The sequence below is a fragment of the Sphaerisporangium sp. NPDC005288 genome (assembly GCF_040607475.1).
Lineage (GTDB): Bacteria > Actinomycetota > Actinomycetes > Streptosporangiales > Streptosporangiaceae > Sphaerisporangium > Sphaerisporangium rhizosphaerae.
The window spans coordinates 1-57671 of record NZ_JBEXGT010000003.1; the positions used below are offsets into that span (position 1 = coordinate 1).

Sequence of the window (57671 nt, forward strand, 5' to 3'; positions counted from 1 at the left end):
CCGGGGCCGCGGGCCGCTCGGCGGCGCGGCGCAGCCGCCCGGCGGCGGCCTCGCGGGCGGCGGGCGACATCGACGACGAAAGCTCCGCGGCGAGCGCGGCCAGGGTGGCCTTGGGGTCGGCGACCAGGCCGAGCGTCACCGGGTGGTTCTTGGCGATCTCGTAGGAGTTCAGGTCGACGTGCACGATGCGCGCGTCGGGCCGGAACGGCGAGGCCAGGTCGGGGAAGACCTCGGGGAACAGGTAGGTGCCCACGACGAGCACGGCGTCGGCGCCGGCGACCACGGCCCGGCTGACCTCGCCGAACATGTGCCCGGTCTGGCCGCGGTACAGCGGATGGCGGCCGTCGATGGAGACCTCCGACATCTCCACCCCCCACGCGTCCGCGCCGAGCAGCTCGGCCACGCGGGTCAGCTCCGCCTGCGCGCCGGAGGCGGCCACGCCGTCGCCGAACAGCACCAGCGGCGCCGTGGCGTCCGACAGCAGCGCCGCCGCCCTGCGGATCGTCGCGCCGTCGGGGGCCGTCGCGGTGTAGGGGACCACCGAGGGCACGACCGGCTCGTCGTTGGGCCGGTCGAGCACGTCCAGGGGCAGCGAGACGAACACCGGGCCCCGCGGCGGGGTCATGGCGATCTTGACGGCGCGCCGGAGCGTCCGCAGCACCGAGGAGGAGTCGGTCACCCGGGTCGCGTACTTGGTGACGGGCCTGGCCATGGCGACCAGGTCGGCGGCCATCTGCGCGTCCATCGCCTCGTACTCGACGCCGGACTCGCCGGCGACCACGACGAGCGGGGTGTGGCCGCGCTTGGCCTGGTACATCATGCCGATGCCGTTGCCGAGGCCGACGCCGCTGTGCAGCTGCACCAGGGCGGGGCCGCCGGTGGCGCGGGCGTAGCCGTCGGCGATGCCCACCGCCACGGTCTCCTGCAGCGTCAGGACGTAGTGGAAGTCGTCGTACTTCTCCAGCGCGTCCAGGAAGCCCTGCTCGACCGTGCCGGGGTTGCCGAACATGTACCGCATGCCGTCGGCGAGGAACTGCTCGATGATCGCCTCGTTGCCCGTTCTGGCGTCCGTGGGGCTCATGGGGCTCACCAGCCGAACCGGCGCAGACCGTCTTCCAGCGTCTCGACGATCTTCTGCCCGGTGAGGAAGGAGTCGGGCGTCGAGCGGCCGGTGATGAACGGGTAGTCGACGATGACCGAGGTCTCCTTGCCGAAGTTGCCGTGGTAGCGGCCCTCGGGGCCGGTGGCGTCGCGCAGGATGTACTCCAGCGGGTACGGCGGCGGACCCATGTTGAAGTCGGTGCCGAGGAAGCCGGTGCCGTCCTTGTAGTCGTACTCCTTGCAGTGGCCGGTGACGTGCTTGCCCCAGATGATGCTCTTGCGGTCCTCCCAGTCGCGGGCGAAGGCCAGGCACGCGACGCCGTAGCACTCGGCGGCCACCGGCTTGCCGGCCTTGAGGAAGCCGAGGATCAGCGCGTGGACGCGGCCGTTGTTGGCCAGGTCGACGATGGGGCCGCTGCCGCCGACGATCAGCATGGTGTCGAAGCCGTCGATGTGCTCCGCCAGCCTGTCCAGCGTCCTGTTGTAGGCCTCAAGGGCGTGCAGGTAGTCGTCGTCGCTGACGTAGGGGCGCTCGGGCACCACGGCGGAGATGTCGAGGGGGTGGTCCAGCCGGTCGGAGTCGTCCAGCTCGCGCACCAGCTTGGCCACCTCGGGCGTGGTGACCGAGCGGCCGAGCGGCGGGTCGAGGTAGTCGGGGTCCATGCTCGGCGGCAGCGCGTGCGGGCGGCCACCGGTGGGCGTGGCGAAGACGACCTCGTATCCGCGCTGGTCGAAGTGGGTGAGCGGACCGAGCAGCTCCTCCCCCCAGTAGCCGTGCTCGGACAGCAGCACCAGGACCTTCCTGCTCATCGCTCCTCCTGCGGGCCGATGATCCAGTTCTCCCGGGTGGTGAGGGAGAACACGTGCGCGGGGTCGGCGACGGCGTCGAGCGCCGGGGCGACCTTCTCGGTGAAGTACGGGGAGGCCAGCGCCGCCTCGGCCGCCGCGACGTCGTCGAACCAGATCTGCTCGACGCTGTCGAAGGACGCCTCTCCGAAGGTGTAGAAGCCGTCCCTGGTGTGGGCGTGCAGGTGGCGGCGCACCCCGGGCAGCCCGCTGACGACCGGGGCGTACTCCGAGAGCGTCCGCTCGCGGTGGTCGGCGAGGTCCTGGCCGGGCCTGCGCTTGATCAGCGTGGTGACCTTGACCCAGGACGGGGCGGCCTCGGTGAGCGGCGGGCCGGGGACGATCTCGTGGGCGTCGGTGTCCAGCACGATGGTGAGCCAGAACGCCGCCCAGTTCGGCTCGTCGAGCCGCGCCCCGTGCAGGAACTCCTCGGTCTGCAGCGAGGCGAGCTGCTCCTGCTCGTTGGCCAGCCAGATCTCCGCCATGCCCTGGTGGGGCAGCGCCGGGCGCCCGCGGTCCGCCGTGGACGGGACGCGCGAGTCGATCAGGTAGCGCCGGATCTGCGGGATCTTGGCGGCGAACTTCACCGCGTGGACGTTGACCCAGTAGTCCTGGAACTCCTGTGCGGTCATGCCTGGCTTCGGGGCGGCCAGGATGAACTGGTGGATCATGCGATCTCCTTTTCGCCAGGGATCTTCACTGGGACGATCGCAGCGCCGTTCGGCCACCGTCAAAGCAGAAACCATTACTTCTCGACATAGCGCATTGAATCCGCCGTTAAAGTCAAGTCACCTGGCAATCGGGAAATATCGGCTTATCCTCGGTCGGTCTTCGCCGCAGGACGGCCAACTGACAAAGTGCCCGGCGAAAGCGCGGCGATTATGGCCACCGCGGGCGGCCGGGCCTACTGTCCAGCTCAACGGATGCCTTACCGAAAGGTGGCACATGAAAGGCGAGCTGACCGCGGCGGTGCGCCGCGGCGCCGTCGGAGAGATCCGCGACCTGCTGAGCGCCGGCGCCGATCCCGACGAGCGCGACACCGACACCGGGCTCAACGTGCTCATGATCGCTTCCGGCCGCGCGGACGCCCCCGCCGTGCGGGCGCTGCTAGACGCGGGGGCCGACGTCTTCACCACCGACGCCAAGGCCGGGGCGACCGCCCTGCACAAGGCCTGCCAGGGCGGCAGCGCGCAGGTCGTGCGCGACCTGCTCGGCGCCGGCGCCTTCGTCGACGCCGTCGCCGCGACCACCGGCCACACCCCCCTCATGGACGCCCTGTGGTTCAAGTGGCCGGACATCGTCGAGGTGCTCCTGGACCACGGCGCCGGGCTCAACCTGTCCACCCACTACGGCTTCTCGATGAAAGAGCACTTCGCGTACGAGCTGAACGTCAACACCTTCGGCAAGGAACGCCTCATCGAGTCCGACAAGCTGCTGCGCGCCCGGCAGGAGGCCGACGACGCGGCGGCGGCCGGGCACGCCCTGATGAACGCCGTCACCGGCGGCGACCTGGCCAAGGTCCGCGAACTGCTCGCCGAGGGGTTCCCCGTCGACACCCGCTGGCCGATGGTCAACGGCTTCAACGACGACCACACCGCGCTGCTGGTGGCCTGCCGCGACGGGCACACCGAGATCGTCGCCGAGCTGCTGGCCGCCGGGGCCGACGTCAACGCCGTCGAGCCGACGTTCGGCGCCGTCCCGCTGCACAAGGCCGTCTACAACGGGCACGCCGACATCACCAGCCTGCTGGTCGCCCACCCAGAGGCCGACCTGGCCTTCCAGGGCGCGACCAACGGCTACAGCCCCCTGCACGACGCGCTGTGGCACGGCTACGCCGACTGCGCCCGCATCCTGGTCCAGGCCGGCGCGCCGCTCGGCCTGACCGGCCACGACGGCAAGACCCCGCTCGACCTCGCGCGCGAGGTCCTCGGGGACGATCACGAGGTCACCGTTCTCATAGCGGGAGGCGGCAATGCGCGACACTGAGGCCCTGGTCGTCGGCAGCGGGTTCGGCGGCGCCATCGCCGCGCTGCGCCTGGCGGAGGCGGGCGTCCAGACGCTCGTGCTCGAACGCGGGCGCCGCTGGCCCATCACCGACGCGCACGACACCTTCGCCACCTACGACAGCCCCGACGGCCGGGCCGCCTGGCTCAGCCCGGTGACCGTCGCCCCGGCCCAGGAGGGCCTGCCCATCGACGTCTACACCGGCGTGCTCGAACGGGTCAGGGGCGAGGGCATCGACGTCCTGGTGGGCGCGGGCGTCGGCGGCGGCTCGCTGGTCTACAACACCGTCCTCTACCAGCCCCGGCGCGACCTGTTCGGCCGGGTGTTCCCCTCCTGGCTGAGCTACGACGAGATGGACGAGGTGTGGTACCCCAAGGTCCGCGAGGCCGTCGGGGTGTCCACCATGCCCGCCGACGTGCTCGCCCACGAACGCTACCGCGGCCAGCGGGTGCTGCTGGAGGAGGCCGCCGCCGCAGGGATGACCGCGCGCCTGTTCGAGCTGGGCCTCGACTGGGACGTCATCCGCGCCGAGCTGGCCGGCGCCATTCCCCCTTCGCAGATCGCCGGCCAGGTCTGGTACGGCGCCAACAGCGGCGCCAAGCGCAGCCTGGACCGCACCCACCTGCCCAGGGCCGAGGCCACCGGCAAGGTCGAGGTGCTGCCGTTGCACCAGGTCACCGACGTGCGCGAGAACGGCTCCGGTTATCTGGTCACGGTGGACGAGCTCGACGACAACGGCCGCGTCGTCGCCCGCAGGGACATCCACACCAAGCACCTGTTCCTGGCCGCCGGGTCGGTCGCGACGACCAAGCTGCTCGTCCGCGCCCGCGACACCGGCGCGCTGCCCAAGCTGGCCGACTCCGTCGGGACGCGCTGGGGCGCCAACGGCGACCTGGTCATCATCAGGAGCGGCCTGCCGCCCACCGGGCCGAGCGAGGGCGGCCCGGCGGGCGCGGTGCTCGAAGACCTGGACAACCCGGTCGCGCCCATCGCCATGGCGGCCATGCCCATCCCCCAGGCCAAGATGCCCGAGGGCTTCATGGGCCTCATCGGCATGGGCCTCGGCCCGGCGAAGGGCACCTTCTCCTACGACGGGCACACCGACACCGTCGGCCTGACCTGGCCCAAGGACGACCCCGAGGCGACCGTCATCGCCGACGGCGCGCGCGCGGCGTTCGAGCGGCTCGGCACCGGCAAGATCGAGGCCATCGACGCCGGCCTCACCGGCCACCCCTGCGGCGGGGTCCCCCTGGGCCTGGCCACCGACGAGTACGGCCGGGTGAACGGCTACCCGGGCCTGTACGTCGTGGACGGGGCGCTCCTGCCGGGCGGCAGCGCCGCGTGCACCAACCCCGCCCTGACCATCGGAGCGCTCGCCGAACGGGCGCTCGCCGCCATCATCCCCGACATCGTGGAGGAATAGACACCGATGAGCAGCCCCAAGCACGCGGCGCTGGTGACCGGCGGTTCGAGCGGCATCGGCCTGGCCGTGGCCGGCGCGCTGGTCGCCCGCGGGCACGCGGTGACCATTCTCGGCAGGGACGAGGGCAGGCTGCGCCACGCCGCCGACCGGCTCGGCGACGAGGCCGGCCTCGGGGACGGGGCCGTGCACACCGTGGTCGCCGACGTCGCCCAACCGGCCGCCGCGCACGCCGCGGTCGCCGCGCACATCGGGCGCTGGGGGCGGCTCGACGTGCTGGTGAACAGCGCGGGCCTGCTCGCCGCCGGGCCCTTCGAGTCCTACAGCACGACCACCATCACCGAGGTGCTGGAGGTGGACCTGCGGGCCACCATCCTGTTCTGCCAGGCGGCGCTGCCCTACCTGCGCAAGGTCGCGCGCGAGGCCCGCCCGCTCATCGTGAACATCGCCTCCATCTCCGGCAAGCGCGCCGACCCCGGCTTCTCGCTGTACTGCGCGGCCAAGTTCGGCGTGGTCGGCTTCACCGCCGCCCTGCACCAGGAGCTGGCCGGCGAGGGCGTCGGCGCCTGCGCGATCTGCCCGGGGCTGGTCGACACGCCGATGGCCGACTGGGCGCGCTCGTGGGCGTCGCGCGCGTCGATGCTCCGCCCCGAGGACATCGCCGGCGCCGTCATCCGCCTGCTCGACATCCCCGCCGGCCAGGTCCCCGCCGAGCTCGTCCTGTCCTGAGCTCCCCTGTCCCCCTTTCCGCCCCCTCCCCGAGCACGGCACCCGGTCGTCCCCGCCGGGTGCCGTGCTCGCCCCGTCTGGCGTGGTGCCGGGTCCGGGCGGGAGGACCGTCGTAGGCTCGTGGCGCCCCGCCCGGCGGCGCTCCACCGAGGAGGTTCGTGAGCACCGGACGCTCTCCCACGTTGCGCTATCTGGCCGGCTCCACCGAGGCGACGCACGCCTCGTGGCTGGAGCTGTTCTTCGACCTGGTCTTCGTGGCCGCCGTGTCCGAGCTGGCACGCCTGCTGCACGGCGACCTGACCTTCCATGGGCTCCTGGTGTTCTGCGCGCTGTTCGTCCCGGTGTGGTGGGTGTGGATGAGCTTCGCCTACTACGCCGACCTGTTCGAGACGGACGCGACCCACTTCCGCATCGCCCTGCTCGCGGGGATGTTCGGCTCGCTGGTGCTGGCCAGCACGATCGGCGTCGCCATCTCCCCCGACGGCCGCACGCTGGACGGGGCGCACGGGTTCGCGCTGGCCAACGCCGCCCTCCAGGCCATCCTCGTGGGCCTGTACGGGTACGCGCGCCGCGCCGCCCGCGCGCCGGGGACCGCCCCGGACGCGCCCGGCGCCGGCCGGGACGCCCCGCAGAGCCCCCCGCAGAACGCCGCGCTGCGCCAGTTGTGCGGCATCTACGTCGCGGGGTTCGGGTGCGGCGGCGCCCTGTGGCTGGCCTCGGTGGCCGTGTCGGCGCCCTGGCACCTGGCGCTGTGGGCGCTCGCGCTGCTGGTGGAGATCGCCACGCCGTTCGTGGCGTACCTGACGGTGGCCTCGCCGCCGGCGCACGCCTCCCACCTGCCCGAGCGGCTCGGCCTGTTCACGCTGATCGTGCTCGGCGAGTCGGTGCTCGCCGTGGCCTGGGGCGCCCGGGGCGCCCCCTCGACTCCGAGCGCGCTGCCCGTCGCGTTCTTCACCTTCGTGATCGCCGCGTGCCTGTGGTGGGTGTACTTCGAACACGTCGACCACCGCGTCATCATCAACGCGCTGACCAGCGGGCGCTCCTCGCTGGTGCGCGGGTTCGCCTACGGGTACGGCCACCTGCTGATCTTCGCCGGGCTGGCGGCCACGGCCGTCGGGTCGGAGGCGCTCATCGAGCACGCCGCCGAGGCGCACATGCCGGCCGGCGCCGGCCTCGCGCTCACCGGCGGCGCCGCGGCGTTCCTGCTGGCCACGACCGCGGCGCACCTGGTGATCCGCCGGCCGCTGGCCCGCAGGCTGGTCGCCGTCCGCGTCGCCGCCGCGCTCGGCGCCCTGCTGCTGGGCCTCTCGTCCACCGCGTTCTCACCGCTGGCCGAGACGGCGGCGCTGGCCGGCCTGCTGGTGCTGCTCACCTGGGCCGAGGTCAGGCATCGGCGGGAAGCGCCCGGCACGACGTAGGCGCCGCGCCGTCCTCCTCCGCCGCCGCCCCCGGGGAGGCCGGCGGCCCGGGCAGCCGCACCTGGAACCGCGTGTCGCCGGGGCGCGAGCGCACGGTGATGGACCCCCGGTGCCGTTTGGTGACGATGCGGTGCGACAGGTGCAGGCCGAGCCCGGTGCCCGCGCCGATGTCCTTGGTGGTGAAGAACGGCTCGAAGACGCGCGGCAGCACGGCGGGGTCGATGCCGGGACCGGTGTCTGCCACCTCGACCAGGACGCACCCGCCCTCTCCGCGCACGCTGACGCGCAGTTCGCCCCGCCCTCCCATCGCGCCCGCCGCGTTGTCCACCAGGTTCGTCCACACCTGGTTCAGCTCCGTCGGGTAGCCGGGGACGCGGGGCAGCGGGGGGGCGTAGTCGCGCACGACCGTGATGCCCGCGAGCTTCGGGCGCAGCATCGCCAGCGTGGACTCAAGGCCCTCGCGCACGTCCACGTCGGACTCCGGCGCGCGGTCCAGGTTGGTGTACTCCTTGGTGTTCCTGACGATCGCCGAGACCCGCGTGCCGGCCTCGCGCACGTCCATGACGCACGAGCGGATGCGCAGGCTCTCCGACAGGTAGCGCAGCGCGGCGGGGAGACGCGCGTCGAACACCCGCGCCCCGAGGTCGTCGAGCCAGCCGGTGTCCAGGCCGCGCTCGGCCAGCAGGGGCGCGAGGGAGGACCCGTCGCCGAGCCCGTGGTCCTCCAGCCAGTCCTGCAGTTCCTCCTCCAGCAGGCTCACGCCGAGCGCGTCGCCGGGACCGCTGCCGCGCGGGCGGGCGAGCCAGTCGCGCCGAGCGGCCGCGAGGGCCGCGCGTTCCGCCTGCTCCGCCGTCTGGCCCCAGGTCTCCGCCGCCGCCTCCAGTTCCTCCACGGCGTCGTCCAGCTCGCCGATCGCGCGGATCACGGCGGAGGCGGGGTTGTTCAGCTCGTGGGCGATGCCCGCGGCCAGGGTGCCGAGCGAGGCGAGCGTCGAGCGGCGGCCACCGCTCACGATCATGTCCTGCGCGCGCAGCGCCAGGACGGGCACCACCATCTCCGACACGCGCGGCGCGCGCACCAGCATCTGCAGGAAGGTGTCCCGGTCGTAGAGGGCGACGCGGCTGTGGCCGACCGAGGTGGCGGTGGCCAGGTAGGCGTCGCCGGCCAGGACGCACAGCTCGCCGGTGAAGGTGTGGGCGAGCATGGCCCGCTCCTCCGCGCCGTCCCGGGTGGAGTGGCGGGCGAGCACCTCGTCCCGGTCGTCGATCACCTTGGAGATGAGCAGCTCGCCGTCGAGCAGGACCACGAAGAAGCGCGCCGGGGCGCCCTCGGCGAACAGCACCTCGCCGTCGCCGAGCTCGTGTGAGCGGCCGCTGTCGGCCAGCCATCGGTACTGCTCCCCGGTCAGCCCGTCGAACAGGGGATGCGCGCGGAGTTCGTCCGGAAGGAGATCTGCTGCGCCCATGGGCGGGCTCCTCTCGGGGCAGGTGCGGCCTTCGGCCCTGCGGCTCCCAGGCCAGGTGTGTCGGAGCCTCGCACCGGCGTCGGCGGGCGGTCAAAGGATCCGGGCGCACTTTGTCGGGTAGGCGCGCCCGCGCGAGGCGGCGGGGACCCGATTCGCGGGACTAAATCAGGTCCGCGATGGCCCGCCCGGGGGGCGTACCTACGCTGAAGGTCTCGATTGGAGCACGTCCCGATTCTGGAGGCCGCCATGGCCTGGTGTTCCCCCGTGGACGAGGAGGACGGACAGACGTGAGCGACGAGACGGGCAAGCCGGTCATCCTGGCCGTGGACGACGATCCGCAGGTGCTCAGGGCCGTACGACGGGACCTGCGCGCCACCTATTCCGGCAGCTACCGCATCCTCGGCGCCGCCTCCGGCAAGGAGGGCCTCGGCATCCTCGACGCGCTGGACGAGCGCGGCGACGATCCGGCGCTGTTCCTGGTGGACCAGCGGATGCCCGAGATGGCCGGGGTGGAGTTCCTGCTGGAGGCGGGGGCGCGCTACCCCGAGGCGCGGCGGGTGCTGCTCACCGCCTACGCCGACACCGACGCGGCCATCACCGCGATCAACCGGGTCCGGCTGCACCACTACCTGATGAAACCGTGGGACCCGCCGCAGGAGCGGCTGTTCCCCGTGCTGGACGACCTGCTGTCGGACTGGCTGGCCGCGCACCGGCCCGCCTACCGGGGCATCAAGGTGGTCGGCATCCCGGTCTCGCCGGCGACCCACGCCGTGCGGGACTTCCTGACGCGCAACGAGCAGCCGTTCCGCTTCCTGGACGTCGACGCCGACCCCGAGGCGCGGCTGCTGGCGGAGGGCCGGCGGGAGGCGCTGCCGCTGGTCTTCTTCGCCGAGGGCGACCACCTGGCCGCGCCGAGCGCCGCCCGGCTCGCCGAGCGGCTGGGGCTGCCCACGGCGGCGGCGCGCCCGCACTACGAGACGGTCATCATCGGGGCCGGCCCCGCCGGGCTGGCGGCCGGGGTGTACGCGGCCTCGGAGGGGCTGTCGACGCTCATGGTGGACTCCGACGTGCCGGGCGGGCAGGCGGGCACCTCCAGCCTGATCGAGAACTACCTGGGCTTCCCCACCGGGCTGGCCGGCAGCGACCTGGCCCGCAGAGCGGTCTCGCAGGCGCGCAGGTTCGGCGCCGAGCTGCTGTACCCGGTGGAGGTGACGGCGCTGCGCCGCGCCGACCCGGCGCGGGTGATCACGCTGGCCGACGGCACCGAGATCAGCGCCGAGACCGTGCTGCTGTCCATGGGCGTGTCCTACAACCGGCTGGACATCCCCGGCGCCGACCGCTTCGCCGGGGCGGGCCTGTACTACGGCGCGGCCACCACCGAGAGCCAGTCGTGCACGTCGGAGCACGTCCACGTCATCGGGGGCGCCAACTCGGCGGGGCAGGCGGCGCTGCACTTCGCGAAGTACGCGCGCCAGGTCACCATGCTGATCCGGGCCGCCTCCCTGGAAGCGGGCATGTCGCAATATTTGGTGGACGAGATCCGCAGGACGCCCGCGATCGAGGTCCGGCTGGGCACGCGGGTGGTGGAACTGGCCGGTGAGGAGCACCTGGAGCGCATCACGCTGGCCGACGTGGCCACCGGCGAGACGACCGAGCAGGAGGCGCGCTTCGTCTTCACCTTCATCGGCGCCCGGCCGCGCACCGGGTGGCTCGACGGCGTGGTGGAGCGCGACGACCACGGCTTCCTGCCGACCGGCTCGGAGCTGCCCGCGGGCGCGTGGAGCCTGGAACGCGAGCCGTACCCGCTGGAGACCAGCGTGCCGGGCGTCTTCGCGGCCGGCGACGTGCGCGCCCGTTCGGTCAAGCGGGTCGCCTCGGGCGTCGGCGAGGGCGCGATGGCGGTCGCCCTGATGCACCGCTATCGCTCCGGCACCTGATTCCCCAAAAGCCATATCACAATCAGCCGGTCGATCTTTAGAATTCACATACTTTAAACGCGGAACATATTGTCAGCCGACAGAGATCACAGCGACAATGTGTACATGTCGGATATTTTATCGGGCAAGGTGGCTCTGATAACCGGGGCCAGCAGTGGAATCGGCGCGGCGGCCGCGCGGGTATTCACCCGCGAAGGCGCCGCCGTCGTTCTCGTCGCACGGCGAGAACGCGAATTGGGCGACCTGGTGGACGAATTACGGGGAAAGGGTTTCGAGGCCGTCTACGCGGTGGCCGACGTGACCCGCCCCGAGGACGTCGACCGGGCCGTCTCCACGGCCGTCCGCGAGTACGGACGGCTCGACATCGGCTTCAACAACGCGGGGCTCGGCGTGGAGCGTTCCCCGATGCACCTGCTCGACGACGCGGTGTTCGACGCCGTCATCGACGTCAACCTCCGCGGGGTCTGGCACTGCATGCGCCGGCAGATCAGCCAGATGCTGGTCAACGGCGGCGGCTCCATCGTCAACACCAGCAGCGTCGGAGGTCTGGTCGCCACGCCGGTGGGGGCGCCGTACGTCACCGCCAAGCACGCGGTCATCGGGCTCACCAAGGCCGCCGCCGCGGAGTACGCGGGGCAGCGCATCAGGATCAACGCGATCGCGCCGGGGACGACCAGGTCGGAGATGATCGACGCCTGGTTCGCCCTGCGGCCGGAGATGGAGGAGCTGCTGCGGGCGGCGACCCCGCAGGGCAGGACCGCCGAACCCGAGGAGGTGGCCGAGGCGGCCGCCTGGCTCGCCAGCGACCGCGCGTCCTTCGTGACGGGCGCGACGCTGCCGGTGGACGGCGGCTACACCCTGGTGTAGTCCGGCACGGGGCCGGTGGAGGCGGCCCCTGCGGGATCGAACCGGGAGAGCCGGTCGGGCGGCACGATGCCCGGCAGCATCAGGCGCCAGAAGTCGGTGAGCCGTTCGTGCAGGTCGCGGCGGCGCGTCACGGCCTGCGAGACGATCTGGGCGCCGGTGAAGGCGGCGACCACGGTGGCGGCGGCGGCGTCCACGTCGACCTCCGGCCGCAGGTCGCCCTCTTCACGGGCCTTCAGCAGCAGGTCGCGCGCGCCGTCCTGCCACATGACGTGGGTGGTGAAGTCGCCTCCGGAGAACGTGCCGTGCTCGATGGCCAGGCGCACGCTCGCCCGTGAGATGACGTTGTCCAGCAGGTCGCGGGCGAAGCCGTGACAGGCGTCGATGAGCACCTGCAGGGCCGCCGACTCGCCGGACACCAGCGTGGAAAGGAGGGTCTCGTCGGCGGCCAGGATCGCCCTGGCCAGTTCCTCCTTGGAGGCGAAATGGAAGTAGAGCGCGCCTTTGGTGACTCCGCAGCGCTGGAGGATCTCGGCCATCGTCGTCGCCGCGTAGCCGCACTCCTCGAACACCTCGGCCGCGCCTTCGAGGATGCGCTGTCTGGTGGCCCGCGCCCGTGCCTGTTTCGCCATCGCGGAAGTGCTTCCTCCTAAAAAAAACCGGTCGGTCGGTATTCTACGCCCTCGACCCCCTCGAGGGCAGCAGCTCTAGAGAGGTGGTACCCCATGGCTACACCCGATGTGCTGGATTTATCCGCCGATCCAGCACTTTTTGAGCAGACCGTCCCTCGGCAGTTGGTCCATCGGAGCGCGGTGTCCGAGGTGATGATCACCGGTTGGCGGGCCCTCGACGAGAAGACCTCCGTGGTCGCGGCCCAGTGGCCCCGGGCCCACGGCTTCTACGGACCGGCCGGGGGATGCCACGACCCGCTGCTGGCCGCCGAGACCATCCGCCAGGCGGGGCTCGTGGTGAGCCACGCGCAACTGGACTGCCCGCTCGACCGCCGTTTCCTCATGTGGGACCTGTCCTACGAGGTCAACCTCGCCGGCCTGGCCGTCGGCACCGGCCCCACCGACCTGACGCTCCGCTTCACCCGCAGCCAGGTGCGCCACCGGGGACGCACCCTCGCCGGGCTGCGCGGGCATGTCGACTTCTATCGGGACGGGCGGCTGGTCGGCATGGGCGAGGGCAGCTTCGACTGCGTGTCCCGGGCGGCCCACGACCGGCTCCGCGCGCCCAGCCTGGCCGGGCGGCCCGCGGGCGACCGGCCGCTCGCCGACCCGGTCGACCCGCGCCTGGTCGGCCGCGACCGGCCCTTCGACGTCGTCCTCGGCATGCCCCTCGACCGCACGCCCGAGGAGGGAGCCTGGCCGCTGCGGGTGGACCCCGCGCATCCGGTGCTGTTCGACCACAGCCTCGACCACATCCCTGGCATGGCCCTCATGGAGGCCATGCGGCAGGCGACGCTCGCCCTCACCCACCCGCTGCCGCTCGCCCCCGTCAAGATGTACGCCACCTTCACCCGGTACGTGGAGCTGTGGGGCGCCGCCGTCGTCCGCGCCCGCGTGGAGGGGGAGGCGAGCGGCGGCGAGGTGCCCGTCCGGGTCTCCGTCGAGCAGGACGGCGAGGTCGCCGCCGCCGGCCTGGTCTACGCCGGCCCGATCCCCTCCAGTGCCGTGACCGTCTAGGCCCGCCGGGTCGGCCGGGGGGCTCGATGCCCGGCACGCCACGCGGCGACGTACCTCAAGGTGCTCCCTCCGGAACCGCCCGCCGGTAGCGGCCGGCCAGCGCGCGGATCTCCGCGACGAGTTCGGGCGGCCCGGTGACCTCGAAGTCGGCACCGAGCATGCCGAGATAGCAGGCCAGCATCTGCGGTGTGTCCGAGCCGACCTCGGCCACGCAGGCGTCATCGCCCAGGGGTTCCACCCGGACGCCGGACGGCAGCCGGTCGCGCACGTGCTCGGCCGGTGCGCGGACCGTCACCCGTGCCCGGCACTGCCAGGTCGCCGTGGCCAGGCCGGTGGCGACATGACCGGCGAGGTCACCGCCGGGATGCTCGCGCGGGGTGAACCGCGGGCCGTTCGGTGTCAGCAGCCGCAGCCGGTCCACCCGGAAGGTGCGCCAGTCGGACCTCGCGACGTCCCATCCGACCAGGTACCAGCGGCCCCGGCTGTGCGCGAGCCGGTGCGGCTCCACCTCGCGGCGGCCGGTCGACCCGTCATGGCCGGCGTAGTCGAACCGGAGCCGCTCGTGGTCGCGCGAGGCCGCCGCGATCGCGGTGAGCGTATCGGCGTCCGCGCGGGGGCCCACGTGCGGAAGCGGGACGAGGTAGGTGTGCAGGCCGCTGACACGACGGCGAAGCCGTGAGGGCAGCATCTGCTCCAGCTTGGTGAGGGCACGCAGCGCCGCCTCCTCGATGCCGGTGACCGCTCCCTGTGTGGCGCCCACCCGCAGCCCGACCGCGACGGCGACCGCCTCGTCGTCATCGAGCAGCAGCGGCGGCAGCTCCGCACCCGCCCCGAGCCGGTAACCGCCGGTGACGCCCCTGATCCCCTCCACCGGATAGCCGAGACCGCGCAGGCGGTCCACATCGTTGCGCACGGTGCGCGCGGTGACGCCCAGACGCTCGGCCAGCTCCGGTCCGCTCCAGTCCCGCGGCGTCTGCAACAAGGAGAGCAGCCGCAGCAGTCGTTGTGCCGTGTCGGACATATTCCAAGTCTGCCCGGATACAGGAACGGAACGTTCCTGTATCCCTCCTAGATTCTCCGGCATGGAGAACACCACCGACATCCGCCCGTTCCGCGTCGACATCCCGCAGGCCGAACTGGACGACCTGCGCGACCGCATCGCCCGCGCCCGCTGGCCCCGGCAGATCCCCGGAACCGGCTGGGAGCGCGGCGTTCCCGCGGAGTACCTCAAGGAGTTGGCGGTCTACTGGGCCGACGGCTTCGACTGGCGCGCGCAGGAGAAGACGCTGAACGAGCACCCGCAGTTCGTGACCACGATCGACGGCCAGGACATCCACTTCCTGCATGTCCGCTCACCCGAGCCGGACGCGCTGCCGCTGATCCTCTGCCACGGCTGGCCGGGCTCGTTCGTGGACTTCCTGGACGTGATCGAGCCGCTGACCGATCCTCGCGCGCACGGCGGTGACCCGGCGGACGCGTTCCACGTCGTGATCCCGTCACTGCCCGGCTTCGGGTTCTCCAACCCGGTGCGGGAACCGGGCTGGGGCGACCTGTTCCGGGTGGCCGCCGCGTTCGGGGAGCTGATGAGCCGGCTCGGCTACCAGCGGTTCGCCGCGCAGGGCGGCGACGTCGGGGGTGGTGTGACCACGCTGCTGCCCATGGCCGCCCCGGGCCGCGTGGTCGCCACCCACATCAACGGTCCGTCGCCGTACCCGTTCGGGCCGCCCATCGAGCTGGACGGGCTGTCCGAGGCGGACCGGGCACGCGCCGAGCGGTTCAACGCCGCCCGCCAGGACGGTCTCGGCTATCTGCACCTGCAGTCCACCCGCCCGCAGACCCTGGCCTACTCGCTGAACGACTCGCCGATCGGACAGTTGGCGTGGATCGCGGAGAAGTTCAAGGAGTGGACCGACCCCGCCGCCGAACTGCCCGAGGACGCGGTCGACCGCGACCGGCTGCTCACCAACGTGAGCCTGTACTGGTTCACCGGCTCCGGCGCGTCCTCGGCCGACATCCTCTACGAGGGTATGCGCGCCTACCGCGAGATGGCCTCCGGGCCGTCAGGCGACGATCAGGCCGGGTGGCCGTCGGTGCCGGCGCCGCCGCAGGGGATCGCGGTGTTCGCGGCGGACATGACGATCCGCGCCCTCGCCGACCCGGGGAACACCGTCGACCACTGGTCGGAGTTCGACCGGGGTGGCCACTTCCCGGCGATGGAGACACCCGGCCTGTTCGTCAGCGACCTGCGCGAGTTCCTCCGCGTCGCGCGGTGATCCTGGCGGGCGGCGGACCAGGAGGGCCTGTCGCCCGCCGTCACGGGACGGGCGGGACGGACAGGTCAGGCGGTGCGCGACAATCTTCGTATGGCGGAAACGCTCTCCGGTGCGATCGAGTTGCCCGACGGCGTCTGGGTCCGCGGTCGCGGCCTGCGGCGGCCCCTGCCCGACGGGCCGGTGCCCGGCTACGGGCTCTACCTGGGCTCGGCGCGTCTCCAGCGCCGCCACCAGGACGCCCTGGCCTGGCCGCACGAATGGATCCGCTGGCCCGACTTCCTGCTGCCGGTGGACCGGCACGCCGCCGCGCGCGCCGTCATCCGCCTGCACGCCCACGCCCGTTCGGGCTCGCCGGTGGAGGTCGCCTGCGGCGGAGGCGTCGGCCGCACCGGCACGGTCATCGCCTGCCTGGCCACGCTCGCGGGGCTCGGGCCCGACGAGGCGGTCGCGTGGGTCCGCGAGCACCACCACCCGAGGGCGGTCGAGACGCCCTGGCAGCGGCGCTGGGTCGCCTGGTTCGCCGGCGAGCCCCCGGCCGATCCGCAGGACGGCCCGCCCGCCGGTGATGGTTGACCCGGCGGCCGGGGGCGGGGCATCGTAGGGTGGATGACCAGCGATGAGACGCGGGACGGGGTGCCGCTGACCAATCTCGGCGGGCCGCTGTTCGACGGGGCGAACGCGACCAAGCGCGATCTGGTCGACTATCTCGACGCGGTCCGCGACCGCATCCTGCCCGTGCTGCGCGACCGCCCGCTGTCGGTGCTCCGCGTGCGGCCGGGGCAGGCGCCGTTCATGCAGAAGAACGTCCCGAAGTACACCCCGTCCTGGGTGCGCACGGTGTCGGTGTGGGCCGAGACCTCCCACCGGCAGGTGTCCTACGCGCTGTGCGACGACCGGCGGACGCTGCTGTGGTTCGCCAACCAGCGGGCGGTGGAGTACCACCCGGCGCTGGTGCGCGGCGACCACGCCACCCACCTGGTGCTCGACCTGGACCCTCCGGAGGACAACGCCTTCCCGCTCGCCGTGCGGGCCGCCCGGCTCGTCCGGCAGGCGCTGGACGAGGCCGGGCTGGCGGGCGCGGTCAAGACCAGCGGGGCCAAGGGGCTGCACATCTTCGTCCCGGTGGCCGAGGGCGTCGCGATGGAGGACCTCGCCGCCGCGACCCGGGCGCTGGCCGCGCGGGCCGAGCGCGTCGACCCCGCGCTCGCCACGACGGCGTTCATCCGCGAGGACCGCGAGGGCAAGGTGTTCCTCGACTCCACGCGGGCCGGCGGGGCGACGGTGGTGGCCGCTTACAGCCCGCGCGTGCGGCCGGGCGCGCCGGTCTCCTTCCCCGTGGCCTGGGAGGACCTGCCCCGCGTGTCGCCGGCCGACTTCACCGTCCACACCGCGGCGCGGCTGCTCGGCGACGGCGACCCCTGGGCCGAGCTGATGCCCCCGCCCCAGCGGCTGCCGGACGACCTGGTCGAGCAGGGACACACCATCCCGGTGGCCAGGGTCCAGGCCATGCACGAGGGCAAGCGCCGCGCCCGCGCCCGCCGCGGCGAGTGACGCGCGGCGTCCGCTCGCCCCCGCCGGATCCCTCGTGTCGCGCAGTATCCTCGCGATCCTCGCGATCCTCGCGATCCGGCACAGAAAGGGACAAGGCGCCAATGACCACCGAACGGATCCCCCCGCCCGTGATCGGGGACGAGCGCGCGATGTTGCGCGGCTTCCTCGACTACCAGCGCGCGACGCTCGCCATGAAGTGCGACGGCCTGTCCGACGAGGAGCTGCGCCGTCGCTCCATGCCGCCGTCCACGCTGTCGCTGCTCGGGCTGGTGCGGCACATGGCCGAGGTCGAGCGCGCGTGGTTCCGCCGGGTGGTGGGCGGCGAGGACGTCCCGCTGGTCTGGTCCGACGAGGGCGACTACCAGGTCGCCTACGACGCGAGCGGGGCCACCCGGTCGCAGGCGTTCGCGGCCTGGCAGGCGGAGGTCGAGCACGCGCGCCGCATCGAGCTGCGGGCTCCGTCCCTGGAGGTCACCGCCCACGCCGCCCGGTGGGAGCAGGACGTGTCGCTGCGCCTGGTCATGCTCCACGTGCTGCTGGAGTACGCCCGGCACAACGGGCACGCCGACCTCATCCGCGAGGGCGTCGACGGCACCGTCGGCGCCTGAGCCCGCCCGCGGGGGCCGATGAGCGAGCGGCGACGCCCGGACACGAGGCATCACGAGCGCGCGGCGCGGCGCCGGGCCGGGCGCGAGGCACCACGAGCGGGCGGCGACGCCCGGAAACCGAGGGACCACGAGCGGGCGGCGCCGGGCCGGGCGCGGGGCCGCGCGCCGTCGGCCGGCTTCACAGGGGGGCTTTCCGGCGCGACCACCAGCGGGTTGAGCACGTTGGAAGAAGACGGCGGGGCCCGGGATCGTGAAAGCTTCATCCGGCGCCGCGCGGCCACGGACACCGAGACGTGGGCCGCCATACGCTGATCGATGATCCGACCGCCGCGACCGTGCCGCCTTCTCGGGCTCTGGAACGGTCCGCGGCTCCCCGATAGAAGGGCAACACATGTCGTCGCAGGAGAACACCGCGCATACGCCGGCACGGCGCCGGGGCCGCGGAAGGTTACGGGCGGGCGCGGTCGGCGCGCTCCTCGTCCTGGTCATGGGGCTGTTCACCACGGCCGCCGGCGCCGACCGCGCCGCGACCGAGCCGACCGAGGGGCCGGCCCGCTTCGCCCCCGGCTTCGTCCACGGCCGGGTGGCCGTCGACGGAGGCTTCGTCCACTACGTGCGGGGCGGGTCCGGCCCGGCCCTGGTGTTCATCCACGGCTGGCCGGAGACCTGGTGGATGTGGCGCAAGGTCATGCCCGAGCTCGCGCGCGACCACACGGTGATCGCCATCGACCTGCCGGGCCTCGGAGCCTCCTCCATCCCCACCGGCGGCTTCGACAAGGCCGCCGCCGCGCGGCGGGTGCGGCAGGCCGTCAACCGGCTCGGCTTCACCCAGGTGCAGCTCGTCGGGCACGACTTCGGCGCGCTGATCGCCTACCCGTACGCCCGCGACTTCCCCGGCGAGGTGACCCGCCTGGCCGTGCTGGAGACGCCCCTGGCGGGCTTCGGCCTGGAGGACCTCTACGGGATCAGCTGGCACTTCCGCTTCAACATGTCGCCGAAGCCCATTCCCGAGACGATCATGGACAACGACGACGTCCCGACCTACCTCGGCATGATGTTCCAGTTCAGCAAGCACCCTGAGCTGATCGACCGCGAGACCTACTACGCCGCCTACGCCGACCCGGCGCGGCGCAGCGCCGGGTACGAGTACTACCGGGCGTTCCCGGCGGACGCCGAGAACAACAAGGCGAACGCGAGCACGCGGCTGCCCATGCCGGTGCTGGCGATGGGCGGGGAGTTCTCCTTCGGCCCCGGCGTCGGCGCCTCCTTCTCCCAGGTCGCCGACGACGTGCGGCCGGTGGTGGTCCCCGACGCCGGGCACTACATCCCCGAGGAGAACGCGCCCTTCCTGACCGACTGCGCCAAGCTGTTCTTCGGCGCCACCGCCACCACGCCGGACCGGGCGGAACTGGCCGGCTGCGTCCGCTGATCCCCTGGATGTGCCCGGCCCCTTACGGCGCCGGGCACATCGCCGTTTTACATAAGGCCATATTCCGATGGTTTTGGTAGGGTATGCGGGTGGATTTCGACTTCACCATGGCGATCGGCTCGTTCCTGGTCGCCATCGTCGTCGGCCTGACCGGCATGGGCGGCGGCGCACTCATGACGCCCATGCTCGTCACCTTCTTCGGCGTCCCCCCGCTGGCCGCCGTCTCCAGCGACCTGGTCGCCGCGGCGGTGATGAAGCCCGTCGGCAGCCTGGTCCACCTCCGCAGAGGCACCGTCCATCTCAGGATGGTGGGCTGGCTGTGCGCGGGCTCGGTCCCGGCCGCGTTCTGCGGCGTGCTGATCGCCCGGGCGCTCGGCGACGGCGAGGACGTGCAGAAGGTGATCCAGAAGGCGCTGGGCGTCGCGCTGCTGATCGCCGCCACCGGCCTGGCCGTGCGGGGCTACCTGGCCATGCGCGACAACGCCGAGCGCAGGACCGCGGCCACCGGACGGCGCACCGCCGAGCCGGGCGAGCCGGCCGCCACCGCTCCGCCCGCCGCCGTCCCGGTGCGTCCCCTGCCGACCGTCGTGATCGGTGTCATCGGCGGGCTCGTGGTCGGCATGACCTCGGTCGGCTCCGGCTCGCTGATCATCGTGGCACTGCTCGCCGTCTACCCGGCGCTCAAGGCCAACCAGCTCGTCGGCACCGACCTGGTGCAGGCCGTCCCCCTGGTCATGTCGGCGGCGATCGGGCACCTGATCTTCGGCGACTTCCAGCTCTCGGTCACCGTCGCGCTGCTGGCCGGCTCGATCCCGGGCGTGTACATCGGCTCGCGCATCTCCTCGCGGGCGCCGGGCGGGCTGATCCGCCGCGCGCTGGCGTTCGTGCTGCTCGCCTCGGCGCTGAAGATGTTCGACGTCTCGACCACGGCGACCGTCTGGGTGCTCGTCGGCGTGCTGGTCGCCGCGCCGGTGTTCTGGATGTTCCTGCGCACCCGGCACGGGCTGCCCGCGCTGCCCTGGTCGCGTGGCGCCGCCACGCCGGCCGAGACCGGCCGGCCGCCGGCCGACCTGTAACGGGGCCTCGCGGGCGGTCGTAACGGACCTCGCGGGCGGTCGTAACGGGCCTCGCGGGCGGTCCTGCGGCCGTGCGACCAGGCCCGGCGAAATCACCGGAAAAAAGTGCCGCGCCCGGGGAACCTCGGCAACTCATGCTCGTTGTACACGGTGCACAGCGTTTCGACGTCCCCCCTTGGAGTAGCATTCATGCGCAAACTTCTCCTGCCCGTCGCGTTCGCCGCCGGTGTATTCCTGCTGGCGCCGCAAAGCGCCCAGGCCGCCACCAGCGCCACCTCCGCGTCGTCGGCCACGGAGACGGTCTCGCAGCTCAGGTCCCGGGTCACCGTCTCCTACCCCAAGGCGATACGGCGGGGCTGGCCCGCTCGCTATACCTTCAAAGTCACCAATCCGAACCAAATAAACAACGACGCGCTCGTCCTGCGCACCGACCTGCCGCACGGCGTCGTGTCAAAGGTGCGTTTTGTGACAAAACCGGGCGGCGCCTCCTGCGGAACCCGCAAACGGAATTCGGCCGGGAACTACGAGATCTACTGCCTGGTGCGCTCGCTCAACCACAGCAGGATCACCATGTCGTTCAACGTCTGGATCTCCACCAGGTACGGCGGCAAGTTCAGGGCCAACCACTACTGGGCCCCCGTGAGCCTCGGCGGCGGCAGCGTCCGCGACCACGTCGAAGAGCTGACCAGAGACGACCTCATCGGCCGCAGCTGGACGAAGATCGTCTGACCGCCCCGGCCCCCACGCCGAGCCCCCGTCGCGCGACGCGGCGGGGGCTTCGGCCGCCCGGGTGGACCCGTACGGCGGTACGGCATCGGATGAGTCACCGGCGGATGACGCCAGGCGGATGACGCTAGGCGGCGAGAGTGTCCAGGACGCCTTGGCCGTACTTGGCGAGTTTGTTCTCGCCGACGCCGCTCACCTTGCCCAGCTCGTCCAGCGAGGTGGGCATCATGGTGGCGATCTCGCGCAGGGTGGCGTCGTGGAAGATGACGTAGGCGGGCACGCCCTGCTCCTTGGCGGCGGCCGCGCGCCAGGCGCGCAGCCGCTCGAAGACCGGCACGGCCTCCTCGGGGAGGTCGGCGGGGGCGCCCTTGGCGGTCTTGGCGGCCTTCGCCGCGGCGCGCGCGGGGCGCTCGGGGTCACGGCGCATCGGCACCTCGCGGCGGCGGCCCAGCACCTCGCCGCTCGCCTCGGTCAGCACCAGGGTGCCGTAGTCGCCCTCGACCGCGAGGAGCCCCTGGGCCAGCAGCTGACGCACCACGGCCCGCCACTCGGACTCGCCGAGCTCGGTGCCGACCCCGAACACGCTCAGCGAATCGTGCCCGTGCTGGACGACCTTGGGGGTCGTCCGCCCGAGGAGGATGTCGATGATCTGGCCGGCGCCGAACTTCTGCCGCCGCTCGCGCGCCAGGCGCACGACGGTGGACAGGAGCTTCTGCGCGGCGATGGTGCCGTCCCAGGACTGCGGCGGGGTCAGGCAGGTGTCGCAGTTGCCGCACGGGACGCCCTTCTGGCCGAAGTACTCGAGCAGGCGGGCGCGGCGGCACTCGACCGTCTCGCACAGGGCCAGCATGGCGTCGAGGTGGGCGGCGAGGCGGCGGCGGTGGGCGTCGTCCCCCTCTGAGGTGTCGATCATCTTGCGCTGCTGGACGACGTCCTGGAGCCCGTAGGCGAGCCAGGCGGTGGAGGGCAGGCCGTCGCGCCCGGCGCGGCCGGTCTCCTGGTAGTAGCCCTCGACGGACTTGGGCAGGTCGAGGTGGGCGACGAAGCGGACGTCCGGCTTGTCGATGCCCATGCCGAAGGCGATGGTGGCGACCATGACCAGGCCGTCCTCGCGCAGGAACCGCGACTGGTTGCCGGCGCGGGTGCGCGCGTCGAGGCCCGCGTGGTAGGGCAGGGCGGCGACGCCGTTGGCGACCAGGAACTCGGCGGTCTTGTCGACCGAGGCCCGCGACAGGCAGTAGACGATGCCGGCGTCGCCGGCGTGCTCGGTGCGCAGGAACGCGAGGAGCTGCCGCTTGGGGTCGCTCTTGGGGACGACGCGGTACTGGATGTTCGGCCGGTCGAAGCTCGCGACGAAGTGGCGGGCGTCGCGCAGGTTGAGCCGCGCGGCGATCTCGGCGTGGGTGGCCGGGGTGGCGGTCGCGGTGAGGGCGATGCGCGGCACGTCGGGCCAGCGTTCGTGCAGCATGGACAGCGCGAGGTAGTCGGGCCGGAAGTCGTGCCCCCACTGGGCGACGCAGTGGGCCTCGTCGATGGCGAACAGGGAGATGGCGCCGCGGTCGAGCAGCCGCAGCGTGGCGTCCACCCGCAGCCGCTCGGGGGCGAGGTAGAGCAGGTCGAGCTCGCCGGCGAGGAAGGCGGTCTCGACCTGGCGGCGCTCGTCGATGTCCTGCGTGGAGTTGAGGAAGCCCGCCCGCACGCCGAGCGCCGTCAGGGCGTGGACCTGATCTTGCATGAGGGCGATCAGCGGCGAGACGACGATGCCCGTGCCCTCGCGCACCAGCGCGGGGATCTGGTAGCACAGCGACTTGCCGCCACCGGTGGGCATGAGCACCAGCGCGTCGTGACCGGCGACGACGTGGTCGATGATCTCTTGCTGACCCTCGCGGAACGACGCGTAGCCGAACACGCGGCCGAGCACCCGCAAGGCGTCCGACGCCTGGAGGCCATCGTCGAGGGAGGTCATCGCGTCATTCTATGAGCCGCCCACACCCCCCGAAGGCGAACGGCCCTCCTTGTGGACGACCGTCCAGGACCATGCTCTGCTTGTGGACGACCGCTCGCGCCCGAACTCCTTGGGCGACCGCCGAGTTCGCCGTGCGTGGACGCCCCGACCCCGGCCTGTCTCTTCGGAGGAGCGCCCGGCCGGTGGGGGCCGGTTTCCCTATAACGGCCGCTGATCCAGATATGGGACGGTATTTACATCTTTTGTCAACTGAGGTAACAGTGATCTGCGCATGATCGGCGCGCATCCCCCGGAGGTACACCTTGCGGCGATCGTCCAGATTGCTCGGCGCCATCGGCATCTCCCTGGCGCTGACCGCCACGACCGGCGGCGTCGCCGCCGCCCACGCCGTGCCCCGCATCAGCGTCGTCGACGGCCGCACCCAGCCCGTCTTCTCCTACGCCGGCGCCGTCCGCGAGCACATCAGGGTGGAGACCCCGGTCGACAGCGACGGGGACGGCAGGAACGACCTGGCCGCCGTGGACCTCGTCCGGCCCAGGGAGACCGAGCAGGGCCTGAAGGTCCCGGTCATCATGGACGAGAGCCCGTACTACGACACCGTGGGACGCGGCAACGAGGCCGAGCACAAGGGGTACGACGCCTCCGGCCTGCCGGTCAAGTTCCCGCTGTTCTACGACAACTACTTCGTGCCGCGCGGGTACGCCGTCCTGCTGGTGGACATGCTCGGCACCACCAGGTCCGACGGCTGCCCGGACGTGGGCGCCGCCGCCGACATCGCGGCGGGCAAGGCCGTCATCGACTGGCTGAACGGCCGGGCCAAGGGCTACAACCCCGACGGCAGCCCGGCCATGGCGAGCTGGGCCACCGGCAAGGTGGGCATGGTCGGCAAGTCCTACGACGGGACGCTGCCCATCGCGGTGGCGGGCACCGGCGTCCAGGGGCTCTCGACCATCGTCCCCATCTCGGCGATCAGCAGCTGGTACCGCTACACCCGCATGAACGGGGTGCTCTACACCGAGGACTACATGCCGTGGCTCGCGGAGACCATCGACTCCGACCCACCGGCCAAGTGCGCCGCCATGCGGCAACGCCTGCACGAGGGCCAGGAGGACGCGACGGGGAACTACAACGCCTTCTGGGCCGAGCGCGACTACCTCAAGGGCAGCCTGGCCGACGTGAGCAAGGTGCGGGCCAGCGTGTTCGCCGTGCACGGGCTCGGCGACACCAACGTCAAGACCGACAACTTCAGCACCTACTGGGAGGCCCTCGCCCGGCGCGGCGTGCCGCGCAAGCTGTGGCTGTCGCAGTACGGGCACGTCGACCCGTTCGACTACCGGCGCGAAGAATGGGTCGACACGCTGCACGCCTGGTTCGACCAGTGGCTCCACGGCATCGACACCGGCGTCCTGCGACAGCCCAGGGCGGACGTGCAGGTGGCGCCCGCGCAGTGGGTGAGGCAGGCCGACTGGCCGGCCCGCTCGCTGGACCTGCCGCTGTGGCTGCGCCCCGGCCAGGACGCGCAGGGAAGCCTCGGACCGCTGCCCGCGCGCGGGGGCACGACCGCGAGCTTCACCGACGACCCGTGGCAGACCGAGGACCAGATGGTCTCCGACCCGACGGCCGCCTCCCCGAACCGGCTGGTGTTCCTCACCCCGCCGCTGAAGCGGGCCGTACGGATCTCCGGCACCCCGCAGATGGACATCCGCGCCAAGGTGGACCGCCCGGGGGTGAACCTGACCGCCCTGGTGGTCGACTACGGCGAGGACGAGCGGCTGGACTTCTACAACTCCGGCGGCGGCATAAGGACGCTGGCCGACGAGAGCTGTCACGGCGAGAGCACGGCCGACGACGACGCCTGCTACCGGCGGACCGGGACCGTCACCACGCGCCTGCCGCTGGAGATCGTGGCCCGCGGCTGGCTCGACGCCCGCAACCGCCGCTCCCTCACGACCTCGCAGGATCTGACGCCCGGCAAGGAGTACCGGCTGACCTGGGACACGCTGCCGGCCGACTCCGTCGTCAAGGCGGGCCACCGCCTCGCGGTCGTCCTGGCCGCGAGCGACGCGAGCGAGACCATGACCGACCCGGCGGACCCGGCCCCGGCGACGGTGACCGTCGACCTGTCCGGCAGCCGGATCCGGCTGCCGCTGGCCGCGCCCCCGGCGGGCCAGGACTCCGCCCCGGCGACGACCATGGAATTCGCCCCGGCTCCTGCCGAGGGACGGTGGCGCGGGCCCAAGGACGTCGTGCTGCCCCGGCCCTCGCGCGACCTGTTCTGATCTCCACCCCGGCAAGGGCGCTCCCGCCCTCGCCGGGGGCTCCGCTCCCGCGCCCGGCGGCGCGGGAGCGGGGTCAGAAGGTCCTGCCGGTGATGTAGTCGGTCAAGGCGAGCGCGGCGCCGGCGACGTCGCGGACGGGGTGGCGCTTCTCGGCCGACTGCCAGGAGTAGTACGCGCCCCCGTACCCGACGAAGACCCACAGGGGCAGCCCCACGTCGGGGCGGTGGACCAGCAGCGCGGGCATCTGCTCGCGCAGTTCGGCGTCCACGCCGAGGGCGGTCAGTGACTCGTGCAACCGCAGCAGCTTGGCCCGCTCGTCGCGGGCCTCGGAGGTCGTGCCGCCGGTCGCCTCCCGAATGGTGATCGCGTCCATGTACGTCCTTCCACACACCCCGCAGTGCCGGGACGGCCGGTGGGCGTCGGCTCCGTACTGCGCTGGAAGGCCTTCGCCCCACCGAAATGCCTTATTTAAGACAAACACCGCCCCCCGCGCCCGGAGACCCCACCGGCGCCCCACACTGTCGCCGCCGCGTCCCCCTACGGCCGGGCCCCGCCGCGATAGCTCCATGGCGGGCCGCGATAGAAGTCCAGGTGGCGCCTATCGGCCGCGGGTCCGCCCGTCACCCCTGAGCACCATGGTGTTGAATTGGCGGGTGACGACGATCGCGCCCACCGGAGAGCAGCACACCATCGAGGCCGGCGGCCTGCGCGCCGTCGTCACCGAGGTCGGAGCGGGCCTGCGCTCCCTCACGCACGACGGCCGGCCGCTCGTCATGGGCTACTCCGAGCACCGGACCCCGCCCGGGTCGGCGGGGGTGCCCCTGCTGCCCTGGCCGAACCGCATCCAGGACGGGCGCTACACCTTCGACGGCCAGGAGCGGCAGCTCGCGTTGACCGAGCCGAAGTTCGGCAACGCGGCGCACGGCTTCACCCGCACGCTGCCCTGGCGGGTGCTCACGCGCGACGAGGCGTCCATCACGCTGGGCCTGCGGCTGTTTCCGCAGACCGGCTACCCCCACATCCTCGACCTTTCGGTCGCCTACACCCTGGACGGCTCGGGCCTCGCGGTCGAGATCGGGGCGGTCAACCTCGGGGACACCCCCGCGCCGTACGGCTTCGGCGCCCACCCCTACCTGACGGTCGGCGAGCCGCTCGACGGGGCCGTGCTCACGCTCCCCGCCGCCGAGTGGGTCGCCGTGGACGAACGCAAGATCCCGGTCGGCAGGCGCCCGGTGGAGGGCACCCCGTACGACTTCCGCGCCGCCCGCCCGATCGGCGAGCTGTCCCTGGACACCCCGTTCACCGACCTGACCCGCGACGCCGACGGGCGCGTCCGGGCGCGGCTCGCCACCGCCGACGGCACGCGCGGCGTGGAGCTGTGGGGCGGCGAGGGGGTCGAATGGCTCCAGCTCTTCACCGGCGACTCCTTGTCCGGGAAGCACCGGCGCGGCGGCCTGGCCGTAGAGCCGATGAGCTGCCCGCCCAACGCCTTCCGCACCGGCGAGGACCTCATCCGCCTCGCCCCCGGCGAGAGCGTCGCCCACCACTGGGGCATCACCCCGTTCCAGCGCTGAGGCCGCCTCCGGCCCGGCCGGACACCCCGGACACCCCGGGCACCTCGCCGGCCCCGCCGGGCGCCCCGGGCACCTCGCCGGCCCCGCCGGGCGCCGGGCTCCACGGCCCGGCCCCGGCGGCCGGCGATCGGCCTACTTGCGGGCGCTGATCAGCGCGAGGGGGTTGTCCGGGGCGTCGGCCTTGGCCTTCTCCATCCGCTCGCCGAGCTCCTGGAGCTTGTTGCGGCCCATGGCCTCCCGCACCTGCGGGAACCACTCCTGCTCCTCTTCCTCCACGTGGTGGCGGACGTTCTCCATCAGGACCGTCATCTTGGCGTCGTACCGTTCGTCCTGCGGGTCGAGGTCGCGCAGCTCCGACAGCATCCAGACCACGACGTGGTGCTCCTCGACGCTCTCCAGCACGTGCTCGGCGGTGTCGGGGACGTCCTGACGGGCCGTCGGGTAGAAGATCTCCTCCTCGATGTAAGCGTGCGTCGTGAGCTCGCGGATGACCTGCTCGACGATCCGCTGCTTCTCCTTGTAGGCCTTCTCGCCCGCCTTCTCGAACTCCTTGAACAGCTTCTCGACGGTCTTGTGGTCGTCCTTCAACAGCACGATGGCGTCCATCGACGGCCTTCCCCTCTGACTCGTGTGGTCCTGGTTACCTCGCTTCCTCCTGAGAGAGATTTAAACCCGCAGGCAGGAGATCGCACCGACACCAAGCGTCATCGTGCCTTCACCAGCCGTGGCGGTCCTTCCCGCCTCCGGCGTGTGACCATGGAGGCATGGCCGAGACGATGACCGCCTGGGTGGTACGCCGACCCGGGCCCATGTCCAGCGGGCCCCTGGAGCGCGTGCGGCTGCCCATCCCCGCCCCGGCCCCGGGCGAGGTGCTGGTGGAGGTCGAGGTCTGCGCCGTCTGCCGTACCGACCTGCACCTCGCCGAGGGCGATCTGCCGCCCGAACGCCCGGACACCGTGCCCGGGCACGAGGTCGTGGGCCGGGTCGTCGCCCAGGGCGCCGGCGTGCGGCGGCCGGCGACCGGCACCCGGGTCGGAGTCGCCTGGCTGCACTCCACCTGCGGCGAGTGCCGCTACTGCCTGCGCGGCTCGGAGAACCTGTGCCCGAACGCGAGCTACACCGGCTGGGACGTCAACGGCGGGTACGCCCAGTACGTCACCGCACTGGAGGACTACGTCTACGAGCTGCCCGAGGACCTGCCCGCCGAGCGGCTCGCCCCACTGCTGTGCGCCGGCATCATCGGCTACCGCGCTCTGGCCCGCGCCGATCTCCCGCCGGGCGGCCGTCTCGGCGTCTACGGCTTCGGCGCCTCGGCGCACCTGGTCGCGCAGGTGGCGATCGCGCAGGGCGCGGCGGTGCACGTGCTGACCCGCTCGCGGCGCGCCCAGGAGCTCGCGCTGGAGCTCGGAGCGGCCTCCGCGGGCGGGGCGTACGACGCCCCGCCCGAGCCGCTGGACGCCGCGATCCTGTTCGCGCCGGTCGGAGACCTGGTCCCGGTGGCCCTGAAGGCGCTCGACATGGGCGGCACGCTCGCCGTGGCGGGGATCCACCTCACCGACATCCCCTCGCTGACCTACGAGGAGGACCTGTTCTACGAGCGCACGCTGCGCAGCGTCACCGCCAACACCCGCGAGGACGGCCGCGCGTTCCTCAAGCTGGCCACCCGCCATCCGCTGCGCGTCACCACGGTCCCCTACGACTTCGACCGCGCCGACCAGGCTCTCGCCGACCTCGCTGCCGACCGCGTCACCGGCGCCGCCGTCCTGCGCCTGCCCGGCTGAGGCCCACGCCGCCCCCGGACGGCCGGCCCCGTGGTCCTCGCCGGACGCTCGTTCGTTACCGCGCGTCAGCGGCCGGGAGGTTCGACGCCGGGCGGTCGTCCCCGGGCGTCAGCGGCCGGGAGGTTCGACGCCGGGCGGTCGTTCCGGGGGCGTCAGCGGCCGGAGATGCGGCGGGCGGAGGTTCCTGGCGGGGTGCGGGGCGGCGGCGGGGGGACGTTCCTGGCGTCAGGGGGGTGAGGGGCGGCGGCGGAGCAGTTCGACGACGGCGGTGATGTCGGCGTCCCGCCACCCCTCGGACGCCGCCTCCTCGTACCGCCGTTGCACCAGCCGGGCGATCGGCGGCGAGACGCCGTTGGACTCGGCGACCTCGGTGAGCAGCCGCACGTCCTTGGCGCCGAGCGAGGTGGCGAACCATCCCTCGTGGCGCCCGGCGATGAGGTCGTCGAGCCGGTTGTGCAGCCCCGGCGCCACGGTGGGCCAGCTGCGCAGGACCTCGCGCAGCAGCGTCCTGTCCAGGCCGGCGGCCTCGGCCGTCGCGACCACCTCGCCGAGCACCGCGATCCCGGCCATCAGCAGGTAGTTGTTGAGCAGCTTGAACGCCGAGGCCTCCCCAGGGTCGGCGCCGCAGTACCAGTGCGCGGAGAACAGCCGTGACCAGATGGGCTCCAGGCGCTCGGCCAGCGCGCGGTCGCCGCCGACCAGCCCAGCGGCCGACCCGCTCAGCACCGCCTGCGGCGCCCCGAGGATCGGCGCGGCGAGGAAGCGCCGTCCGGGCGCCAGCTCACGCAGGCGGCGCGAGGCCTCCGGCGAGACGGTGCTCATGTCGACCACGACCCTGGACCCGTCCGACCCGTCGGAGCCGCTTGCACCGCCGGACGCACGGGAACCGTCAGAACCGCTGGAACGAGGGGAACCGGGGTCGCGGGTGTCCTGCGCCGGGGGCCCGTCGCCGGGGCCGGTCAGGGCGGACATCACCTCCAGGGCGGCCCGCTCGTCGGTGAGCGACATCAGCACGGCCTCGGCGTCCCTCGCGGCCTGCCGGGGGGAGGACGCCTCGACCGCTCCGGACTCGACCACCTCGGCCGCGCGCCCCGGCGTCCGGTTCCAGACGGTGACGTGGTAACCCTGGGCCAGCAGCCTCGCGGCCACGGCCCTGCCCATGTTGCCCATCCCCAGCACGGCCACGCGCATGCGCGATCCCCCCTCGCCTCCATTGTCGCGGGCGCCTCCCGGCGGGCCCGGGGGGAGGGGGTGGCTCACGGCCCGCGGGCGTGGGTCACGGCACCGGCGTGTATGCGAAATCCCCGATGAAGTCCACGGTCATCTGCCCAGTCGGAAGATCCACCGTCAACGATCCGAGGTTCCGCCGTCTCACAGTGTCGGCGCGTGGTGCGGGAACATCTCCGCCGAGGGCGCCGCGACGAGGGGCTTCATCGCCTCCTGGAGCGCCCAGGCCTCCTTGAGCAGCAGCCGGCGGTCTCGCGGCTCGCAGTCGGCGTCCACCACGACGTTGTCGCCCTCGAAGCGCGGGAACACGTGGATGTGGGCGTGGAACACATCTTGCAGCGCGACCTCGCCGTCGGCCACGAAGATGTTGACGCCCTCACATCGCAGCCCGGAGCGGCGCAGACCCCGCGCCACCCGCTGGGCCAGGCGCCACATGTGCGCGCCGATCTCCTCGTCGAGGTCCTCCAGCCCGCCGGCGTGGACGCGCGACACCACCAGGGCATGTCCCGGGTTCACCGGGTTGCCGTCCATGACGACGATCGCGGTCTCGTCCTGGAAGACCAGGCTCGCCTCGGCCCGTCCCGCGAGAATGTCGCAGTAAGCGCACGGATCGAGTGATACGTCCATATCTGTATGTTCCTCCGCGCCCGAACGAGCCCTCCACCGGGGTGCCATGAGCATCCGAGCTCCCCCGGCCCGGCCCGCGGGCGCCCCCGATGATCTCCGTCAGTCGACGCGGCGTCGGGCGCCCCGATGATCTCCGTCAGTCGACGTAGCGGCGGGCGCCCCGATGATCTCCGTCAGTCGACGTAGCGGCGGGCGACCGAGGTGCGCTGCGGCTCCTCCAGCAGGCGCAGCCCCCGCTCCACGTCCATCGGCACGACCCGCCGTTCCCTCAGCACCCACGGCAGCCCGGCCAGCGCCGCGCCCACCGCCGAGACGCTCGCCCGGTCCTTGGGGATCGACCGCAGGACGGCCACCGTGCGGCGGAGCGCGTCGAACGCGGGGCGCCGCAGCCAGGCGGTCCACAGGGTGTTGCGGATGCCGAGCCTGCGCCGCTGCCTGCGGTCTCGGACGGTGGACGCGGCGTGGTGCACGACGACGTCCTCCGCCCAGCACAGCCACCACCCGCGGGCCGCCAGGTCGAGGCTGAGCAGTTCCTCCTCCCCGCCCAGCCACAGCCTCGGCGAGAACCCGCCGGCCTCGCGGAACGCGGTCACCCGCAGCATGGACGCCCCGGCGAGGATGCTCAGCAGCGCCGGGCCGGGCAGCCACGGCGGACCGGGGACCGGCGAGTAGCGCAGTTCAGGCGTGATCGGATCTTCGCGCAGCGACGGCTCCACCAGGATGCGGCCGGTGACCGACGCCAGCCGAGGATGCGCGTCCAGCAGGTCGGCGGCCCTGGACAGTGCGCCCGGCTCCCACCAGGTGTCGTCATCGCAGAAGGCCACGTATGGCGTCATGACCTCCTGCACCGCCACGTTACGGGCGACGGCCCCGAGGTTGTGCGGGCTGCGGATCAGCCGCACCCCCGGGAAGTCCCGCGCGACCGCGTCCGCGCTCCCGTCACGCGAGCCGTTGTCCACGACGATCACGCCAGGACGCTCGGGCAGCGCCGTCATGTGCCCCAGCGTGCGCAGCAACTCCTCCCGCCGGTCCATGGTGATCACCACGACCGTGACGCGCCCGTCCCCGGGGGTCATGAAGGGACCCCGGCGCCCGGGACGTCCCTCCCTCCGGGCGCGGCGGTGTGCCCGGCCTCCCGCTCGGCGGGGCGGGCGCCGGACTCCAGCAGCCGTGCGGCGGCCTCGACGTGGGCGGGCAGGCGCCGCCGCCCGGCGATCACGAGGGGCACCCGGAGCAGGGCGGACAGCAGGGCCTGTCCGCAGGCGGGGTCGCGCGGCGCACGGGCGGCCAGGCCCGCGGTCTCGCGCAGCACCACTCCCGCCGGACGGCGCAGCCACACGGTCAGCAGGGCGTTGCGCGCCTGCACCCGGCGCCGGCCCGCCGCCGGCTCGCGCAGAGGCGACGGCTCGTGGACGGCGACGACGTCCGGCACGTGGCACCGGTCCCAGCCGAGCGCCGCCAGGTCGTAGGCGAGCAGTTGCTCCTCACCGGGGAAGAACAGCACGGGGCTGAACCCCCCGGCCTGCAGGAACGCCTGGCGGCGCACGACCGACCCGCAGGCGAGGAAGCCCAGCACCGGCGGCCCCGGCTGGTCAGGGCCGCCGCGCAACGGCGTGGCCGCCAGCATGGCGTTGATCGGGTCGGGCGCGCGTTCCGGACCCACCAGCATGCTCGCCGCGATCAGGCCGAGGCGGGGGTGGGCGTCGAAGGTCTCGGCGGCCAGCCGCAGCGCGCCGGGCTCCCACCAGGAGTCGTCGTCGCTGAAGGCGACGTAGGGCGTGCGGGCGGCCAGCACGCCGATGTTCCTGGCGGGCGCGCCGAGGTTGTGGTGCAGCCGGATCACCTCGGCCTCGGGGAAGGCCGCGCGGACCCGCTCGGCGGCGCCGTCGGAGGAGCCGTTGTCCACCACGATCACCGGGGGACGTTCCGGCAGGGCGCGCAGGCGCTCCAGCGTGCGCAGGAGCTCCTCCCGGCGGTTCCTGGTGGCGATGACCACGGTCACCGGCACGGAGCCGGCGCCGAGGTCCTCCTCGGACGTCGTCGTCACGGCCCTCACCCCCTGATGCGTGGAAACCTCTCGTCGCGACCCATAACCGGCCGCAAGGCCCACAAACCCCACAGCCTCTCCACGACCACGCCATCCCCCGCCACCACCGGCCTGGGCGCTTGGGACGTCAGCGGTGGCAGCGGCCGGGGGTCAGGCGCGAGACCTCCCAGCCCGCGCCGTCGAAGGGGGACATGAACTGCGACAGCAGGTCAAGGACGTACCCCTGCGCCTGGCCGCCCGCGTCGAGCAGGCTGACCACCTGCGGCCCGTCCGCGCCGCGCAGCGTGATCGCGTTCGCCCGGGGGGCGGCGGCCAGGCCGGGCCTGGTGCCGATCGACAGGCACGCGATCGGCGTCGACCCCACCTTGAGCGCCTGTTCGGCGCTGATCGGCCGGGTCCGCTGGTCGTAGCGGCGGAACGAGAGCGAGGTCGCGCGGCCCAGCCTCACGGTGTCGGAGAAGGCGTCCCTGCCGATCCCGCGGGCGACGCGGACCTTCAGCCGCACGTCGGGACGCAGGTCCACCCCGTCCGCCCGCAGGTCCAGGTGGTCATAATTCCCCTCAAAGCCGGGCGACACGTACCCCAGCTCGGCGGGCGCGTCGATCCCGAAGGGGACCCTGCCGGGCCGGATCCTCAGCCACGACACGCCGTGGACGCCCAGCGAGACGTCGCGGATCACGCTGCGGCCCAGCCCGAACCCGCCCCGCATCTGGAAGGCGAGGAAGCCGCTGGTGTAGGGGATGTCCTTGCGCACGCTGATCCGCTGCCGCGCGACCGGGCTCACCGACAGGCCTGCGTGGACCTCCAGCAGCCGGGTGGGCACCGGCTTGGACGTCAGCTCGACCGACAGATCGGGATTTATTCGGATAGTCGCCTCGGAGGCCAGATCGCGCACCGCGAACGAGGCGCCCAGCACCTCCCCCTGCGCCGGCCGGTACACCCTCCCGACCAGCCCGCCCTCGACGGCGAACAGCCCGTCCAGCGTGTTGGCCCCGCCGTCCGCCCGGTAGGACAAGCCCGGCACGCGCAGCCCGCCGTCCCCCGCATCCCCGCCGTCGACGGTGAACGCGGCCGGCACATCCGTGAACCGCACCACCCCCGACACCGGCCGCACCCCCACCCCTGTCGGGACGACCGCGCCTCTGGCCCGTGACCCGGGCGGGACGACGGTGACCTTGGCCTCCAGTCGCTTCACGGGGGCGGAGTTCTGCACCCGGAGATGGGTCTTCCGCCCGTACGCGCCGTCGATCGCGACCGCCGCCGGAACCGGATCGACCACGGTCAGTGCCCGCACGACGCCGTACGAGGTTCCGGTATCGGCCTCCACCGCCGCGCGCAACGAGGTGAGCGTCGCGGCCGGTTCCACCCGGTAGTTCACCCTGATCACGTTCGCGTTCCGGCCGTCCGCGTCCTTGCCGAGCCCGGTCTCGAACGGGCCGACCGACATGCCGGTGACCTCCCGCGGCAGCCCGTCCAGCGTCGCGTACGCCCTGATCGGCACCGGGGCGACCACCTTGCTCGCCAGGTAGACCGCGAGCCGCCGGTCCGAAGGGCGGTACCCGGAGAAGGAGAAGGTCTTCCGGGCCAGGTCCACGGTCGCCTTCGCGGGCAGGCCCCTGAGCCGCACGAACCCGCGGACGCCGAAACAGCGCCTGCCCGCGGGCCCCGCCGCCGGACTCTGGACGGTGCCACCGGCGGCCGGCGGTCCGCCCAGGCAGAAGGCGCCCTGGTCGGCGGCGCAGCCCGCGGCGCCGGGAACGCAGCCGCCGTCGACCAGGGACAGGCCGCTCGCCACCTCCGGCACCCCGGGGATCGCGCCGATCGCCGCCGCCTTGCCCAGCCACACCTGCGCTTTCAGGTCCATCCGGCGTCCGGCGGCGCTGTAGGTGACCGGCCCGCCCGGGACGGCCGACACCTCGACGTCACCCGGGACCGGCCCCAGCGTCCCGAGCACCCCGAAGCGCAGATCACCTTCCAACCGCACGTCCGCATCCAACGCCACCCCCCGCCCCGCGCCCCCACCCGCCGCCGGGGAGCCACTCCCAGCAGCCGGTGAACCACTCGAAGCCGCCGGAGAACCGTTCCGAGCCGCCGGGGAACCACTCGAAGCCGCCCGAGAACCGTCCCGGACCACCGGTGAACCACTCCGAGGCGCCGGGGAACCGTTTCGAACCGCCGGGGAACCGCTCTGGAAGGACGCCTTGAAGCCGCCACCGCCACCGCCGAACCGGGCGCCGGTCAGACCGTCCACGCGGACGCTGCCATCCAGGTCACCGGTGGAGCGGTCGTAGTGCACGGCCAGATGCGGGCCCCGGGGCGCCCGCGCGCCGTCGTGGTCGGCCACCGCGACCGTCGCCGACCCGACCGGCCCGGACAGGCCCTGGAAGTAGTAGGTTCCGCCGCCCCAGCCGGCTTCGAAGCGGGCAGGAACATCCCGCACCTCGGCCGCGACGCGGAAGTCGCGTCCCTGGAACCGGGTGCGAGCGAAGGCCAACACGGAGGCGGTGGGACGGTCGGCCGTCCAGCTCAGGCGTCCGCCGGCCAGATCGGCCAGCATGGCGACGCGCCGGTGCACCCCGGCCACGGTGACCCAGACGTCATCCCCTCCGTCCCCGCCACCCCGCCCAGCACCAGCCCTCTGCCCGGCACCACTCCGCCCGGCACTCTCACTCTGACCTGTACCGCTCTGACTCGCACCGCTGCTCCGACCCGCACCACCGTGCCCAGCACCGCTGCTCTGACCCGCACCGCCCCGTCCGGCGCCCACGCTCGGGGCCGTACCGGTCCTCCCGGCGCCCTCGCCTTGACCATGGTCGGCCCGCCCGGCGCCCGCGGGGCCGCCGGAAGCCTGTTCCGGGCCGCCGGCCTGGGTGACGTAGGCGCGGTTGTAATAAAGCTCGGCCTTCTTCAGGCCCGAGGTCGTCGTGACCTCCGCGGTGGGCCGCTCGCCGAGCCGCCACGAGCCCTCGACGGTGGACCGCAGGCCGTACAGGCTGCTGTCGATGGTGGGCCCTTGTCGCGGGCCCGCGTACGCCGCGCGCAGCCTGCCGATCGCGCCGCTCGCCTGGTACCGCGCCTTCCTGGCGGCCGGGTCCAGGTCCACCTCGACCCGGCGCGGGGTGTTGGACATCTCCATCCGCAGCAGATGCGCGCCGTCGATGCTCGCCGCGGCGAGGAACGGCCGTCCGGCGGAGGCGAGTTCCAGCATGGCGTGCGGCCGGTCGCCGTAGGTCAGCTCGAACCCGGCCAGGGCCGTGAGCCTGGCCGAGACGCCGAGCCGCCCGCCGTCCTTGATGACCGTGACGTGGCCGCCCGCGGGGGCCGAGACGGCGCCTCCGTCGCGTTGCAGGAGGACCTCGACGCCACCGATCGGCGAGCTGGAGGTGTGCGTTATGCGGTTTCCCGCTATGTCATAAAAAATCCGCATCAGGGCGGGGAGGCCGGTCAGCGACGCCCGGAAGACCGTTCCGGCCGCCTTCCGGTCGTACACCACCACCTCCGCAGCCCGAGCCCCCGCAGCCGGCCCGACCACAGGCTTCCGCGCCTGTGCGTCCACCCCGGACGCGGCCCGGGTCGGGGACGGCGTCCGTCCCGCCGGGCTTGCCGGCGCCGTCCCGGGTCGCGGCGTTCCGATGGTCAGCGCCTGGGATCTGCCGTCCACGGCCTCATAGCGGGCGCGGAAGTCGGCCGGCACGCCGGTCATCGTCCCCGAGATCATCCTGTCCAGCCGGCCGTCCCGGTAGGTGTAGTCGCGCAGTTCCGCCTTGTTCATCGGCGAGGGCCCGGTGAAGCGGATCTCGGTGGCGCCGCCCGCCGCCCTATGGGTCAGATCGGCGGTGACCTGCGACGCGACCTTGTCCAGCACCACCTGCGTGCACCGGCCGCCCGTCCGTCCCGCGTCTCTGGCGTCCAGCACCAGCGCGTCCAGCGTGGAGGGCCGGGACACGGCGGCTTTCAGCGTGCCCTCGCCCTCGCCCGCGTCGAACCGCGCGCTGATGGTCAGTTTCTCGGTGACCGGCGACTGCCTGAGGCTCACCAGCACAGGCTCGGACGGCCGTCCGCCCTGGGAGAGGGCCGCGACGCCGGCCACGGTCGCGATCGAGGCGCCAGGCCTGGACCTCCGCACGTCCACCTGGACCTCGGCCACGCCCTGGCCGCCCCGGTTTCCCCGACCGCCCTGACCGCCCCCGCCGCCCTGACCGTCCCGGCCGCCCCGGCTGCCCTGACCACCCTCGCCGCCCTGGCCGCCCGTCCTGAACCGGTAGACCGCCCAGTCGAGGGCGGACAGCGACGTGCCGCGCCGGAATCCGTCGAAGCCGATCGAGAGCCTCGTGGCACCGGCCCCCGACGCCGCCGCGGGGATGTCGAACCGCGCCCACACCTGAGCCTTCAACGCCTTGTCACGATCCGCACCGGTGCCCAGTCGCGCCGTCGCCAGGCCCAGCCCGTCGGCCACGCGCACCGCCAGGTCGTCCCGCCGCCGATCGCGCTCGGTTTCGTCGCCCGGCGAGCCGCTCTTGCTCGGGCCGCTCTTGCCCGTGCCGCCGAGGAGGGAGCCGGCCGTGCCGCCGACCGGTCCCCTCAGCCTGCGCTGAGCGCTCGCCAGCGCGTTCGCCCTGCCGACCAGGTCCGCGCGGTCGAGCGTGGGGACCAGGCTCGCGACGATGTCCGGGGCGCCGTCGCCGGTCACGTCCGCCGCGACCGGCTTGGCCAGCGGCTGGGGCGCCGAGCAGGAAGCCGCCAGGGACGCGGCCTGCGCGCACAGCCGGTAGGTCACGAGCGGGACGCCCTCCGAAAGCGCCCGGTGGAGCCCTGGCAGGTCGAAGGCCGACAACCGCTGGACCTTGGCCGCCATGGCCTTAACGGCGCCGGCCGGGGCCTTGGACACGCTCAGGGGTTCGGCGTCGCCGGCCGTGGGAAGCAACCGGTCCGGATCGGGGGATGGGCCGCCGTCGCCGCCCGACACGCCCTCGGCGCGCAGGTGGGAGGCCGCGTCGTCGGCCAGCCTGCCGGCCAGCGCCGGGCCGGCGGGGATGGTGACCTCCGGCGCGGCCGGGCCGACCGCCCGGACCGGCACGGGACGGTCCGCGAGCGACGGCCCCATAGGGACCTCGGCCTTCGCGGCCGGAGGAACGGCGATCGGCGGCACCGGAACGATCTTGCGCATGCCGGCCCCGCCGCCCGTCCCCCTGGGGCGCGTCGTGGCGGCGGACGCCGAGATCCTGGCGGACGCGGAATGCCTGGCGGACGTGGAATGCCTGGCGGACGTGGAAAACGTGGGGGACGCCGAGGAGCTTGGAGACGCCGAGGACGCCGAGTGGGCGGCGTGCGCGGCCAGAGCGGTGGTGATCACCAGGGATCCGGCGACGGACGCGGACAGCACGATCCGCGCGAGCGCGTGCCGTTGGAGACGCGGCATGGATGGCTCCCGTTGTCCGGACACCGGCCAGCAAGAAAGACGGAAGGCAAGAGCCGATCACAAGGTGACATCAGTCGTCAAATTTCTCAATATCCCCAGAAAGGTGGCACGTTCCCACCCGTCCCCTATGTCAGATCCACTGCTTCCTCGAATCCCCGGAGGTGGCACGCCCACTGCAGCCCTTACGCCAGACCCGCTGTGCCCTTGAAACTCCAGGTAGGCGACACGTCCCCGTCCGCCCTAGACCAGACCTGCCGCCTGTAACGCAGACCCACTGCTTCCTTGAAACCCAGCAAGTGGCACATCCCTCTGTCGCCTTATGTCGGATCTGGCGCTTTCCTGATCTCGTGGAAGAGCGCACGTGTTCTCCGCCCCCTATGCCGGACCTGCCGCTTCCCAAGAAGGTGGCACCGCCCCATCGCCTCCCCTTGCCTGATGTGCGGCTCTGAGCTTCATCGGCGTGCCGGCCCGAACCAGGTGGTCAGGGCGGCACGCGCGCCGTCGAGGTCAGGTCGCGCGCCCGTCGCCCAGGCGATGTGACCGTCCGGCCGGACGAGAAGGGCCACGGGGGGCCGCACGGCGCCCACCACCGGCCCCTGCCACACATCGGCCGAGGGCCGTGCCCGTACGAGGTCGACCCGGTCGGCCCACTCCGAGGCGATCCCCGCCAGGTGCGCCGCCGGCCCTTCCTGCGCGCCGCCGTCCAGGCACAGCAGGACGCCACGAGCCTGGTGCAGCAACTCGAAGACGCGGACCTCGCCGGTGTCGATCTCGAGCTCGACGTCCGGAACCCGATATCCGACGAGCGGATGCCCGCCGTCCGCCGAGCGCCCACCGTCCTCAGAGTCCGCCTCCTGCCCCGAGAGCGTGCCCACCTCAGAGAGCGTGTCCGCATCCGGGAGCGCACTCTCCACCAGGTGCGCGCTTTCCACCGGGTGCCCGCCGTCCATCAGGTGCCTGCGCTGCCCGAGGAGCGTGCCGCCTCGCGCACGGGCGCCATTCCCCGGGTGCGCGCCGTCACTCGGGTGCGCCCGGTCATCCAGGTGCGCGCCGTCCATCGGGTAGTGCACGTCCAGCGCCGTGATCATGCTGGACAGGCGGGCATTGACGTCGTCCAGGGAGAGCAGATCCGCGAGCGTCGCGCGCAGCGCGGTCGTGTGCCCGTCGACGCGCGACAGGGCGGTCTGCGCACGCGTGTTCTCGAGCACCCGCGCCCCGACCGGGTGCCGCTCGGCATGGTAGCTGTCCAGCAGCGAATCGGGGGCGTGCCCGTGCACCACCAAGGCGAGCTTCCAGCCCAGGTTGACCGCGTCCTGCACGCCGAGGTTGAGCCCCTGTCCGCCCGCCGGGAAGTGGACGTGGGCGGCGTCCCCGGCCAGCAACACCCGGCCCGACCTGTACTCGACGGCCTGCCGGGCCGCGTCGCCGAACCGGGAGAGCCAGCGAGGGCTCCGCATGCCGTAGTCGGTGCCCGCGATCTTGAGGCACGCCCGGCGCAGCCCCTCGAGGGTGACCGGCTCGTCCCTGCCCGCCACCTGGTCGAACTCGGTGGTCATGACCCGGTGCCAGCCGGGCTCGAAGCTGAGCACGCTGATCGTCCCGTGTTCGCGCCGCTCCTGGAACAGCGGGTGCTCCGGCGGGGCGTCCAGCTCGACGTCGCCGAGCATGGCGGTGAGCGTCGCGGAGGTGCCGGCGAAGCCGATGCCCGCGAGCCGCCGTACGGCGCTGCGTCCGCCGTCGCATCCCACCAGGTACTCGGCGCTCATCCACCGCTGCCCGGCCTCGCCGTGACGCCCGTTCCCCTGCGGACCACCGCCCAGCACCTCGACCTCGACACCGGACCCGCTCTGGCGCAGGCCCGTCACCTCCGCCCCGCGCCACAGCCGGACGCCGAGGCGCGTCGCGTGCTCTTCGAGGAGCCGCTCGATGTGGCGCTGCAACAGCACGAGCAGGTGCGGGTGGCGGGTGGGCAGGTTCCGGAAGTCCAGCGGCAGCGCCGAGAAGTGCCCGCCGGGCAGCGGGCGGCCGGCCCTCAGGAAGGGCTCCACCATGCCGCGCTGGTCGAGCACCTCCAAGGTGCGGGCGTGCATCCCTCCGGCTCTGGACTCGGCGTCCGCGCGTTCGGCGTCCCGCTCAAGGACCAGCACGTCCACGCCCGCGAGCCTCAGCTCGCAGGCCAGCATCAGGCCGGTCGGACCGGCTCCCGCGATGACCACCTGCGCCGTCATGCCACCCATTGGGGTCTCCCTTCGTCCCTTAACGCTGTTAAGGATCCCTCGAACGCTGTTAAGCTGTCAAGCGCGTGCCCGACCGGGAGGACCGATGAAGATAACCGCCGAGCTCATCGCGCGGACCGCTCTGCGCCTGCTCGACGAGGTGGGCCTGGACGGGCTCACCATGCGCCTGGTCGCCAAAGAGCTGGACGTCAAGGCCCCCGCCCTCTACTGGCACGTCAAGAACAAACAGGAACTGCTCGACGCCATGGCCACCCTGGTGATGGTCGAGGCGGACGAGGGCCTGGAGTCACCTCGCCGCGGCGTCACCTGGGATCAGTGGCTGGGCGAGCGGGCCATGCGGCTGCGCCGCACGATGCTGCGGCACCGGGACGGGGCGCGGGTCGTCGCCGGCACTCACGTCGGCCATCCGGTGGTCATCAGGACGATCGAGTTGGTTCTGCGCACGCTGCAGGACGCCGGGTTCACCTTGGAGGAGGCCGCGCGCGCCGTGCCCACGATCTTCCACTACACGATCGGGTTCACCATCGAAGAGCAGGCCAGGCTCGGCGAGGCGTACGGCGAGGGAGGCAATCCCTACCAGGCCGAGACGATCGCCCGGCTCGCGGACGCCGAGCGGTACCCGCTGGCCGCCAAGATGCTCGGCGGCCTCCTCGCGCCCGACACCGACGCCCAGTTCGAGCACGGCATCGCCACCATCCTGGCCGGCATCCGCACCCAGCACTCCGACAGCCGATCCTGATCGCCCAGCACTCGACCGGGGATGTTCAGGCGAGGCGGGCGGGGAAGCCTCCGGTGGCCACCGGGCCCCACTTGGAGGGGGTGATGCGCAGCAGCGACTTGCCCTGGCGCTCCATCGCGGCGCGGTAGTCGTCCCAGTCGGGGTGCTCGCCGGCGATGGACCGGTAGTACTCGACCAGCGGCTCCAGCGCGTCCGGCATGTCCAGCACCTCGCAGGCCCCGTCGATCTGCACCCACGGCCCGTCGAAGTCGTCGGAAAGGATCACGATGCTGACCCGGGGGTCGCGCCGGGCGTTCTTGGTCTTGGCGCGCTCGGGGTAGGTGGAGACCACGATGCGGCCCAGCTCGTCCACGCCACAGCTGACCGGAGACGCCTGAGGACCGCCGTCGCGCCGCGTCGTGATGATCAGCCCGCGGTGGCGGTCGCGGACGAAGTCGAGGAGCTGTTCACGGGTGACGGTGTCCGCGGTCGCGATCTTCGGGCTCATGGGCTCACTCTACGACCATCATCGCGAGAGTCCAGGCTCCCACCACTGTGACCACCCCCGACCGGCCGCCCACCGGCACCGCGTGCGCCGACCACGTACATCTGGCGCCGTTGTGCGGCGGACAACGTGTGCACGTTCGGGGTCAGAGCAGTGGCCGGGACGGGGCCGGTGGGGGGCGGGGAAATGCGGTGGGGGAATGTCGGTGGGAGGTGACATGCTGGTCACGTGGTTGAGACGGAGGGGGTGACCGGTCGCGATGGTGCCGTCGCGTCCGGCCGTGATCGCGGGGCGATCCTGGCACGGAGCCGAGATCGCGGGGCTACCCGGGTGCCGGACCGGGATGGGCGGGCCGCCCGGGTGCGAAGCCGTGATCGCGGGGCAACCCGGGTGACGGGTCGTGATCGCGGAGCCGCCTGGGTGCCGGACCGGGATGGCCGGGCCGACTGGGTGCTGAGCCGGGGCGTACGGGTGCCTGGCCGGGGTGCGCGGGCCGGTGCGCGGCTTCGAGGCGCGCTCGTCGCGGGGGCGGGGGTGGCGGCGTGAGCGGGCATTCGGTGAGTCCGCTGTTCGTGGGGCGCGGGGCCGAGCTGACCTTCCTGCGTGACGCCCTGGCCCGGGTGCGCGCCCGTTCGGCGACGACCGTCTTCATCGGCGGCGAGGCCGGGGTCGGCAAGAGCCGGCTCATCCGCGAGTTCGCCGGCCGCGCCGGCGACGCCCGTGTGCTCGTCGGCGGCTGTCTCGAGCTCGGCACCGACGGCCTGCCGTTCGCCCCGTTCACCGCGGTCCTGCGGCGGCTCGCCCACGATCTCGGCCATGACGGCGTCGCCGCGCTGTTGCCCGGCGGCCGCACCCGTGGCCTGGCCCGGTTGCTGCCCGAGTTCGGCGAGCCGGACGACGACGGCCCCGAGGCGCGCGCCCGCATGTTCGAGCACGTCCTCGGCCTGATGGAGCGGCTCGCCGAGCAGGGCCCCACCGTCCTTGTGATCGAGGACGCCCACTGGGCCGACCGCTCCACCCGCGACCTGCTGTCGTTCCTCACCCGCTACCAGCGGCCCGACACCCGCATCCTGACCCTGGTCACCTACCGCTCCGACGAGCTGCACCGCACCCACCCGTTGCGCCCCCTGCTCGCCGAGCTCACCCGCATCGACTGGGTCACCCGGCTGGAGCTGCGCAGGCTCACCCGCCGCGAGGTGGTCCGGCAGGCCGCGAGCATCCTGTCCCACGAGCCCACCGCCCTCGACGTGGACGTGATCTACGCGCGCAGCGAGGGCAACCCGCTGTTCGTCGAGGCGCTGCTCAGCGGCGGCGAGGACGGGCCGATGCCCGAGTCGCTGCGCGATCTCCTCCTGGCCGGCGTCGAGCGCCTCCCCGAGGAGACCCAGGAGGTCCTGCGGACGGCCAGCGCGGGCGGCGCCCGCATCGAGCACCGTCTGCTGGCCGCGGTCACCGGCCTGGACGACGGCGCCCTGTCCGGGGCGCTGCGCCCCGCCGTCGCGGGCAACGTGCTGCAGGTCGACGGCGAGGGGTACGCCTTCCGGCACGCGCTGATCCGCGAGGCCGTCCACGACGAGCTGCTGCCGGGCGAGCGCGCCCGCCTGCACACCCGCTTCGCCAAGGCCCTCGAGCACGATCCCGCCCTGTTGCCGGGCACGCGCGGCGCCATCGAGCTGGCCTACCACTGGTACTCCGCGCACGACGCCCCGTGCGCGCTGAACGCCGCGTGGCGCGCCGCCGCCGCGGCCCGCAAGTCGGCGGCCTTCGACGAGCAGCTGCGCATGCTCACCCGGGTGATCGAACTGTGGGACTCGGTGCCCGACGCGGCCGAGCGCGTGGGCCGCGACTTCATCGACGTGCTGCGGCAGACCACCACGGTGGCGCACCTGGCCGGCGAGTTCGAGCGCAGCATCTCCCTGGCCAAGGCGGCGCTGCGCGAGATCGACCCCGCCGCCGATCCCCTCCGGGCGGCCAAGTTGCTGCGGCAGCGCGGCCTCACCCGCTACGACCTCGGCCGCGCCGGGCACATCGAAGACCTGAGGGCGGCGGCCGAGCTGGTTCCCGCCGAGCCTCCCTCGTCGCTGCGCGCGCAGGTTCTCGAGAGCCTGTCGCGCATGCTTCACGACCCGCGCGCCTGGGCCGACAAGGAAAGCCTGGCCGAGGAGGCCATCCGCGTCGCCCGGCAGGTGGGCGACGCCCGCACCGAGGCCAACGCCCTGGTCACCCTCATCTGGACGCGCTGCCAGTACTCCTCCCAGCTCGACCCGCAGGTGGCGGCGTTCGCCCGGGCCCGGGAGATCGCCGAACGGGCGGGCACCTACAACGCGCTCATGCGGGCGGCGATCTCCGAGTCCGACGCGCTGGAGGGGGCGGGCCGGCACGAGCAGGCGGCCGAGGTCGCCCGCAGGGGCATCGCCGACGCCGAGGCGTACGGGCTGGCCCGCACCTCCGGGGCGTTCCTGGCGATCAACCTGGCCGAGCCGCTGCTCTCGCTCGGACGATGGGACGAGGCGCTGGAGGTCATCGAGCGAGCGGTCGAGGTCGGGCCGCCGGCGCCCTACCGCGCGAGCCTGCAGGGCTTCGCGGCCGACATCATGATGGCCCGCGGCGACGTCGACCGGGCCGAGGCGCTGTTCCTTTCCACGGCGAAGGTCATCGCCTCGGGCACCTACCGCGACCAGTCCCTGCTGCCGCACCTGCGCCGGGAGGTCGAGCTGCTGCTCGCGCGCGGCCGTGACGCCGAGGCGGCGCGCCTGGTCGAACACGCCCTGCGCGACCAAGATCTGACGGCCAGCCCCCGGTACGCCTGGCCCGTGCTCACCACGTGCCTGCGCGCGGCGGGCCCGCTGCTGGAGGAGGTGCGGGCGGTGGCCGGGCGGCTGGAGGTCCGGGGGGCTCTGCAGGAGGCGCACAGTCTGACCTTCGCCGCCGAGGCGGCCCGCCTGTCCGGGCACGCCGATCGGCCGATGTGGGACAAGGCCGTGGGCGCGTGGGCCGCGCTGTGCCATCCGTACGCGGAGGCGCTCTGCCTGTTCGGCGCCGCGCGGGCGGCCCTCGCCGCCGGTGAGCGCGAGGAGGCGGGCGAGCGGCTGTCCCGGTCGGCTCGCCTCGCCGCCCGGTTGCGCGCCACGCCGCTCGGCGCCGAGATCGACTCCTTCGCCCGGCGTGCCCGGCTCTCCCTCACCGCCTCGGACGGCTCCTCCGCGTCCCCGCCCGCCTCCGGAGAGGCCGGGCTGGGGCTCACCGCCCGCGAGCACGAGGTGCTCCGCCTGGTCGCCGCGGGTCGCAGTAACCGCGAGATCGCCGCCGAGCTGTTCATCTCCTCCAAGACGGTGAGCGTGCACGTCTCCAACATCCTGGCCAAGCTCGGCGTCTCCTCCCGGGGCGAGGCCGCCGCCACCGCCCACCGCCTCCACCTGTTCACCGCCCCCTGAACCGCCCGACCGACCCCTCTCCCGCGCCCGGACCGCACCGTCAGCTCGAACCACTGCCTGCGCCGCCGGACCGAACCCTCTCCCAGCCGCCGGACCGGCGCGCCGGAGTAGCCACCCCGCGAGCCGGGCGGCCCGGGCCGTCGGACCGAATCACCCCCTGACCGCCGGACCGTACCCCTGGACCGAGCCGTCCCCTCGGTCGCCGCCGGACCGTCTCGCTGGACTGAGCCGTTCCCTGGGGCGCCAGGGGCCATACCGCTGGACTCAGCCGTCTCCTCAGTCGCCGCCGGACCGTACCCCTGGACCGAGCCGTCCCCTCGGTCGCCGGCGACGGCGGCCGGCCGGGCCTACCCCTCCGGAGGCCCGGCCGGCCGGGGTCAGGTGGTGGCCGTGGGGTCGGCGACGTGGCCGATGAACAGGGGCGCGGTGGTGGGGCGGTGGACGATCGCGAAGGCGAACGGGTGGTCGGCGCGCACCTCGATCGGCTGTTCGGCGAGGCCCGCGGTGGGGAAGGCCAGCCCGGTCACCGCGGCCGCCTCGGTGCCCCATTTGTCCACGCTGATGTCGGCCCGGTGGATCGCCTGGCCGAGGAAGGCGCCCTCGGCGATGCCGGAGAAGTCGCCGCCGTCGAAGACCGCGCCCAGCCCGACGCGGCGCAGCGGCGCCTCCAGGTCGAGGCCGGTGCCGAAATCCCACTCCGGCAGGGCGAGGTCCACGGCCCGGGGCCGCAGCCCCGTCGCGACCTGGCCGAGCGTCCCGGGGGCGAGGAGGTCGGCCGGCGACCCGCCGCGCCGCGGGACCAGCACCCACATGGCCAGCTCGCTCTTGACGTACGGCAGCTCGACGGCCTGCCACCCCGTCCCCTCCGCGTACCTCAGGGAGGTGCGCAGCCGCATGAGGTCGGCGCGAACGATGGAGCCGTCCGCCCGGGTGAAGGCGGCGCCCTGTTCGGGAGGGCTTTCGGCGAACGGGTGCTCCCAGTCGGCCTTGAGGTACACGGCGTTGGCGATGACCACCCGGGTCGCCGGGTCCAGCCGGTCGAACAGCTTGGTGATCCTGCCGGCGGTCTGCTCGTCCACCCACGCGTTGATGGCGCCGGCGGCGTCCCCGCCGAAGTCCACGGTGCGCACTCCGGCGCCGTACTGCGCGGCGAGGACGCGCAGGAACTCCTGCCGCACCGGCAGGCCCTCCTGGGCGAACAGCCCGTTGGCGATGCCGGCGACCGGGCCGGCGCTCTGCTCGCGGGCGTCGCGCTCGGCCCGCCGGTCGGGCGGGGGCGGCGGGCCTTGGACGGTCACGATGCGCCGGGTGAGCGCGTTGAACGCCGTGTGCGGCCCGGTGGCGGGGAAGCCGAACACGCGGTCCAGAACGGTCGCGGCCGGGCCGGCGGCGCCCGCCCTGGCCATGGCGAAGGCGAAGGCGATGCTCAGCGGCGAGAGCACCGCGTTGCGCGCCGCGTCGGCGGCGGCCGCGTGCAGGGCGTGCCCGAAGGCGGTGACGCCGCGGACGACCTCGGCGACCGGGGCGTCGTCCGCGGGGGTCTCGCGCCCGACTCCTGACGCCGTGAGCACGCGCGTGTCGCCTCCCCCGCAGCCCGCGGCGGCAAGGGCGGCGAGCGCCGCCAGCAGGAACCCGCGCCTCGGCAACCGCCCTGACATGTCGTTGGACATACCCCTTCGACGTACCGGCGCGGCCCGAGGTTCAGCGGGGCCCCGGCCGACCGCCCCCACCGGCGCCCTTCCCGTGCGCACCACTGGAAACCGGCTGTGGCACCGGCGCACGTGGTACCAGCGCGGCCCGAGGTTCAGCGGGGCCCCGGCCGACCGCCCCCACCGGCGCCCTTCCCGTACGCACCATTGGAAACCGGCTGTGCCGCCGGCGCACGTGACCCGGGGCACCCTGGGCGGGGCCGTCCCCGGCCGTGGGCCGGGGACGGTCCGTCGTGTGGCGCCCGGGGCTCAGGCGTTCTTGAGGCCGCGGTAGCGGCGGATCAGGGTGTTGGTGGAGGAGTCGTGGGCGAGGTCGGGCTCGCCGTCGCTCTGCAGCTCGGGGGCGATCTGCCCGGCGAGGACCTTGCCCAGCTCGACGCCCCACTGGTCGAAGGAGTCGATGCCCCAGACGGTGCCCTGGGTGAAGACGCTGTGCTCGTAGAGCGCGACCAGGACGCCGAGCAGGCGCGGGGTGAGCGTCTCGGCGAGGAGCACGTTGGTGGGGCGGTTGCCGGGCATGACGCGGTGCGGGGCCACCTCGGGGGAGGTGCCGTCGGCGAGCACCTCCTGCTCGGTCTTGCCGAAGGCCAGGGCCTGCGCCTGGGCGAAGACGTTGGCCATCAGCAGGTCGTGGTGGTCGCGCAGCGGGTTGAGGCTCTTGCCGAACCCGATGAGGTCCACCGGGATCAGGTGGGTGCCCTGGTGGATGAGCTGGTAGAAGCTGTGCTGGCCGTTGGTGCCGGGCTCGCCCCAGTAGACCGGGCCGGTGTCGTAGTCGACGACCTGCCCGTCGCGGGTCACGCGCTTGCCGTTGGACTCCATGGTGAGCTGCTGCAGGTAGGCGGGGAACCGCTTGAGGTACTGCTCGTAAGGCATGACGCCGATGCTCTGCGTACCGAAGAAGTCGACGTACCAGACGGCGAGCATGCCCATGAGCACCGGCAGGTTGCGCTCCAGCGGCGCGGTGCGGAAGTGCTCGTCCATCTCGTGGAAGCCGGCGAGCATCTCGTGGAAGTTCTCCGGCCCGATGGCGACCATCGTCGACAGCCCGATGGCGGAGTCCATGGAGTACCGGCCGCCGACCCAGTCCCAGAAGCCGAACATGTTGGCGGTGTCGATGCCGAAATCGGCGACGCGCTCGGCGTTGGTGGACACCGCGACGAAGTGCCGGGCGATGGCCTCCTCGTCGCCGAGCCGCCCGACCAGCCAGTCGCGCGCGGAGTGGGCGTTGGCCAGGGTCTCGGAGGTGCCGAAGGTCTTGGAGGAGACGATGAACAGCGTCTCCTCGGCCGACAGGTCGCGGGTGGCCTCGACGATGTCGGTGGAGTCGACGTTCGAGACGTACCGGAAGGTCAGGTCGCGGCGGCTGTAGTGGCGCAGCGCCTCGTAGGCCATCACCGGGCCGAGGTCGGAGCCGCCGATGCCGATGTTGACGATGTTCTTGATCGGCTTACCGGTGTGCCCTGTCCACTCTCCCGAGCGGACCCGCCGGGCGAAGTCGGCCATGCGGTCGAGGACCTCGTGGACCTCCGCGACGACGTCCACCCCCTCGACGACCAGCGACGAGCCCTTGGGCATGCGCAGCGCGACGTGCAGCACCGAGCGTCCTTCGGAGGTGTTGACGCGCTCGCCCCGGAACATCAGGTCGCGGCGCTCCTCCACCCCGCTCTCGCGCGCGAGGTCGGCGAGCAGGCCCAGCGTCTCGCCGGTGACGCGGTTCTTGGAGTAGTCCAGGTACAGCCCGGCCGCCTCGGCGTTCATGCGCTCCCCACGCCCCGGGTCCTCGGCGAACAGCTCTCGCAGGTGGCGGCCGCCGATCTCGGCGTGATGCTCCTTGAGCGCCTTCCAGGAGGCGCGTTCGCGGAGCGGGGTGGTGGTCATCGGTGGTTCCTCCGGTGGATGGGCGGGCGGCCGCGGGACGGCCGTTCGATGTCAGGGGATCTGGCGCGGGGCGGGCTCGCGGCCGGGCGGCTGGCGGATGCTCACCTTCGGCGGGGACACCTTCACCGTGGGATGGGTGACGGGCCTGCCGTCGATGGAGAACCGGTGCCCGTGGTGAGTGAGCGTCATCGGCGGGCCGGACAGCAGCCGGTAGGTCGTCGAGGCGGGGGTGACGCCGACCCGCAGCAGCCGTCCGCGGTACCGCAGCCGGAAGGCCAGCCGGGTGATGCCCGGCGGCAGTTTCGGGGCGAAGCAGATGTGGCCCCCGCCGGCGCGCATGCCCCCGAACCCGCAGACCAGGGCGATCCACGCCCCGGCGAGAGAGGCCATGTGGACCCCGTCCATGGTGTTGTGCTCCAGGTCCGCAAGGTCCATCAGGGCGGCCTCGCCCAGGTAGGCGTGGGCGAGGTCGAGAGCGCCGACCTCGGCGGCCATCACCGCCTGGGTGCAGGCGGACAGGGAGGAGTCGCGGACGGTGATCGCCTCGTAGTAGGCGAAGTCGCGGAGCTTCTCCTCGGGGGTGAACGCCCCGCCGCGCAGGTGCAGCGCGAGCACCAGGTCGGCCTGCTTGACCACCTGCTTGCGGTAGAGGTCGAAGTAGGGGAAGTGCAGCAGCAGCGGGTACTGCTCGGGGCGGGTGCCCTCGAAGTCCCAGGTGGCGTGGCGGGTGAACCCCTCGCTCTGGCAGTGCACGCCGAGCCGCTCGTCGTAGGGGACGTACATGGAGGCGGCCGCGTCGCGCCAGGTGGCGATCTCGTCGAGGGTGATGCCGAGCCGCTGCGCCAGCTCGAAGTGGCGGCTGGCCGCCTCGGCCGCCTCGCGCAGGTTCTGCTCGGCCATCAAATTGGTGTAGACGTTGTCGTCGGCGACGGCGCTGTACTCGTCCGGGCCGGTGACGCCGTCGATGCGGTAGCGTCCCTGCGCGTCGTGGTGGCCGAGCGCGCACCACAGCCGGGCGGTGGCGGCCAGCAGGGGCAGGCCGGTCGAGCGCTCGAAGCTCGTGTCCTTGGTGGCGTCGACATAGCGGACGACCGCGTCGGCGATGTCGGCGTTGATGTGGAAGGCCGCGGTGCCGGCCGGCCAGTAGCCGGAGCACTCCTCGCCGTTGATCGTCCGCCAGGGGAAGGCGGCTCCGGAGAAGCCGAGCTGGGTGGCGCGCTCCTGCGCCTTCGGCAGGATGGACTGCCGCCACGCGAGCGCGTCCGCGGCGGCGCGGGGGTAGGTGTAGGTGAGCACCGGCAGCACGAACATCTCGGTGTCCCAGAAGGCGTGGCCGTCGTACCCCGAACCGGTGAGCCCCTTGCCGGGGATGGGGCGGTTCTCCAGGCGTGCCGACGCCTGCACCAGGTGGAACAGTCCGAAGCGGACGGCCTGCTGTACCTCGGGGTCGCCGTCCAGCTCCACGTCGGCGCCGGCCCAGAACTCCTCCAGGAACCGCCGCTGCTCGGCCAGCAGGCCCTCCCAGCCGCCCAGCCGTGCGGCGGCGAGCGCGGCGACGACCTGGTCGTGCATGGCGGGACGGGACCGCTTGGCCGACCAGCCGTAGGAGAAGAACTTCACCAGCCGCAGTTTCTGGCCGGGCTTGAGGCGTGTCGCGATGGTCACCCGGCTGACGTCGTGGGCGCCGTCGGCGTCGACGCGCGTCCCCTCGGGGCCGTCGATGTCGTGGCACATGGCGGCGGCGACCCGCAGCCGGCTGACCCGCGTGGAGTGGACCATGATGGCCACTCCTTCCTTCGCGGGCATGTTCTCCTCCAGCACGAGCGGCGACTCCAGCACGGCCGCCGCGCGCGGGTCGCCGGTCTGGTACTCCACGGTCTCGTTCGCCACCAGCTCGGACTGGACGACCACGCCGCACGGCCGGCCGACCGGCTCGACCTCGTAGTGGATCGCGGCGACCGCGCGGTGGGTGAAGGACACCAGGCGCGTGGAGGTGACCCGCACCTCGGTTCCCGTCGGGGAGCTCCAGTGGGCGCGGCGGGTCAGCGTCCCGGCGCGCAGGTCCAGGACGCGCTCGTGCTCGTGCAGGGTGCCGTACCGCACGTCGAACGGCTCGTCGTCCACCATGAGCCGGATCAGCTTGCCGTTGGTGACGTTGACCACGGTCTGCCCGGACTCGGGGTACCCGTAGCCGGCCTCCGCGTACGGCAGCGGGCGCAGCTCGTAGACCGAGTTGAGGTAGGTGCCCGGCTGGCCGTGCGGCTCGCCCTCGTCGAGGTTGCCGCGCAGGCCGATGTGCCCGTTGGACAGGGCGAACACCGACTCGGTCTGCGCCAGGACGTCCAGGTGGAGGGTGTGCTCGCGCACCGCCCAGGGCTCGACCGCGAACGCGGGGTGCTGGATCATCATCGCTCCAGCAGCTCGGCGAGGTCGGTGACGACGATGTCGGCGCCGTGCTCGCGCAGGGCGTCCGCCTGGCCGGCCCTGTCGACGCCGACCACGACGGCGAACCTCCCCGCGCGGCCGGCCGCCACCCCGGCGAGCGCGTCCTCGAACACCGCCGCCCGCGAGGGCGGCAGGCCGAGCGCCTCGGCGGCGGCCAGGAACATGTCCGGGGCCGGCTTGCCTGCCAGGTCGCGCCGCTGGGCGACCTCGCCGTCGACCCGGGCCTGGAACAGCCCGGCGATGCCCGCCGCGTCCAGCACGCGCGCGGTGTTGGCGCTGGAGGACACCACGGCCGTGGCGAGCCCGGCCCGCAGCACGGCCTGGACGTAGCGGAGCGAGCCCGGGAACACCTCCACGCCGTCCCTGTCCATGATCTTTTGCACGAGCGCGTTCTTCCGGTTGCTCAGCCCGTGCACGGTCGGCGCGTCGGGCGGGTCGTCCGGCGTGCCCTCGGGCAGGGTGATGCCCCGTGAGGCGAGGAAAGAGCGGGTGCCGTCCAGCCGCTTCTTGCCGTCGACATACCTGTCGTAGTCCGACACCTTGTCGAACGGGACGAACGCCTCGCCCGTCCGGTCGGCCCGCTGGCGCAGGAACGCGTCGAAGGTCTCCTTCCACGCGGCGGCGTGCACCGTCGCCGTGCGGGTGAGCACGCCGTCCATGTCGAACAGGCACCCACCGACCCCGTCGGGCAACCCGAGCATCCGGCCTCCCCCGATCACGTCCGCGACGGATCTCGGGCGCGTTCGGCGCGCAGGAGATCTCTTCTCCCAACGTACCCCTGACGGCTCGGCGGCCTCACCGGGCACCGCCGTCAACGGCCGGGCACGGATCGGCACCCCCCCGAGTGAGCAGACGGTTCCCGGGTAGGGCTCCGGGCGCCGTGGACGTGAAGGCGCGGGCCGCGCGAGGTGGCGACCGCCGGGCGCCCACGGAGGCGGCCCGTGCGAGGTGATGACCAGGTGCAGATGGAGGCGGCCCGTGCGAGGGAGTGACCGGGTGCTGATGGAGGCGGGTCGTGCGAGGCAGTGACCGCTGGGTGCTGGTGGACGGCGCGTGGTCGGCGAGCGCGGCCACGCGATGGCGGACGGTCGCCGACCCGGCGACGGGCGAGCCGGTCGGCGAAGCCCCCGCCGGGTGCGCGCAGGACGTCGAGCGGGCCGTCTCCTCGGCGCGCCGCGCCCTGGCCGGCTGGGCCCGCACGACCCCCGCCGAGCGCGCCGCCCGGCTGCACGCCGCCGCGGACGCGGTCGCGGCCCGGGCCGGCGAGCTGGCCGAGCTGGTGACGCGCGAGATGGGCAAGCCGATCGGGGACGCGCGCGGCGGCGTGGCGGCCGGCGTCGGGACGCTCCGGCAGTACGCCGAGCTCGGGCCGCTGCACCGGGGCCACAGCCTCCAGGGCGGCTGGGACGCCACCGACCTCATGGTGTACGAGCCGCGCGGCGTCGTGGCGGTGATCACCCCGTGGAACGACCCGGTCGCCATCGCCTGCGGGCTGGTCGGCGCGGCCGTCGTGACCGGCAACACCGTCGTGCACAAACCCTCCGAGCGCACCCCGCACACCGGGGCGATGCTCGCCGAGCTGATCGCCGGCGAACTGCCGCCGGGCGTGCTGACCATGGTGCCGGGCGACGGCCGGGCGGGCGAGCCGCTGGCCGCGCATCGCGGCGTCGACCTGGTCGCCCATGTCGGCTCCACGGCGGCCGGGCGGGCGATCGCCGCGGCGGCGGCCGGCACCGGGGCGGCGACGCTGCTGGAGAACGGCGGCAAGGACCCGTTGATCGTGGACGCGGGCGTGGACGTCAAGTGGGCCGCCGCGCAGGCGGCGACCGGTTGCTTCGCCAACGCCGGGCAGATCTGCACCTCCGTCGAACGGGTCTACGTGCACCGGGACGTGGCCGACTCCTTCCTCGGAGCTCTCATCCAGCGCGCCGAGGAACTGCGCATGGGCTCCGGCATGGACGAGGAGACCACCCTCGGCCCGCTCGTCGACCTCGCGCAGCGCGAGGTCGTCCACCGGCACGTCCGGTCCGCGGTCGAGGCGGGCGCCCGGGTGCTGACCGGCGGCGGGGTCACCGACGGCCCCGGCGCGTTCTACCCGGCCACCGTCCTGACCGGCTGCACCGACGACATGGAGATCATGCGCGAGGAGACCTTCGGCCCGGTCGCGCCCGTGCGGGTCGTCGACTCCTTCGAGGCGGCGCTGGAACTGGCGGCGGGCGGCGCGTACGGGCTGGCCGCCACCGTCCTCACCCCGTCCATGGCCAACGCCCAGCGGGCCTGGCGCGAGCTGCCCGTGGGCACCGTCAAGGTCAACGCCGTGTTCGGCGGCGCCCCGGGCGGCGCCGCCCAGCCCCTGCGCGGCAGCGGCCACGGCTTCGGCTACGGCCCCGAACTCCTGGACGAGATGACCCACACCAAGGTCGTCCACCTCGCCCCACACCCCTGAGCCCGCCCCTGGGCCGCCACCGGACGGCGGGCCCGGTTCTCTTCAGAGTTTGCGCTTCTTCGGGGGCTGGACGACCTCCTCCCCGCCGGAGGACTCCTCCCGCTCCTCATCGGCCGGCGCCACCGGCTGGTCCTGTGCCGCCTCCACCGACTCCTCAGGCCCATCGTCGGCCGGCTCCTCCGGCGGCTGATCGTAGAAGGTGAACTCCAGACCCCTCTCGTCCTCGCTGGAGATATAACCGTTGGGGGTCAGGTAGCCGTCCACGATGTAGGTGTTGATCGCCTTGACGATCACGGCCCGCTTGGCGGGGTCCTTGAGCGCGGCGTCGAGTTCCTTGTCCGCGGCCTTCGTGGGCTTGGCCGGCAGATTGAGGTAGGCCCGGAGCAACGGTTCGGAGGAGGCCAGCGACGGGGGCATGGGCCAGTCGTAGGTGCGGTAGTGGGTGCCGGAGATGGTGATGGAGAGCTTCTCGACCGAGATCACCGCCCCGATCGCCAGGTAGCACTTCAGGCAGCACAGTTTGGAGATGCCGACCGCGACGCGCGCCTCGTCGATCAGGCGCAGCCGCTCCTGGTAGGCCGCCCGCTGGTCCTCCGGGAGGGTCGCCATCTTCGCTTTCAGTTCGGCTCGCAGCCTCAGCAGGTCGTCGGCGAACTGGACCTCGGCGTGCACCTTGCCGTCCAGGAACTGGAGGGTCTGCGCGCTCGTCTGGACCTTTCCCCAGGTCGCCTCGAGTTCGGCGAGGAAGGTGATGGTCTTGCGCAGGCGCCGCTCGGCCGCCTTCCACTGCTGAAGGGTGGGCTCGCCGTCCCGCACGTCAAGGCCGGACTGGCGCAGCAGGTTCCACATGCCCTGGAGCTGGTCGTTCAGATCCTCCTCGGCGCCGGCGGTCTGCGCGCGCGCCACCTCGAGGAGATCGTTCAGATCGCGGGCCATCTCGTCGTCGGGGGTGTTGGCCCACAGCCTCAGCTCATTCCCGGCGCTGGCCACGGCGACGCACTCCCTGCTGTCCTGCAGGTGCTGCAGAACCCAGGCGAGCCGGTCGAGCGACCGTTGCTCGGAGGTCAATTTCTCCCTCTTATTCTTCTTCCCCTTGAGCAGCTCGGCACGGTACTCCCTGCCGCCGCCGGCCGCCGCGGCCTCCTCCGCCTGAGCCGCGTGCCTGAGCCGCAACCGCTCGTGCACCGCCGCCTTGAGCCGGCGCTCCTCGGCGCCGGGGACCCTTCCCGTCTCCGCCGTGCCCGGGTCGGTGCGGGCTCCTTTGAGCAGGGTCAGGGGGTTCGGCGACACGATGGCGTTCTCGTACCGCTCAAGCACCTCATCGGGGTCCCCACCGGCCTCCGCGGCCAGCTCCCTGACCTCGTTGAGGATGGCCTCGTCGTCGGCCTCGCCGCGCTGCCAGGCCAGCTCCGCCACGATCTCCGGCATCTCGGTGTAGGGCACCCGGAGGAACTCGCCGATGTCGCGCCACAACTTCGGGTCGGCCGGGGCGGGCATCTCGCGGGCGACCGACAGCACGTACAGCGGCGAGGTTCCGGGCACGACCCTGCGGACAAGGCGGATCCAGAACTGCCGCAGGTCCAAGGGCCCCAGTGCCTTGGGCGTCAGCCCGGGCGACAGGCCGTCCACGAGCTTCTTCGCCTGCTGGTTCAGCGCGCGCACGTTCAGCAGGTCCGTGAAGTTCACGAACGAGAGGAGGTGGGCGGCCAGGTCGCGCGGGAGGCTCGTCAGGTACGCGACCAGGTCCGGCACGCGGGAGGCGGGCAGCGCCGGGGCGGGCGCGGGCGCGCGCACCACCTGTTGCTGCTTGGTCCGCACCAGCGTGCCGCCGGTCTGGGCGACCGGCCGGTCGTCGTCGTCGCTGCTGGAGCGGCGCGTGGACGGCGAAGCGGGCCGGGGGGAGCGCCGGTCGAAGCCATCGTAGTCCGAGCCGATCTCGTAGTTGTCGTCGTCGCTGCCGCCATCCTCGGCTTGCGACTCCTCCATGGCGGAACCGGTCTCCCGGGCCTCGTCGTCCGACGGGTCCTTGCGCGGCGGCGCCTTCTCCTTGGAGGAGTCGGAGCCGGAGTCGGTGCTCTTGCCGCCTTTGCGGGCCTTTTTCCGCGACTTGTCCTTTTTCTTGCCCATCGCCCGATCTCCTGTCCGCCGGGACGGCTAGTGCGTTCCGGCCTTGTAGGTGAGCACCAGCCCGATGTTCCGTATCGCCGCCTTGTCGCCTTCGAGGGTGAGCGTCCAGCCGGGGCCGCCGGGGGCGGCGGCCCGCAGGCCCGGCGTCGGCACGTACGCGCCGCCGGGCAGCGGGAACGCGCGGCCGGCGCCGAGCGTCAGGCGCACGGGGGCGTCGCCGGCGACGTCCAGCACGGCCTGCACGCCGGTGACGCGCGGGTCGGCCAGGCCCGGGAGCAGATCGGTGGTGACCGGCAGCACCAGCGACGGGGCGTCGCCAGCGGTGAACTCCTGCCACTGGTCGGGGAAGTCCCGGGCGAGGTCGAGGAACCGCGCGGCCGGGTAGGGCCGCAGCATGCCCTTGACCGCGTTGGCGAAGACCTCGCCGCCGTTCCTCGCGGTGTACCTGACGGTGATCACGACGTCCCGCAGGGAGGCCGGGCGGGCGCCCGACAGCGCGAGGCGCCAGGTGGACACCGCGCCGGTGCCCTCGAACGGCAGGTAGCGGTCGTCGTCGTAGCGCAGCTCGAACAGCCCGTCGCCGTCGGCGCCGTCCTCGACGTGGGAGACGGCGATCTGCCGGCCGGCCCGCCAGTCGGCGCGCACCGTGGCCGGGGGCGCGCCCTTGGGGTCGAGCAGGTGCTTGACGGCCTTGGCGTCGGCGTCCAGCACGGTCTTGTGGCCGAGCTGGGTCAGCGTCGCGTTGAGGTCGGGACGGCCGCCGCCCTCGTCCTCGAACGACAGCCCCACCGTCCTGATCTGGCGGCGGTAGTGCCCGGGGAAGTCGCGGTCGAACAGCGCCTCGGTGAGCGCGAACTCGCAACGGCCGGTGTTCGCCAGGCGCAGCATGGCCGGCGGGTCCAGGGCCAGCAGCGACATCCGCTTGACGATCTCCAGGTCGCGGGTGTCGGCCGCGAGGTAGGCGTTGGCGAGCATGTCGAGGTCCATGCCGAGGCCGTCGCCGGCCGTCAGCCCGGCGCGGCGGCTGTCCCAGTACAGCGGCTTGATGTAGGCGGGCCCGTCGGGGACGCCCCGCTCGAACCGATAGGCCCGTTCGGCGGCGCGCGCCATCTCGTAGGCCATCCCGTACGCCTGGAAGTACAGGCCCGACAGGCGGCCGGCCATCCACTGGTAGAGGTCGGCGCCGGAGAACTTGTCCTTGAGGAACGCGGTGACCGCCTGCTGGTTGGCGATCTCCTGCGTCTGGACGTCCAAATCGCGCTGCGCGGCGGTCAGCGCGTGCTCCGCGCTCGCCACCTGGTGCTCCGCCTGCGCCAGGTCGTTGCGCGCCAGGTCGATCTGGAAACGCCAGTCCTGCTCGGAGCGCTGGTACTCCGAGACCACGCCGAGCAGCTCGCCCAGGAGGCTGAACGACTCGCCGAACTGCTCGGGGACCTCCGCGGCCTTGTCCAGCGCCTTGCCGATCTGCTTGCCGCCGTACTCGGTGCCGAAGATGAACGGGCCGAACAGCACCTGCGGGACGCCGTGCGCGATGGAGGAGCCGAGCTTGAGCCCGCCGGCGGCCAGGTGGGTCGCGGCGGCCAGCGTCATGAGGCCGATCTGCGCCCGCTGGATCTGCGACATGCCGTCGTCCACGAGCTGCTGGTAGTGCGACAGCCGCGTGTTGACGGCGGTCCGCCCGGCCTCCGCCTCGCGCTTGCTCTCCTCGGCGGCCTCCACCTGCGCCTGCTTGACGGCGCGGGCCAGGCCGAGGATCACGGTCTCCTGCCGGGCCTGCAGCAGGGTGAGCTCCTCGGAGTCGCGCCGCTCCAGCACGCCGAGCAGGGCGTCGCCGAATGAGCGCAGCTTGTCCACCAGCTCCTGCGCCCTGCGAAGGAGCACCGTGAACCGGTGCTCGGGCACCGGGACGGGCGGCGCGGCGGCGGCCGCGTCCGGCGCGGCGCCGCCGGCGACGGCGCTCACCAGGGCGGCCGGGTCGATCGGCGGGTCGAACAGCGGCACGGGACGGCTGACGCCCATGATGTCCAGCGACTGCCTGATCTTCAGCAGCCGATCCTCGACCCGCGTCCAGTACTCGGCGAACACGGCGTTGCCGGGGATGGTGAAGTACGGGT

The 57671-nt window shown here is 73.0% G+C and carries 42 protein-coding genes (1 of these 42 running past the window's edge); 20 read left to right on the forward strand and 22 right to left on the reverse strand.

What is annotated here, in order from left to right; genetic code table 11:
* The 3 genes from ABZU32_RS03695 to ABZU32_RS03705 all read right to left on the reverse strand — a co-directional run.
* Positions 1-1081, reverse strand: a 1081-nt coding sequence (locus ABZU32_RS03695) for a thiamine pyrophosphate-binding protein (protein ID WP_354916658.1), incomplete at its 3' end; no start/stop codon positions are given.
* 5 nt (positions 1082-1086) lie between these two features.
* Positions 1087-1911: a type 1 glutamine amidotransferase domain-containing protein gene (locus ABZU32_RS03700; protein WP_354838543.1), complete on the reverse strand. Its 825-nt coding sequence runs from the start codon at positions 1909-1911 to the stop codon at positions 1087-1089.
* Entirely contained in the window at positions 1908-2618 is a 711-nt protein-coding gene (locus tag ABZU32_RS03705) for an EthD domain-containing protein (protein WP_354838540.1), read from the reverse strand. Before ABZU32_RS03705 ends, ABZU32_RS03700 begins: the two co-directional genes overlap by 4 nt.
* Positions 2619-2892: 274 nt before the next feature.
* On the opposite strand from ABZU32_RS03705, the gene ABZU32_RS03710 reads away from it, so the two are divergent.
* The 4 genes from ABZU32_RS03710 (at position 2893) to ABZU32_RS03725 (ending at position 7518) form a co-directional block, all read left to right on the forward strand.
* Entirely contained in the window at positions 2893-3933 is a 1041-nt protein-coding gene (locus tag ABZU32_RS03710) for an ankyrin repeat domain-containing protein (protein WP_354916661.1), read from the forward strand.
* Positions 3920-5374 carry a GMC oxidoreductase gene (locus tag ABZU32_RS03715; RefSeq protein ID WP_354838534.1) on the forward strand — a complete coding sequence of 485 codons (1455 nt, stop codon included), beginning with the start codon at positions 3920-3922 and terminating at the stop codon, positions 5372-5374. Before ABZU32_RS03710 ends, ABZU32_RS03715 begins: the two co-directional genes overlap by 14 nt.
* Positions 5375-5380: 6 nt before the next feature.
* Entirely contained in the window at positions 5381-6100 is a 720-nt protein-coding gene (locus ABZU32_RS03720) for an SDR family oxidoreductase (RefSeq protein ID WP_354916663.1), read from the forward strand.
* 158 nt (positions 6101-6258) lie between these two features.
* Positions 6259-7518, forward strand: a complete 1260-nt coding sequence (locus ABZU32_RS03725) for a low temperature requirement protein A (protein ID WP_354916665.1) — start codon at positions 6259-6261, stop codon at positions 7516-7518.
* Here ABZU32_RS03725 and ABZU32_RS03730 read toward each other — a convergent pair.
* A complete protein-coding gene (locus ABZU32_RS03730) occupies positions 7484-8983 on the reverse strand; it encodes an ATP-binding protein (protein ID WP_354916668.1) in 1500 nt (499 codons plus the stop codon). The two genes, ABZU32_RS03725 and ABZU32_RS03730, sit on opposite strands and share 35 nt — an antisense overlap.
* 287 nt (positions 8984-9270) lie before the next feature.
* Between ABZU32_RS03730 and ABZU32_RS03735 the strand changes: the two genes are divergently transcribed.
* Both ABZU32_RS03735 and ABZU32_RS03740 read left to right on the forward strand, forming a co-directional pair.
* Positions 9271-10920: an FAD-dependent oxidoreductase gene (locus ABZU32_RS03735; protein ID WP_354916671.1), complete on the forward strand. Its 1650-nt coding sequence runs from the start codon at positions 9271-9273 to the stop codon at positions 10918-10920.
* Between the two features lie 105 nt (positions 10921-11025).
* Positions 11026-11787: a glucose 1-dehydrogenase gene (locus tag ABZU32_RS03740; RefSeq protein WP_354916674.1), complete on the forward strand. Its 762-nt coding sequence runs from the start codon at positions 11026-11028 to the stop codon at positions 11785-11787.
* On the opposite strand, the gene ABZU32_RS03745 is transcribed toward ABZU32_RS03740, so the two are convergent.
* Positions 11772-12416, reverse strand: a complete 645-nt coding sequence (locus tag ABZU32_RS03745; protein WP_354838516.1) for a ScbR family autoregulator-binding transcription factor — start codon at positions 12414-12416, stop codon at positions 11772-11774. The two genes, ABZU32_RS03740 and ABZU32_RS03745, sit on opposite strands and share 16 nt — an antisense overlap.
* 93 nt (positions 12417-12509) lie before the next feature.
* On the opposite strand from ABZU32_RS03745, the gene ABZU32_RS03750 reads away from it, so the two are divergent.
* A complete protein-coding gene (locus ABZU32_RS03750) occupies positions 12510-13472 on the forward strand; it encodes a ScbA/BarX family gamma-butyrolactone biosynthesis protein (protein WP_354916677.1) in 963 nt (320 codons plus the stop codon).
* A 55-nt stretch (positions 13473-13527) separates the two neighbouring features.
* On the opposite strand, the gene ABZU32_RS03755 is transcribed toward ABZU32_RS03750, so the two are convergent.
* Positions 13528-14493, reverse strand: coding sequence for a YafY family protein (locus ABZU32_RS03755; protein ID WP_354916680.1), 966 nt, complete (start codon positions 14491-14493; stop codon positions 13528-13530).
* A 61-nt stretch (positions 14494-14554) separates the two neighbouring features.
* Between ABZU32_RS03755 and ABZU32_RS03760 the strand changes: the two genes are divergently transcribed.
* From ABZU32_RS03760 to ABZU32_RS03790, 7 genes are all read left to right on the forward strand, one after another.
* The gene (locus ABZU32_RS03760) at positions 14555-15745 is read left to right on the forward strand and encodes an epoxide hydrolase family protein (RefSeq protein ID WP_354916683.1); all 1191 of its coding nucleotides are present in this window, start codon (positions 14555-14557) and stop codon (positions 15743-15745) included.
* Positions 15746-15835: 90 nt separating this feature from the next.
* On the forward strand, positions 15836-16318 hold the full coding sequence (locus tag ABZU32_RS03765; protein WP_354916686.1) for a protein-tyrosine phosphatase family protein: 483 nt from the start codon (positions 15836-15838) through the stop codon (positions 16316-16318).
* 33 nt (positions 16319-16351) lie between these two features.
* The gene (locus tag ABZU32_RS03770; RefSeq protein WP_354916689.1) at positions 16352-17296 is read left to right on the forward strand and encodes an ATP-dependent DNA ligase; all 945 of its coding nucleotides are present in this window, start codon (positions 16352-16354) and stop codon (positions 17294-17296) included.
* A 101-nt stretch (positions 17297-17397) separates the two neighbouring features.
* Positions 17398-17904, forward strand: coding sequence for a DinB family protein (locus ABZU32_RS03775; RefSeq protein ID WP_354916692.1), 507 nt, complete (start codon positions 17398-17400; stop codon positions 17902-17904).
* A gap of 391 nt (positions 17905-18295) precedes the next feature.
* Positions 18296-19333 (forward strand): alpha/beta hydrolase, encoded by a 1038-nt coding sequence (locus ABZU32_RS03780; protein WP_354838501.1) that lies wholly within the window; start codon positions 18296-18298, stop codon positions 19331-19333.
* Between the two features lie 83 nt (positions 19334-19416).
* Positions 19417-20409, forward strand: coding sequence for a sulfite exporter TauE/SafE family protein (locus ABZU32_RS03785; protein WP_354916695.1), 993 nt, complete (start codon positions 19417-19419; stop codon positions 20407-20409).
* Between the two features lie 189 nt (positions 20410-20598).
* Positions 20599-21138, forward strand: coding sequence for a hypothetical protein (locus ABZU32_RS03790; RefSeq protein WP_354838495.1), 540 nt, complete (start codon positions 20599-20601; stop codon positions 21136-21138).
* Between the two features lie 124 nt (positions 21139-21262).
* Here the strand turns inward: ABZU32_RS03790 and recQ are convergent, their stop codons facing one another.
* Positions 21263-23101 carry a DNA helicase RecQ gene (gene recQ, locus ABZU32_RS03795; protein ID WP_354916698.1) on the reverse strand — a complete coding sequence of 613 codons (1839 nt, stop codon included), beginning with the start codon at positions 23099-23101 and terminating at the stop codon, positions 21263-21265.
* A gap of 302 nt (positions 23102-23403) precedes the next feature.
* Here recQ and ABZU32_RS03800 point away from each other — a divergent pair, with 302 nt between their 5' ends.
* Complete coding sequence (locus ABZU32_RS03800; RefSeq protein ID WP_354916701.1) at positions 23404-25380, forward strand: Xaa-Pro dipeptidyl-peptidase; 1977 nt, start codon at positions 23404-23406, stop codon at positions 25378-25380.
* Positions 25381-25453: 73 nt separating this feature from the next.
* Here the strand turns inward: ABZU32_RS03800 and ABZU32_RS03805 are convergent, their stop codons facing one another.
* On the reverse strand, positions 25454-25753 hold the full coding sequence (locus tag ABZU32_RS03805) for a hypothetical protein (RefSeq protein WP_354838486.1): 300 nt from the start codon (positions 25751-25753) through the stop codon (positions 25454-25456).
* Positions 25754-26033: 280 nt separating this feature from the next.
* On the opposite strand from ABZU32_RS03805, the gene ABZU32_RS03810 reads away from it, so the two are divergent.
* Positions 26034-26954 (forward strand): aldose 1-epimerase family protein, encoded by a 921-nt coding sequence (locus tag ABZU32_RS03810; protein ID WP_354916704.1) that lies wholly within the window; start codon positions 26034-26036, stop codon positions 26952-26954.
* Between the two features lie 132 nt (positions 26955-27086).
* Here the strand turns inward: ABZU32_RS03810 and ABZU32_RS03815 are convergent, their stop codons facing one another.
* On the reverse strand, positions 27087-27560 hold the full coding sequence (locus ABZU32_RS03815) for a hemerythrin domain-containing protein (RefSeq protein WP_354838480.1): 474 nt from the start codon (positions 27558-27560) through the stop codon (positions 27087-27089).
* A gap of 158 nt (positions 27561-27718) precedes the next feature.
* On the opposite strand from ABZU32_RS03815, the gene ABZU32_RS03820 reads away from it, so the two are divergent.
* Positions 27719-28735: a zinc-dependent alcohol dehydrogenase family protein gene (locus tag ABZU32_RS03820; protein ID WP_354916707.1), complete on the forward strand. Its 1017-nt coding sequence runs from the start codon at positions 27719-27721 to the stop codon at positions 28733-28735.
* A gap of 225 nt (positions 28736-28960) precedes the next feature.
* Here the strand turns inward: ABZU32_RS03820 and ABZU32_RS03825 are convergent, their stop codons facing one another.
* The 6 genes from ABZU32_RS03825 to ABZU32_RS03850 form a co-directional block, all read right to left on the reverse strand.
* On the reverse strand, positions 28961-29926 hold the full coding sequence (locus tag ABZU32_RS03825; protein ID WP_354838474.1) for an NAD(P)-dependent oxidoreductase: 966 nt from the start codon (positions 29924-29926) through the stop codon (positions 28961-28963).
* Positions 29927-30106: 180 nt separating this feature from the next.
* Positions 30107-30589 carry an HIT family protein gene (locus ABZU32_RS03830; protein ID WP_354838471.1) on the reverse strand — a complete coding sequence of 161 codons (483 nt, stop codon included), beginning with the start codon at positions 30587-30589 and terminating at the stop codon, positions 30107-30109.
* A gap of 173 nt (positions 30590-30762) precedes the next feature.
* Positions 30763-31665, reverse strand: coding sequence for a glycosyltransferase (locus ABZU32_RS03835; RefSeq protein ID WP_354916710.1), 903 nt, complete (start codon positions 31663-31665; stop codon positions 30763-30765).
* Positions 31662-32636: a glycosyltransferase gene (locus tag ABZU32_RS03840; protein WP_354916712.1), complete on the reverse strand. Its 975-nt coding sequence runs from the start codon at positions 32634-32636 to the stop codon at positions 31662-31664. The genes ABZU32_RS03835 and ABZU32_RS03840 overlap by 4 nt, the downstream gene beginning before the upstream one ends.
* Positions 32637-32763: 127 nt before the next feature.
* On the reverse strand, positions 32764-38055 hold the full coding sequence (locus ABZU32_RS03845; protein WP_354916715.1) for a hypothetical protein: 5292 nt from the start codon (positions 38053-38055) through the stop codon (positions 32764-32766).
* Between the two features lie 452 nt (positions 38056-38507).
* Complete coding sequence (locus ABZU32_RS03850) at positions 38508-40292, reverse strand: FAD-dependent monooxygenase (RefSeq protein WP_354916718.1); 1785 nt, start codon at positions 40290-40292, stop codon at positions 38508-38510.
* An 85-nt stretch (positions 40293-40377) separates the two neighbouring features.
* On the opposite strand from ABZU32_RS03850, the gene ABZU32_RS03855 reads away from it, so the two are divergent.
* Positions 40378-41031, forward strand: coding sequence for a TetR/AcrR family transcriptional regulator C-terminal domain-containing protein (locus ABZU32_RS03855; protein WP_354838456.1), 654 nt, complete (start codon positions 40378-40380; stop codon positions 41029-41031).
* A gap of 25 nt (positions 41032-41056) precedes the next feature.
* Here ABZU32_RS03855 and ABZU32_RS03860 read toward each other — a convergent pair whose 3' ends face one another.
* Positions 41057-41518 (reverse strand): PPOX class F420-dependent oxidoreductase, encoded by a 462-nt coding sequence (locus ABZU32_RS03860; protein ID WP_354838452.1) that lies wholly within the window; start codon positions 41516-41518, stop codon positions 41057-41059.
* A 539-nt stretch (positions 41519-42057) separates the two neighbouring features.
* Here ABZU32_RS03860 and ABZU32_RS03865 point away from each other — a divergent pair.
* Positions 42058-44949 (forward strand): AAA family ATPase, encoded by a 2892-nt coding sequence (locus ABZU32_RS03865; RefSeq protein WP_354916720.1) that lies wholly within the window; start codon positions 42058-42060, stop codon positions 44947-44949.
* Between the two features lie 377 nt (positions 44950-45326).
* Here ABZU32_RS03865 and ABZU32_RS03870 read toward each other — a convergent pair whose 3' ends face one another.
* From ABZU32_RS03870 to ABZU32_RS03885, 4 genes are all read right to left on the reverse strand, one after another.
* Entirely contained in the window at positions 45327-46607 is a 1281-nt protein-coding gene (locus ABZU32_RS03870) for a serpin family protein (protein WP_354916723.1), read from the reverse strand.
* Positions 46608-46907: 300 nt separating this feature from the next.
* Positions 46908-48539, reverse strand: a complete 1632-nt coding sequence (gene pgi / locus ABZU32_RS03875) for a glucose-6-phosphate isomerase (RefSeq protein WP_354916726.1) — start codon at positions 48537-48539, stop codon at positions 46908-46910.
* 51 nt (positions 48540-48590) lie between these two features.
* Positions 48591-50948, reverse strand: a complete 2358-nt coding sequence (locus ABZU32_RS03880; protein ID WP_354916729.1) for a glycosyl hydrolase family 65 protein — start codon at positions 50946-50948, stop codon at positions 48591-48593.
* A complete protein-coding gene (locus ABZU32_RS03885; RefSeq protein ID WP_354916731.1) occupies positions 50945-51685 on the reverse strand; it encodes a beta-phosphoglucomutase family hydrolase in 741 nt (246 codons plus the stop codon). Before ABZU32_RS03885 ends, ABZU32_RS03880 begins: the two co-directional genes overlap by 4 nt.
* A 314-nt stretch (positions 51686-51999) precedes the next feature.
* Here ABZU32_RS03885 and ABZU32_RS03890 point away from each other — a divergent pair, with 314 nt between their 5' ends.
* Complete coding sequence (locus ABZU32_RS03890; RefSeq protein WP_354838429.1) at positions 52000-53430, forward strand: aldehyde dehydrogenase family protein; 1431 nt, start codon at positions 52000-52002, stop codon at positions 53428-53430.
* 42 nt (positions 53431-53472) lie between these two features.
* Here the strand turns inward: ABZU32_RS03890 and ABZU32_RS03895 are convergent, their stop codons facing one another.
* Positions 53473-55557: a hypothetical protein gene (locus ABZU32_RS03895; RefSeq protein ID WP_354916734.1), complete on the reverse strand. Its 2085-nt coding sequence runs from the start codon at positions 55555-55557 to the stop codon at positions 53473-53475.
* Between the two features lie 27 nt (positions 55558-55584).
* Positions 55585-57671 carry the 3' portion of a hemopexin repeat-containing protein gene (locus ABZU32_RS03900; protein ID WP_354916737.1) on the reverse strand. It continues 12619 nt past the right edge of the window, so only the last 2087 of its 14706 coding nucleotides appear in the window; its start codon lies beyond the right edge, outside the window — the gene reads right to left on this strand; it ends in the stop codon at positions 55585-55587.

Coding starts and splice junctions, on each gene's coding strand:
- ABZU32_RS03880 (WP_354916729.1), bottom strand. CDS start 50,948: ATGATGATCCAGCACCCCGCGTTCGCGGTCGAGCCCTGGGCGGTGCGC.
- ABZU32_RS03785 (WP_354916695.1), top strand. CDS start 19,417: ATGCGGGTGGATTTCGACTTCACCATGGCGATCGGCTCGTTCCTGGTC.
- ABZU32_RS03845 (WP_354916715.1), bottom strand. CDS start 38,055: ATGCCGCGTCTCCAACGGCACGCGCTCGCGCGGATCGTGCTGTCCGCG.
- ABZU32_RS03770 (WP_354916689.1), top strand. CDS start 16,352: ATGACCAGCGATGAGACGCGGGACGGGGTGCCGCTGACCAATCTCGGC.
- ABZU32_RS03790 (WP_354838495.1), top strand. CDS start 20,599: ATGCGCAAACTTCTCCTGCCCGTCGCGTTCGCCGCCGGTGTATTCCTG.
- ABZU32_RS03805 (WP_354838486.1), bottom strand. CDS start 25,753: ATGGACGCGATCACCATTCGGGAGGCGACCGGCGGCACGACCTCCGAG.
- ABZU32_RS03705 (WP_354838540.1), bottom strand. CDS start 2,618: ATGATCCACCAGTTCATCCTGGCCGCCCCGAAGCCAGGCATGACCGCA.
- ABZU32_RS03835 (WP_354916710.1), bottom strand. CDS start 31,665: ATGACCCCCGGGGACGGGCGCGTCACGGTCGTGGTGATCACCATGGAC.
- recQ (WP_354916698.1), bottom strand. CDS start 23,101: ATGACCTCCCTCGACGATGGCCTCCAGGCGTCGGACGCCTTGCGGGTG.
- ABZU32_RS03750 (WP_354916677.1), top strand. CDS start 12,510: ATGGCTACACCCGATGTGCTGGATTTATCCGCCGATCCAGCACTTTTT.
- ABZU32_RS03745 (WP_354838516.1), bottom strand. CDS start 12,416: ATGGCGAAACAGGCACGGGCGCGGGCCACCAGACAGCGCATCCTCGAA.
- ABZU32_RS03765 (WP_354916686.1), top strand. CDS start 15,836: ATGGCGGAAACGCTCTCCGGTGCGATCGAGTTGCCCGACGGCGTCTGG.
- ABZU32_RS03860 (WP_354838452.1), bottom strand. CDS start 41,518: ATGAGCCCGAAGATCGCGACCGCGGACACCGTCACCCGTGAACAGCTC.
- pgi (WP_354916726.1), bottom strand. CDS start 48,539: ATGACCACCACCCCGCTCCGCGAACGCGCCTCCTGGAAGGCGCTCAAG.
- ABZU32_RS03715 (WP_354838534.1), top strand. CDS start 3,920: ATGCGCGACACTGAGGCCCTGGTCGTCGGCAGCGGGTTCGGCGGCGCC.
- ABZU32_RS03720 (WP_354916663.1), top strand. CDS start 5,381: ATGAGCAGCCCCAAGCACGCGGCGCTGGTGACCGGCGGTTCGAGCGGC.
- ABZU32_RS03740 (WP_354916674.1), top strand. CDS start 11,026: ATGTCGGATATTTTATCGGGCAAGGTGGCTCTGATAACCGGGGCCAGC.
- ABZU32_RS03870 (WP_354916723.1), bottom strand. CDS start 46,607: ATGTCAGGGCGGTTGCCGAGGCGCGGGTTCCTGCTGGCGGCGCTCGCC.
- ABZU32_RS03775 (WP_354916692.1), top strand. CDS start 17,398: ATGACCACCGAACGGATCCCCCCGCCCGTGATCGGGGACGAGCGCGCG.
- ABZU32_RS03830 (WP_354838471.1), bottom strand. CDS start 30,589: ATGGACGTATCACTCGATCCGTGCGCTTACTGCGACATTCTCGCGGGA.
- ABZU32_RS03815 (WP_354838480.1), bottom strand. CDS start 27,560: ATGGACGCCATCGTGCTGTTGAAGGACGACCACAAGACCGTCGAGAAG.
- ABZU32_RS03820 (WP_354916707.1), top strand. CDS start 27,719: ATGGCCGAGACGATGACCGCCTGGGTGGTACGCCGACCCGGGCCCATG.
- ABZU32_RS03760 (WP_354916683.1), top strand. CDS start 14,555: ATGGAGAACACCACCGACATCCGCCCGTTCCGCGTCGACATCCCGCAG.
- ABZU32_RS03755 (WP_354916680.1), bottom strand. CDS start 14,493: ATGTCCGACACGGCACAACGACTGCTGCGGCTGCTCTCCTTGTTGCAG.
- ABZU32_RS03855 (WP_354838456.1), top strand. CDS start 40,378: ATGAAGATAACCGCCGAGCTCATCGCGCGGACCGCTCTGCGCCTGCTC.
- ABZU32_RS03895 (WP_354916734.1), bottom strand. CDS start 55,557: ATGGGCAAGAAAAAGGACAAGTCGCGGAAAAAGGCCCGCAAAGGCGGC.
- ABZU32_RS03825 (WP_354838474.1), bottom strand. CDS start 29,926: ATGCGCGTGGCCGTGCTGGGGATGGGCAACATGGGCAGGGCCGTGGCC.
- ABZU32_RS03710 (WP_354916661.1), top strand. CDS start 2,893: ATGAAAGGCGAGCTGACCGCGGCGGTGCGCCGCGGCGCCGTCGGAGAG.
- ABZU32_RS03730 (WP_354916668.1), bottom strand. CDS start 8,983: ATGGGCGCAGCAGATCTCCTTCCGGACGAACTCCGCGCGCATCCCCTG.
- ABZU32_RS03700 (WP_354838543.1), bottom strand. CDS start 1,911: ATGAGCAGGAAGGTCCTGGTGCTGCTGTCCGAGCACGGCTACTGGGGG.
- ABZU32_RS03850 (WP_354916718.1), bottom strand. CDS start 40,292: ATGGGTGGCATGACGGCGCAGGTGGTCATCGCGGGAGCCGGTCCGACC.
- ABZU32_RS03885 (WP_354916731.1), bottom strand. CDS start 51,685: ATGCTCGGGTTGCCCGACGGGGTCGGTGGGTGCCTGTTCGACATGGAC.
- ABZU32_RS03780 (WP_354838501.1), top strand. CDS start 18,296: ATGTCGTCGCAGGAGAACACCGCGCATACGCCGGCACGGCGCCGGGGC.